Annotated in this window: 52 protein-coding genes and 2 riboswitches (2 of these 54 cut by a window edge); of the genes, 11 read left to right on the plus strand and 41 right to left on the minus strand. The window is 37.5% G+C overall.

What is annotated here, in order from left to right; all coding sequences use genetic code 11:
* Positions 1–742, plus strand: the final stretch of a protein-coding gene (locus ACFOUV_RS10950) for a sensor domain-containing protein (RefSeq protein ID WP_379496811.1). 953 nt of this gene lie to the left of the window's left edge; only the last 742 of its 1,695 coding nucleotides appear in the window; the start codon falls outside the window, past its left edge; it ends in the stop codon at positions 740–742.
* A 45-nt stretch (positions 743–787) separates the two neighbouring features.
* Here ACFOUV_RS10950 and tatA (ACFOUV_RS10955) read toward each other — a convergent pair whose 3' ends face one another.
* The 4 genes from tatA (ACFOUV_RS10955) to ACFOUV_RS10970 form a co-directional block, all read right to left on the minus strand.
* The gene (tatA, locus tag ACFOUV_RS10955) at positions 788–1,009 is read right to left on the minus strand and encodes a twin-arginine translocase TatA/TatE family subunit (RefSeq protein WP_379496812.1); all 222 of its coding nucleotides are present in this window, start codon (positions 1,007–1,009) and stop codon (positions 788–790) included.
* A 249-nt stretch (positions 1,010–1,258) separates the two neighbouring features.
* A complete protein-coding gene (gene tatA, locus ACFOUV_RS10960; protein WP_379496813.1) occupies positions 1,259–1,456 on the minus strand; it encodes a twin-arginine translocase TatA/TatE family subunit in 198 nt (65 codons plus the stop codon).
* A 37-nt stretch (positions 1,457–1,493) separates the two neighbouring features.
* The gene (locus ACFOUV_RS10965) at positions 1,494–3,236 is read right to left on the minus strand and encodes a GMC family oxidoreductase (protein WP_379496814.1); all 1,743 of its coding nucleotides are present in this window, start codon (positions 3,234–3,236) and stop codon (positions 1,494–1,496) included.
* A 32-nt stretch (positions 3,237–3,268) separates the two neighbouring features.
* The gene (locus ACFOUV_RS10970) at positions 3,269–4,012 is read right to left on the minus strand and encodes a gluconate 2-dehydrogenase subunit 3 family protein (RefSeq protein ID WP_379496815.1); all 744 of its coding nucleotides are present in this window, start codon (positions 4,010–4,012) and stop codon (positions 3,269–3,271) included.
* 231 nt (positions 4,013–4,243) lie between these two features.
* Between ACFOUV_RS10970 and ACFOUV_RS10975 the strand changes: the two genes are divergently transcribed.
* Positions 4,244–5,611 carry an FAD-binding oxidoreductase gene (locus ACFOUV_RS10975; protein ID WP_379497250.1) on the plus strand — a complete coding sequence of 456 codons (1,368 nt, stop codon included), beginning with the start codon at positions 4,244–4,246 and terminating at the stop codon, positions 5,609–5,611.
* Positions 5,612–5,674: 63 nt separating this feature from the next.
* Here the strand turns inward: ACFOUV_RS10975 and cysC are convergent, their stop codons facing one another.
* The 10 genes from cysC to ACFOUV_RS11025 form a co-directional block, all read right to left on the minus strand.
* Positions 5,675–6,286 (minus strand): adenylyl-sulfate kinase, encoded by a 612-nt coding sequence (gene cysC, locus ACFOUV_RS10980; protein ID WP_379496816.1) that lies wholly within the window; start codon positions 6,284–6,286, stop codon positions 5,675–5,677.
* A gap of 10 nt (positions 6,287–6,296) precedes the next feature.
* The gene (locus ACFOUV_RS10985; protein ID WP_379496817.1) at positions 6,297–8,075 is read right to left on the minus strand and encodes an SLC13 family permease; all 1,779 of its coding nucleotides are present in this window, start codon (positions 8,073–8,075) and stop codon (positions 6,297–6,299) included.
* Between the two features lie 99 nt (positions 8,076–8,174).
* Positions 8,175–9,347: a sulfate adenylyltransferase gene (gene sat / locus ACFOUV_RS10990; RefSeq protein ID WP_379496818.1), complete on the minus strand. Its 1,173-nt coding sequence runs from the start codon at positions 9,345–9,347 to the stop codon at positions 8,175–8,177.
* A gap of 26 nt (positions 9,348–9,373) precedes the next feature.
* On the minus strand, positions 9,374–10,003 hold the full coding sequence (locus tag ACFOUV_RS10995) for an NAD(P)-binding protein (protein ID WP_379496819.1): 630 nt from the start codon (positions 10,001–10,003) through the stop codon (positions 9,374–9,376).
* 51 nt (positions 10,004–10,054) lie between these two features.
* Positions 10,055–10,783: a sirohydrochlorin chelatase gene (locus ACFOUV_RS11000; RefSeq protein WP_379496820.1), complete on the minus strand. Its 729-nt coding sequence runs from the start codon at positions 10,781–10,783 to the stop codon at positions 10,055–10,057.
* A 16-nt stretch (positions 10,784–10,799) separates the two neighbouring features.
* Positions 10,800–11,576 carry a uroporphyrinogen-III C-methyltransferase gene (gene cobA / locus ACFOUV_RS11005; protein WP_379496821.1) on the minus strand — a complete coding sequence of 259 codons (777 nt, stop codon included), beginning with the start codon at positions 11,574–11,576 and terminating at the stop codon, positions 10,800–10,802.
* Positions 11,577–11,605: 29 nt separating this feature from the next.
* Positions 11,606–13,333 carry an assimilatory sulfite reductase (NADPH) hemoprotein subunit gene (gene cysI, locus ACFOUV_RS11010; RefSeq protein WP_379496822.1) on the minus strand — a complete coding sequence of 576 codons (1,728 nt, stop codon included), beginning with the start codon at positions 13,331–13,333 and terminating at the stop codon, positions 11,606–11,608.
* Positions 13,334–13,367: 34 nt separating this feature from the next.
* Positions 13,368–15,203 carry an assimilatory sulfite reductase (NADPH) flavoprotein subunit gene (locus tag ACFOUV_RS11015; protein WP_379496823.1) on the minus strand — a complete coding sequence of 612 codons (1,836 nt, stop codon included), beginning with the start codon at positions 15,201–15,203 and terminating at the stop codon, positions 13,368–13,370.
* A gap of 145 nt (positions 15,204–15,348) precedes the next feature.
* Positions 15,349–16,068: a phosphoadenylyl-sulfate reductase gene (locus ACFOUV_RS11020; RefSeq protein ID WP_379496824.1), complete on the minus strand. Its 720-nt coding sequence runs from the start codon at positions 16,066–16,068 to the stop codon at positions 15,349–15,351.
* A gap of 104 nt (positions 16,069–16,172) precedes the next feature.
* A riboswitch (SAM riboswitch) is annotated at positions 16,173–16,276 on the minus strand.
* Between the two features lie 181 nt (positions 16,277–16,457).
* The gene (locus ACFOUV_RS11025) at positions 16,458–18,068 is read right to left on the minus strand and encodes a M20/M25/M40 family metallo-hydrolase (RefSeq protein ID WP_379496825.1); all 1,611 of its coding nucleotides are present in this window, start codon (positions 18,066–18,068) and stop codon (positions 16,458–16,460) included.
* Between the two features lie 241 nt (positions 18,069–18,309).
* On the opposite strand from ACFOUV_RS11025, the gene ACFOUV_RS11030 reads away from it, so the two are divergent.
* The gene (locus ACFOUV_RS11030; protein WP_379496826.1) at positions 18,310–18,885 is read left to right on the plus strand and encodes a sigma-70 family RNA polymerase sigma factor; all 576 of its coding nucleotides are present in this window, start codon (positions 18,310–18,312) and stop codon (positions 18,883–18,885) included.
* A gap of 143 nt (positions 18,886–19,028) precedes the next feature.
* On the opposite strand, the gene ACFOUV_RS11035 is transcribed toward ACFOUV_RS11030, so the two are convergent.
* From ACFOUV_RS11035 to ACFOUV_RS11045, 3 genes are all read right to left on the minus strand, one after another.
* A complete protein-coding gene (locus ACFOUV_RS11035; RefSeq protein ID WP_379496827.1) occupies positions 19,029–19,829 on the minus strand; it encodes a cytochrome c oxidase assembly protein in 801 nt (266 codons plus the stop codon).
* Complete coding sequence (locus tag ACFOUV_RS11040) at positions 19,819–20,328, minus strand: DUF2243 domain-containing protein (protein WP_379496828.1); 510 nt, start codon at positions 20,326–20,328, stop codon at positions 19,819–19,821. Before ACFOUV_RS11040 ends, ACFOUV_RS11035 begins: the two co-directional genes overlap by 11 nt.
* Before the next feature lie 146 nt (positions 20,329–20,474).
* Complete coding sequence (locus ACFOUV_RS11045; protein ID WP_379496829.1) at positions 20,475–20,975, minus strand: hypothetical protein; 501 nt, start codon at positions 20,973–20,975, stop codon at positions 20,475–20,477.
* A gap of 1,058 nt (positions 20,976–22,033) precedes the next feature.
* On the opposite strand from ACFOUV_RS11045, the gene ACFOUV_RS11050 reads away from it, so the two are divergent.
* Complete coding sequence (locus tag ACFOUV_RS11050; protein WP_379496830.1) at positions 22,034–22,954, plus strand: ABC transporter ATP-binding protein; 921 nt, start codon at positions 22,034–22,036, stop codon at positions 22,952–22,954.
* A complete protein-coding gene (locus ACFOUV_RS11055; protein ID WP_379496831.1) occupies positions 22,947–23,900 on the plus strand; it encodes an ABC transporter permease in 954 nt (317 codons plus the stop codon). Before ACFOUV_RS11050 ends, ACFOUV_RS11055 begins: the two co-directional genes overlap by 8 nt.
* An 82-nt stretch (positions 23,901–23,982) precedes the next feature.
* On the opposite strand, the gene ACFOUV_RS11060 is transcribed toward ACFOUV_RS11055, so the two are convergent.
* Together ACFOUV_RS11060 and pruA are read right to left on the minus strand one after the other, a co-directional pair.
* The gene (locus tag ACFOUV_RS11060) at positions 23,983–24,999 is read right to left on the minus strand and encodes a proline dehydrogenase family protein (RefSeq protein ID WP_379496832.1); all 1,017 of its coding nucleotides are present in this window, start codon (positions 24,997–24,999) and stop codon (positions 23,983–23,985) included.
* A gap of 119 nt (positions 25,000–25,118) precedes the next feature.
* Positions 25,119–26,666: an L-glutamate gamma-semialdehyde dehydrogenase gene (gene pruA, locus ACFOUV_RS11065; protein ID WP_379496833.1), complete on the minus strand. Its 1,548-nt coding sequence runs from the start codon at positions 26,664–26,666 to the stop codon at positions 25,119–25,121.
* A 278-nt stretch (positions 26,667–26,944) separates the two neighbouring features.
* Between pruA and ACFOUV_RS11070 the strand changes: the two genes are divergently transcribed.
* Positions 26,945–28,312, plus strand: a complete 1,368-nt coding sequence (locus ACFOUV_RS11070) for a sigma-54 interaction domain-containing protein (protein WP_379496834.1) — start codon at positions 26,945–26,947, stop codon at positions 28,310–28,312.
* A 39-nt stretch (positions 28,313–28,351) separates the two neighbouring features.
* Here the strand turns inward: ACFOUV_RS11070 and ACFOUV_RS11075 are convergent, their stop codons facing one another.
* Positions 28,352–29,101, minus strand: coding sequence for a hypothetical protein (locus ACFOUV_RS11075; protein ID WP_379496835.1), 750 nt, complete (start codon positions 29,099–29,101; stop codon positions 28,352–28,354).
* Positions 29,102–29,355: 254 nt separating this feature from the next.
* On the opposite strand from ACFOUV_RS11075, the gene ACFOUV_RS11080 reads away from it, so the two are divergent.
* Together ACFOUV_RS11080 and ACFOUV_RS11085 are read left to right on the plus strand one after the other, a co-directional pair.
* Positions 29,356–29,901: a hypothetical protein gene (locus ACFOUV_RS11080; protein WP_379496836.1), complete on the plus strand. Its 546-nt coding sequence runs from the start codon at positions 29,356–29,358 to the stop codon at positions 29,899–29,901.
* Positions 29,902–29,955: 54 nt separating this feature from the next.
* The gene (locus ACFOUV_RS11085) at positions 29,956–31,485 is read left to right on the plus strand and encodes a flotillin family protein (RefSeq protein ID WP_379496837.1); all 1,530 of its coding nucleotides are present in this window, start codon (positions 29,956–29,958) and stop codon (positions 31,483–31,485) included.
* Positions 31,486–31,754: 269 nt separating this feature from the next.
* On the opposite strand, the gene ACFOUV_RS11090 is transcribed toward ACFOUV_RS11085, so the two are convergent.
* The 5 genes from ACFOUV_RS11090 to ACFOUV_RS11110 all read right to left on the minus strand — a co-directional run bounded on the left by ACFOUV_RS11090 (position 31,755) and on the right by ACFOUV_RS11110 (position 36,030).
* Positions 31,755–32,615, minus strand: a complete 861-nt coding sequence (locus ACFOUV_RS11090; RefSeq protein WP_379497251.1) for a metallophosphoesterase — start codon at positions 32,613–32,615, stop codon at positions 31,755–31,757.
* A gap of 226 nt (positions 32,616–32,841) precedes the next feature.
* On the minus strand, positions 32,842–33,780 hold the full coding sequence (gene cyoE / locus ACFOUV_RS11095; RefSeq protein ID WP_379496838.1) for a heme o synthase: 939 nt from the start codon (positions 33,778–33,780) through the stop codon (positions 32,842–32,844).
* 250 nt (positions 33,781–34,030) lie between these two features.
* Positions 34,031–35,158 carry a TIGR04053 family radical SAM/SPASM domain-containing protein gene (locus ACFOUV_RS11100; protein WP_379496839.1) on the minus strand — a complete coding sequence of 376 codons (1,128 nt, stop codon included), beginning with the start codon at positions 35,156–35,158 and terminating at the stop codon, positions 34,031–34,033.
* A gap of 130 nt (positions 35,159–35,288) precedes the next feature.
* Positions 35,289–35,528: a DUF2249 domain-containing protein gene (locus ACFOUV_RS11105; RefSeq protein ID WP_379496840.1), complete on the minus strand. Its 240-nt coding sequence runs from the start codon at positions 35,526–35,528 to the stop codon at positions 35,289–35,291.
* A gap of 79 nt (positions 35,529–35,607) precedes the next feature.
* On the minus strand, positions 35,608–36,030 hold the full coding sequence (locus tag ACFOUV_RS11110) for a cytochrome C oxidase subunit II (RefSeq protein ID WP_379496841.1): 423 nt from the start codon (positions 36,028–36,030) through the stop codon (positions 35,608–35,610).
* A gap of 164 nt (positions 36,031–36,194) precedes the next feature.
* Between ACFOUV_RS11110 and ACFOUV_RS11115 the strand changes: the two genes are divergently transcribed.
* Positions 36,195–36,887: a Crp/Fnr family transcriptional regulator gene (locus ACFOUV_RS11115; protein ID WP_379496842.1), complete on the plus strand. Its 693-nt coding sequence runs from the start codon at positions 36,195–36,197 to the stop codon at positions 36,885–36,887.
* A gap of 184 nt (positions 36,888–37,071) precedes the next feature.
* Here the strand turns inward: ACFOUV_RS11115 and ACFOUV_RS11120 are convergent, their stop codons facing one another.
* The 8 genes from ACFOUV_RS11120 to ACFOUV_RS11155 form a co-directional block, all read right to left on the minus strand.
* Positions 37,072–37,632: a hypothetical protein gene (locus tag ACFOUV_RS11120; RefSeq protein ID WP_449290036.1), complete on the minus strand. Its 561-nt coding sequence runs from the start codon at positions 37,630–37,632 to the stop codon at positions 37,072–37,074.
* Positions 37,633–38,265 carry an SCO family protein gene (locus tag ACFOUV_RS11125; RefSeq protein ID WP_379496843.1) on the minus strand — a complete coding sequence of 211 codons (633 nt, stop codon included), beginning with the start codon at positions 38,263–38,265 and terminating at the stop codon, positions 37,633–37,635. It lies immediately after the preceding gene.
* Between the two features lie 114 nt (positions 38,266–38,379).
* Entirely contained in the window at positions 38,380–40,056 is a 1,677-nt protein-coding gene (locus tag ACFOUV_RS11130; RefSeq protein ID WP_379496844.1) for a cbb3-type cytochrome c oxidase subunit I, read from the minus strand.
* A 17-nt stretch (positions 40,057–40,073) separates the two neighbouring features.
* Positions 40,074–40,541: a cytochrome c oxidase subunit II gene (locus ACFOUV_RS11135; RefSeq protein ID WP_379496845.1), complete on the minus strand. Its 468-nt coding sequence runs from the start codon at positions 40,539–40,541 to the stop codon at positions 40,074–40,076.
* 13 nt (positions 40,542–40,554) lie between these two features.
* Positions 40,555–40,710, minus strand: a complete 156-nt coding sequence (locus ACFOUV_RS11140) for a hypothetical protein (protein WP_379496846.1) — start codon at positions 40,708–40,710, stop codon at positions 40,555–40,557.
* Between the two features lie 235 nt (positions 40,711–40,945).
* Complete coding sequence (locus tag ACFOUV_RS11145; protein WP_379497253.1) at positions 40,946–41,506, minus strand: helix-turn-helix domain-containing protein; 561 nt, start codon at positions 41,504–41,506, stop codon at positions 40,946–40,948.
* Positions 41,507–41,716: 210 nt separating this feature from the next.
* Positions 41,717–42,622, minus strand: coding sequence for a hydroxymethylglutaryl-CoA lyase (locus tag ACFOUV_RS11150; RefSeq protein WP_379496847.1), 906 nt, complete (start codon positions 42,620–42,622; stop codon positions 41,717–41,719).
* Between the two features lie 324 nt (positions 42,623–42,946).
* A complete protein-coding gene (locus ACFOUV_RS11155) occupies positions 42,947–44,158 on the minus strand; it encodes a D-alanyl-D-alanine carboxypeptidase family protein (protein WP_379496848.1) in 1,212 nt (403 codons plus the stop codon).
* A gap of 257 nt (positions 44,159–44,415) precedes the next feature.
* Between ACFOUV_RS11155 and ACFOUV_RS11160 the strand changes: the two genes are divergently transcribed.
* Positions 44,416–44,988: a hypothetical protein gene (locus tag ACFOUV_RS11160; RefSeq protein ID WP_379496849.1), complete on the plus strand. Its 573-nt coding sequence runs from the start codon at positions 44,416–44,418 to the stop codon at positions 44,986–44,988.
* Between the two features lie 130 nt (positions 44,989–45,118).
* Positions 45,119–45,296, plus strand: a riboswitch (Lysine riboswitch).
* A 275-nt stretch (positions 45,297–45,571) separates the two neighbouring features.
* Positions 45,572–47,170: an amidohydrolase gene (locus ACFOUV_RS11165; protein ID WP_379496850.1), complete on the plus strand. Its 1,599-nt coding sequence runs from the start codon at positions 45,572–45,574 to the stop codon at positions 47,168–47,170.
* A 217-nt stretch (positions 47,171–47,387) separates the two neighbouring features.
* Here the strand turns inward: ACFOUV_RS11165 and ACFOUV_RS11170 are convergent, their stop codons facing one another.
* From ACFOUV_RS11170 to essC, 8 genes are all read right to left on the minus strand, one after another.
* Complete coding sequence (locus tag ACFOUV_RS11170) at positions 47,388–49,403, minus strand: iron ABC transporter permease (RefSeq protein ID WP_379496851.1); 2,016 nt, start codon at positions 49,401–49,403, stop codon at positions 47,388–47,390.
* A gap of 14 nt (positions 49,404–49,417) precedes the next feature.
* Entirely contained in the window at positions 49,418–50,404 is a 987-nt protein-coding gene (locus ACFOUV_RS11175; protein WP_379496852.1) for an ABC transporter substrate-binding protein, read from the minus strand.
* Between the two features lie 11 nt (positions 50,405–50,415).
* Positions 50,416–51,009 (minus strand): nitroreductase family protein, encoded by a 594-nt coding sequence (locus tag ACFOUV_RS11180; protein ID WP_379497254.1) that lies wholly within the window; start codon positions 51,007–51,009, stop codon positions 50,416–50,418.
* Positions 51,010–51,163: 154 nt separating this feature from the next.
* The gene (locus ACFOUV_RS11185; RefSeq protein WP_379496853.1) at positions 51,164–51,991 is read right to left on the minus strand and encodes an ABC transporter ATP-binding protein; all 828 of its coding nucleotides are present in this window, start codon (positions 51,989–51,991) and stop codon (positions 51,164–51,166) included.
* Between the two features lie 189 nt (positions 51,992–52,180).
* Positions 52,181–53,146: an MBL fold metallo-hydrolase gene (locus tag ACFOUV_RS11190; RefSeq protein ID WP_379496854.1), complete on the minus strand. Its 966-nt coding sequence runs from the start codon at positions 53,144–53,146 to the stop codon at positions 52,181–52,183.
* A 296-nt stretch (positions 53,147–53,442) separates the two neighbouring features.
* Positions 53,443–53,898: a type VII secretion protein EssA gene (essA, locus tag ACFOUV_RS11195; RefSeq protein ID WP_379496855.1), complete on the minus strand. Its 456-nt coding sequence runs from the start codon at positions 53,896–53,898 to the stop codon at positions 53,443–53,445.
* Positions 53,879–56,899, minus strand: a complete 3,021-nt coding sequence (gene esaA / locus ACFOUV_RS11200) for a type VII secretion protein EsaA (protein ID WP_379496856.1) — start codon at positions 56,897–56,899, stop codon at positions 53,879–53,881. Before esaA ends, essA begins: the two co-directional genes overlap by 20 nt.
* Positions 56,896–57,671 carry the 3' end of a type VII secretion protein EssC gene (essC, locus tag ACFOUV_RS11205; RefSeq protein ID WP_379496857.1) on the minus strand. It continues 3,643 nt past the right edge of the window, so only the last 776 of its 4,419 coding nucleotides appear in the window; its start codon lies off the right edge, out of view — the gene reads right to left on this strand; the stop codon is at positions 56,896–56,898. The genes esaA and essC overlap by 4 nt, the downstream gene beginning before the upstream one ends.

A 57,671-nucleotide genomic window follows, 5' to 3' on the forward strand; every position in this document is an offset into this window, starting at 1 on the left:
AGAAATTAAACAAGCGCTTCTTAGAAACGAATTTACGGTTGTTTATCAACCAATCGTTAATCTGAAAAACAATAAGATAGTTGGTGCTGAAGCACTGCTCCGCTGGAATAATCGCAAATTGGGATTCGTCGGACCAAGTGAATTCATCCCTGTTTTAGAGGCAAATAGCTTAATAATTCCCGTTGGAAAATGGATTATGGCTACCGTATGCAGCCAAATGAAATCCTGGCAGGAAAAAGGGAAATTAATGCAGCGAATCTGTGTAAATGTATCCCCTATTCAATTCAAAGACCGAAATTTCATTCTTGATTTGAAAGAAATTTTAAATGAAACGATGCTGGATGCATCTTATTTGGAAATTGAAATAACAGAAGGAACCATTCTCGATATAGAGAACTCTTCCAAAACAATTAATGAACTGAAAGATTTAGGCGTTAAAGTTTCCATTGACGATTTCGGAACGGGGTATTCCTCATTAAGCTACTTAAAACAGCTGCCGATTGATACACTTAAAATTGATAAGTCATTCATTGATGACCTTGACAGAGACGGGGAAATTATTGCGAATACAATTATCAATATGGGGAAAAACTTGAATTTCCGAGTAATCGCTGAAGGAATCGAAAGTGAGGATCAACTAAAATACCTTGTCAATCAAAAATGTCATGAAGGACAAGGCTATTATTTCAGCAAACCAATCACGAACAGCCAAATGATGGATCTATTCAATGAATTGGGATAAGTAAAAAAACACCTGGATCAGATTGAACTGACTCAGGTGTTTGTTTTATGCTTTTTCTGGTTCTTTATCTGAATCCTTTTTGGCTTTCTCTTTATCCGCGTCTGAAGTCTCATCATCATCCATTAAATTATTGGCAGAAGTCTTAAACTCACGAAGCGTTTGTCCAGCTGCTTTGCCAATCTCAGGCAGTTTCTTTGGTCCAAAAATGATTAAAGCTAAAATTACGATAAGTATTAAACCAGGAATTCCTATATTTGCAAAACCCATAAGGTGTCACCTCCAAGCTATTATTTATTATACGCTACTTTAAGAGAGATTTTAAGTATTTTGGGTTATTTTCTTAGCTTGGACTAATTGACCACTGTCGTTTTTCTAGTATTCTATCATACCCTTCGTTGCACTGTAAGTTATTACCTATTAATTTTTAATATAAAACAAATAAAATGAAGCCCATAAACCATCACTGAGGCTTCATTTTATTTACTTGTTATTGAATGTCTTAACTAGACTTCTAAGTTAAACTTTTTCCCCCTGTGAATCCTCCTTCTCCACCTTAGGAGAATCATCTTCCAATAACTCATTGGTCGATTTCTTGAACTCCTTAAGTGTTTGCCCAAAGGCTTTACCTATTTCAGGTAACTTTTTAGGACCGAAAATGATTAGAGCTAGAATTAAGATTAAGATTAATCCTGGTATGCCAATATTGGATAACATATGTTAACCTCCAATCTCTATTTGAAAGCGCATACATTTAAGTGTTTTGTTTCATACTTTTAGCTTTTACTAATTGGCCACCGCCATTTTTGAGGTATTTGATCATTCCTTCTGTGGCTCTGTAGGTTAGTGCACCCATTGTAGTGGTAGGATTCGTTGGTCCAAAATGAGGAAATGCCGAAGCCCCACAAACAAATAAATTATCTACATCCCACATTTGCAGATAAGTATTCACGGCAGATGTTTCTGGATTATCTCCCATTATTACCCCACCACCGTTATGCTGACCATTAAAAGTTCCTGGAAAGTGTTCGGGCATCTCATCGATTTCAATAATATCTGCCCCCATCTCAGTAAATACTTCTTCTCCTTTTTGCTTTAATAATTCATGCAAATTACGATCTTGATCTGTATAATCCCATGTAACACGAACAAGTGGATCGCCTGAAGTATCTACGTAGTTAGGATCCAAATCTACGTAATGTTCTTTCCATGGCATAACAGCTTTTTGTGTCATAAAAGAAAGCGTTCGATTATAGTAGTATAGAGACTTTTCCTTAAATTCTTCTCCCCAATTTGGAGTACCCTTAGGTACTGGGTTGGTTACTATAGGTGGAGATCCCCCCTGCCTATATTCCACCTGACCACCGTGTATAAAATCGAAATTATTGTGATCAAAATGATCTGCGGTAAAATCTGAGAATGTTACACCTTGGGCCCCAGATCCTACATAGAGATTAAATTTTTTCTCGTTAAAGAATCCTCTTCCACCATAATAATTATGGTGATCGGTAAAGTTCTTTCCGATTACTCCCTCACCAGTCTTAGGATCATATGGTTTTCCAATTTTGGATAGTAACAAAAGACGTATATTATTAAACGTGTAGCTTGTTAAAACGACTAAATCAGCAGGTTGTTCAAATTCCTCTCCTGTTTGCGTGTCCACATATATAACACCAGTTGCTTTTTCCCCCTCATACAATACTCGCTTTACATTCGAATTCGTACGAAGTTCAAAATTTCCAGTTTTTTTTGCAACTGGTAGAACGGTTACAATAGGATCAGATTTTGCACCATATTCACAACCGTAACTTCCGCAAAATGCACAATATTGACATGCATTTAAAGTTTGACCATCAGGATTTTCGTAAGTCTGTGTCACGTTACCAGTAGGAATAACGTAAGGATGATAACCGAGACTTTCTGCTGCTTCATGAAAAAGCTTCATAGCAGGAGTTTTTTTCATTGGCGGATTTGGATAAGGATTAGAACGTTCTTGACCTAGAGGATCTACTTCTCCTGATATTCCTACCATTTTTTCAAACTTATCATAGTATGGCTCTAACTCATTGTAGGTAATTCCCCAATCTTGCAAGGTCATATCTTGTGGTATTTTTTCCTCTCCATAACGTTCAATCGTTTTACTCCGTATTTCAAAATCGTATGGAAAATAACGGTGGGTTTGTGCTGACCAATGTGATCCGCCACCACCTAAACCAGTACCTACAATAAAAGATGAAGGTTCACGAACAGGAATAGCCTCATCAGAAAGTGTATTTCGAAATGTGACAGTATCATCCGACAAATCAACCATCATTTCTTGCCTGTTGGAATATTTCAACTCATCATGACCATGTAAATAATCTTCTAATGTCCTTTCTTCTCCTCGTTCAAGTCCAACGACTTTATAGCCTGCCTTTGTAAGTTCCGAGGCAACTATTCCTCCTGCCCATCCTACACCTACTGTTACCACATCAACTTTATCTAATTTAGTAACCATTCAATCCCTCCTCATGTTTATCTATTTATATATTAATGATGGCCACCTAAACTGATCGGCTCAATAACCTTAAATTCTTCTTCTTCAACCATATCTAAGTAAGACATTTGTGCACCCGGGAATTCCTTCATTTTCCATCCTTCCATATTTTTATTTCCACCGTACATAGGATCTGAATATGCCCCTTCTATTGTCCCCTGCCTTAAAAGAGAGAAAAATGTAGATGAAGATATTTTGTTCATCTCTACATCTCCACTTTCAAAAGCTTCCAGTATTTCAATTTGATTTTCCTTTTCTAAATCAATAAATAATTTCTCATGCTTCTGTCTGCTCACTTCATTGATTTTTCGTACACCTTGTAGAAAAATGTCTCCTCGATTTAATGGTACTTCTCCTGGTTGAAAAGGGGGACGCATATAATTATCCGCATTCCTACCCCAAGGCCCCGCCAACTGCTTGTCAATAAAATAAGGAACTCCCAACCCAATAGCCCCCGGCCCATGCTCATCTTCCGGGAAGATTCTTTCCGTAGCCATACTCAACACATCAAAGTCCTCTTTCCTTTTGAAAAATTGCCGAGTTTCACTGTAATCGATCGGTGTATGGGCCTGATGATCTACTGTTTCTGTTACTGTAGGCTTTTCTTCCGTTCTAAATGGGTTAAATAAACCACCTAGTACTGCACCTCCCACAACGCCACCTGTCACCATGCCTGTGTTCCTTAGGAATGAACGTCTGGATACAACTTTTTCTTTTTCCGAATTATGTTCCGACATACGAATCCCCCTTGTTTCAAATTTAACAACCTCTTAAATATATATTCAGTTAGATGTGTAGTATGATTGAATTATAGTTATATAATTTACCAGTACAAAGGTCGAACAATTAAAATTCCATAGACTTTAACTCTAAATTCCTATATACTACATCTGTAAAATAAATAGTTTAAATAGTATAAATTATTGAAATTGAGGGGCGATATATATATGGATCAAGCTGTGTCGAATATGATTTCCGAATTACGTAATATACTGAATGATAGTCAAATTAGTACCAATGAAACGATATTGGATTTACATAGTAAAGATGAATCCTATCACATACCAAGTAAGCCGGATGTAGTTGTTTATCCCGAAACTTCCGAGCAAGTCAGTGCAATTTTAAAGTTTGCGAATGAACATAAAGTTCCGGTTCAGCCTTTCGGAATGGGGACAAGCCTGGAAGGTCATATCATCCCATATGACCGGGGAATAACGATAGATTTTTCATTAATGAATAAGATTATTGAAATTAAAGAAAAGGACTTTCTCGTTAAGATTGAACCTGGTGTTACCCGAACACAATTGAATAAAGAGTTGAGTAAATATGGACTCTTCTTCCCAGTCGATCCTGGTGCGGATGCTACGCTTGGCGGGATGGCAGCCACCAATGCAAGTGGTACACTTTCCGTAAAATACGGAACAATGCGAGATAATGTCCGCGATATGGAAGTTGTTCTGGCAGATGGCACAACGATACATACTGGTACATTAGCAGCGAAATCATCTTCCGGTTATCATTTAAATGGCATTTTTGTCGGATCAGAAGGTACACTTGGATGTATTACTGAATTGACATTGAAAATATTTGGAATTCCGGAATTTATGTCAGCAGCGAGAGCTACATTTAAAACGATAGACGATGCAGTTGAAGCTGTTGTAGCAGTATTACAGGCAGGTATTCCAATTGGAAGAATAGAAATTGTAGATGAAACTTCTGTAAAACAAGTAAATCATTTCAGTGAATCAACTTATGAAGAAGTTCCGACTCTCTTTCTCGAATTTCATGGGAACGAAGCAGGTTTAAAACAGGATGTCGCATTTACAAAAGATATTTTCGAGGACTTTAACTGCCTGGATATCCAGTTTGAAACAGATACTGCCGCCCGTAACCAGCTCTGGGATGCAAGACATAACCTGGCATATGCTTATATTCATAGTTATCCAGGAAGAAAAATGATGGTAACCGATGTATGTCTGCCAATCTCCGAATTGGCAGGTGCAATCCACCATGCAAGAGTAGTAATTGATCAACTCGGACTCCCGGGAGGCATTACCGGTCATGTAGGTGATGGTAACTATCATATCATTCTTATGATTGATATGAATGACCCGGAAGAAATTCAAAAATCGAAGGAATTAAATGAACAAATCGTTGAATATGCTTTGGCTCGCGGTGGTACTTGTACCGGTGAACATGGAGTAGGTTTTGGAAAGCAGAAATATCAAGAGAAGGAACACGGTGAAGCACTGGAAGTTATGCGTAAGATTAAACAGGTGCTTGATCCAAACGCTATTCTTAACCCGAATAAACTTTTAAATGATAAAAATAGCTGAACATAACGATGCGAAATAAACAAAAACACCTCCAAGATTAAATAGTTGGAGGTGTTTTTGCATTTATCTTCTTGCATCAATATACTGTTTTTCTTTTAAATAATTGATGATTACTTGAACCGATTCTTCTAACGATTGAATTTCCGTGTCTACTGTAATTTCCGGATGATTAGGCTCTTCGTATGGTGCATCAATCCCGGTAAAACTCTTAATTTCACCGGCCCGGGCTTTTTTGTATAGACCTTTAGGATCACGATTCTCACATGCTTCCAAACTGCATTTTACATAGATTTCAAGGAATTCATTCTCATCAAGCAACGCGCGCACATTATCACGATCTGTACGGTAAGGTGAAATAAAAGCGGTTAATGTCAGTAATCCAGCATCAACCATTAAATTTGCAACTTCCCCGATACGCCGGATATTTTCTGTGCGATCTTCCGGGCTAAAGCCTAAATTTTTGTTCAAGCCATGACGCACATTATCGCCATCCAAACGATACGTATGTATTCCCTGAGCGTGAAGCTCTTTCTCCAATGCTACAGATAAAGTGGATTTTCCGGAACCTGATAAACCCGTAAACCATAAAACAGCACTTTTATGTTGATTCAAGTTTACTCTTTCTTCTTTTGTAACATGGGATTCATGCCATACAATATTTGTAGATTGACTCATTTTTATCCTCCTAAAACCACCAAAAGTAAACAATTATGACAGTGATAGCCATTACGATTACACTGAGTGGCGTTCCTATTTTAATATAATCAGTAAACTTGTATCCACCTGGACCATATACAATAAGATTGGTTTGGTAGCCAATTGGTGTGATGAAACTCGCTGAGGAAGCAATTGCAATGGTAACAGCAAAACCTATTGGATCCATTTGCAGACTCGCTGCCATTTCTAACCCGATTGGAATCATCAATATAGCAGCAGCACTATTTGTAATTAATTCTGTAAAAATATTTGTTAATATATAGATCAATAACAGAATTGCAAATAATCCCAACGGCTTGCCAACAGTTAATAACCCCTCTGCAATCCACCCTGCCAGACCTGTTTTCGACATAGCAAGCCCGATACCAAAGGAACAGGAAATTAAAAGCAATACATCAAAATGGATATATCGCTTCGCTTCTTCAGCTGTTATTATTCTCGTTAAAAGTAACAGCACGACAGCCATTGCCATACCTTTTAACATACTTAATACACCAAATGTGACCAACAAAATCATGCCAATAAATATAATAATGGAAAGCTTTCCTTTTGCTGGATTGCGCTTTAGTGACTCCGGTGTATCCAGGGGTGTGAGAACATAGAAATCATTGGATTGATTAAATTTTTCCACAAAATCTGTACCAGCCAGCAGCAGTAAAGAGTCACCTGGTTTTAAAACGATATCACCAATTTTACTTGCAATTCGTTCGTTTTTACGGTGGACTGCAATTACACCAGCATCATATCTCGATCGGAATTTTGATTGTTTAATCGACTTGGATTGTAAGGAAGATTGATGCGATATAACCGCTTCCACAATCTCTGTATTGCCATTTTTTAATTCATCAATATCCAAATGAGTACCCGTTCTTAATGTTAACCCTTTCGTCATTTGAACATCTGTTAGTGTGGATATTAGCCCGGTGAAAATCAATCGATCAGCTGCTTGGATAGTCGTTGTTGATCGTACAGGTGAGATACGTTCCTTGCCACGGATAATTTCAATCAGATATAAGCCTTTAAGTTCTCTTAACCCAGCTTGCTTGACACTCTGATTTATATATGGAAAAGTTGCTTCAACAACTAACTCTGCAATGTACTCCCTCGAATCCTCTTTTACCTGTTGCTGAAAACCCTTATGTTCCGGCAGTAATTTATAGCCTATCGTAAAAATATAGAGGAGACCGACGATCGTTATCGGTATCCCAACGATTGCCAGCTCGAATAACGAAAATCCCTCATAACCATAATCAACTAACATACCATGGACTACTAAATTTGTAGATGTCCCTATAACGGTAATCGTTCCACCAAGAATGGTGGCATAGGAGAGCGGAATTAAAAACTTTGAAGGAGCAATCCCTCGCTCCTCGCACCACCTTTTGAGCATTGGTGTAAAGGTAACAACGATTGGTGTATTATTTAAAAATCCAGAAAGCAATGAGACAGGTACAAAAAAGCGAATCATCGAACCTAGTAAACTGCTACTGCCAGCGAGCCAGGCTTTCATCATATTTTCTATAATACCGCTTTTCTGCACAGCCCCGGCCACAATAAAAAGAAGGGCTATGGTAAGCATTCCTTCATTGGAAAATCCACTCAGTGCTTCTTCGGGACTGAGTATGCCAGTGATCAGGAATATAATAAGCACTGTAAAAACGACGAAAGCAGGACTGGCAATTTCAAAAAGCAGGGCACTAAACATGGCTATAACCATGACAAGAACAAATATCGTTTCAACTGACATGGGAAACACCCTTTAGAGGTTGTTCAAAAAGCACGGTAAAATGGCCATCGAATGTCTTGGTCCTTTTATCTTCCTCTTGAACTACACCTTTAGTTAATTTTATTTCATTCCTTTAATAAGCACTGCTGCAACCTCCGGACGGGAAAATTCTTTAGGAAGTTCCTCTCCATTACGAAGCTTTTCACGTACTTTAGTACCACTGAGATGAACATGGGATTCTTTACCATGTGGGCATGTTTTTTCCGTACCCATGTTTTCGCATGTTGTACAATAAAATGCATGCTCAAATTTGAATATTTGAATACCGAGTTCTTCTTCAAATTCGGATATTAATTCCTGTGCCTCATAGGTGCCATAGTAATCACCTACACCCGCATGGTCTCTGCCAACAATAAAATGGGTGCAGCCATAATTTTTACGGACAATGGCATGCAGGATTGCCTCTTTCGGCCCAGCATAACGCATTGCTGCAGGATAAACGACAAGCCGAGTACGATTTACAGGATAATAGTTCTTTAAGATAACCTGATAGCTCTCCATTCGAATTTCAGCTGATATATCATCCGACTTCGTTTCGCCTACCAATGGATTCAACAATAATCCGTCTACGGACTCCAGTGCACACTTTTGAATATATTCATGGGCGCGGTGGACAGGATTGCGTGTCTGAAAACCAACAACGGTCTTCCATCCTAGGTCAGCAAATAATTTCCTTGTCTCAGATGGATCAAAATAAAAATCTTCAAAATTACCATGGCTTGGTCGATTCAGCAAATAAATTGGTCCAGCCAGATACACTTCTCCTCTTTCATAAAGCTTCTTTACACCAGGATGAGCGGGGTCAGTTGTACCATATACAAGACTGGCTTCCTTTTCTTTGTCATATGTATACTTTTCTTCCAATTCAAGTACACCATAGAAAACATTATCTTCTCCAATAAGCGCAATCGTTGAACCAATTTCAAAAGACTCTGCTTGCTCCTCAGTTACTGGAAGGGTAATGGGAATACTCCAAATTGTCCCATCTTCCAGTCGAGTTTCTTCAATAACACGTGTATAATCTGCCTGCCCCATAAATCCAGTTAACGGGCTAAATCCACCGATTGCAATCAGTTCCAAATCAGATAAGCTCCAGGCATCTAATTGAAGAGATTGTAATGAATTTAATTTATTTAGATAGGATTGTTTCTGTGCACCAATTAATTCTCTATTTACAAGCTTACCACCGTGCGGCAAGATCGTTTCTGGTTGCTTTTGTTTAGTCACTGCCATCGTTTAAAACCTCCATATAAATATAGTTATCCCATTATCTCGTTTTTGGGCAATTTTCCGAACCAATTCATTGCTTTCATCTGTTTGTTTTTATCCAGAAAGCTATCGGAAAGAAGTTCTTTTAATAGTAGCTTTTGATGCATTTTATCAAACGTAGATTTTTTAATAAGTTGCCGACTTTCAAACAAAAAGTCCAAATAATCTTCATACTTCTCACTATATACAGTTTGAAGATCTCTTTTTATTTTGGTAGAAAGCTGTGGACTTGCTCCGTTGGTTGAAATACCAATCGTTAACTTACCCCGTCTAAAGAACGCAGGAAATTCTACATTTCCCTTGTCTGCTTCTGCTACAGCATTGATAAGGGAATTCGGAGGGGAAGCTTCAATAACAGACTCATTGACCATCGAGTCATTTGTAGCGACGACGATTAGAAATGCTCCGTCAACATCATGGGATTCAAAATATTTTTTCTTCCACTTTAAATTCCCTTTTTCCCAGTGGAAACGAATTCCTTCTTCGATCACCGGACTGATTACGGTTATGGAAGCTCCACCCTGCAATAGAGAATGGATTCTTCGCTCCGCTACATGACCGCCTCCGACAATAACAACATTTTGTTCACGTAATTCAATCATAAGAGGTACTGCTGTCATATTGAACATTCCTTTACTTGAGAAAAAATACTCTATCTTAGATTTTTATTGTTATTTAATAGATTCATAGACACGTTCTTTCAAGGCAGTTTTCATCGCAGAATGATCACCAAGTTGCCGGCAAAGGATGAAACCTTTGTCCGTCTCATTCAACTCACTCACTTTATTTTCCAAAAATTGCATGAGTACCCCTGTGAACCAAAGATAAGGTACGATGAAAACTTGTGATCGCTTTTCTCTTAAGGAAGAATGTATTCCTTGTTCAAAAGAAGGCTCACATGCAGCCAGAAAACAAATATCTACCGGAATATTTATTAATGCTTGCAATTTATCTGCTACATTTTCTATATCTATCTTTGTTTGAGGGTTACGGCTGCCACGACCAACAAGGAGTATTTTTGCATCCGGATTGACTGGAATGTTAGTCTCTTTAATTCGTTCTTCCAAAATAGTAGTAAAGCGATCCTGCACTCCTAGTGGTTGACCATAGGTGAACGTAATTCCAGGATATTTCAGTTTAGAACGGTTCACTTCTTCAGGGATGTCCTTGAAGTAATGCCCTGCACTTAGTAGCAGGACAGGTACAATGGATATCCTAGAAGCTCCTTCCTTTACCAGACGGTCAATACCTTGTGTGACATCTGGCTCAGCTAGTTCCAGAAAACAAATCTCCTGGAGTGGAGCGTTGACCAGTTCCTTTACAGATGTAATACAGGCAATTGCCTCGGTTGTCGCTTCCGTTATGCGGCTTCCATGACTAACATATAGAATTCCTTGCAACTCTTCTCCCTCCTATTCAACCTAAAATAGCCTCAGCAGTAAGCGCCTTTTCTATAGAATCCGTTTCAAACCATTTAATTTGATCTCTAAGCCGGACGACCTCACCGATAATAATCATAGACGGATTCTTGAATGTATGGGATTTATTTAAAATATTCGCCAATGTTCCAGTAACCGTTTGCTGGTTCTCTGTTGTCCCCCAATGAATCAAGGCTATTGGCGTATCTGGATGACGACCATATCGGATAAGTCTTTCGCAAATATTAGGAAGATTTTTTACTCCCATATAAATGCATAGCGTATCAGAGCCTTGTGCAAGATTTTCCCAGTACTTTTCATAAGACTCACCACTTTTACTAACTCCCGAGACAAAAGATACCGAAGAGCTATAATCCCGGTGAGTTAATGGAATGCCTGCATAAGCGGGAGCTGCAGAACCAGAAGTGATTCCCGGGACAATTTCATAGAAGATGCCGTTTTTCTTGAGTAATTCAGCTTCCTCTCCACCTCTACCAAAAATAAATGGGTCTCCGCCTTTTAATCGTGTAACCACTTTCCCTTGGTTCGCATATTTACAGAGCAAATAATTTATCTCGTCTTGCGTAAGCGAATGATGATTGGGACTTTTTCCACAATAAATCAATTCTGCTTTATCTGAAGCATGACTCAGTAACGATTCATTAACTAAACGGTCATATAAAATAACATCTGCTTTCTGAATCGTTTTCAACCCTTTAACAGTAATCAAGTCTGGATCACCGGGACCAGCACCTACTAAATAGACCTTTCCCATTCTTTCACTTCCTCTCTGTAGTCCCAACTTTAACTTTTGGCACTATTTGTTGTATGAAAATCCAGTCCTGAAAGTACTTCTTCAACATACCCGGCACGAACTACAAAATCACCGAAATGTTCTCCATGCTGCCGCTCCTTCGCATACTGCAAAAAGATGGGACGGAGGGCATTCAAAATCTCTTCTTCTCCGATATTTTCAAGGTAGAGTTTGTTCAAACGACTTCCATTGAATGCACCACCAAGGTACATATTGTATTTACCTGGGGCTTTTCCAATAAAGGCAATTTCAGCCAAAGCTGGACGGGAACACCCATTAGGACAACCGGACATGCGGATGACAATCTCTTCTTCACTTAGCCCAGCCTCATCAAGGATGACATCCATCTTATCCAACAGAGCAGGAAGATACCGTTCAGATTCTGCCATGGCTAGCCCACAAGTCGGAAAAGCAACACATGCCATGGAGTTTCTTCTCAATCCAGAATAATGCTTTCCTTCTGTAAGCTTATATTTCTCAACCAATTCGTTGATCTGTTTCTTATTTTTACTCGTAACATTTGCGATAATCAAATTCTGATTCGGGGTCAGTCGAAAATCTCCCTTATGTACCTTAGCAATCTCACGTAAACCAGTGCGAAGGGGATAGTCTTCAAAGTCTTTAATTCGACCGTTTTGAATGAAGAGAGTCAAATGCCACTTGCCTTCTCCTTTCACCCAACCGTAACGATCACCGTTCGACTCAAAGTGATACGAACGGGGCTTATCAAGATCCCATTCTAATCTTTCATTCAGTTCATCTTTGAACCAATCAATCCCTCTAGCATCTATCGTATATTTGAAACGCGCATTCTTTCTGTTGGAACGGTTACCAAAGTCTCGCTGAATGGTAACAACCTTTTCTGCTACCTCAGCTATTTTTTCCGGTGTACAGAACCCAATCACACGGGAAACTTGTGGATATGTTTTTGTATCACCATGTGTCATTCCCATGCCACCGCCAACAGCTACATTAAACCCTTTTAGTTTTTCATCTTCCAGGATCGCTATAAACCCTAGATCCTGTGAAAAAATATCTACGTCATTGGATGGTGGAACCGCGATACCGATTTTAAATTTACGTGGTAAATAGGTATCTCCATAAATGGGTTCATTTTCTTCACGGCTATCGATAACTTTTTTATCATCCAGCCAGATTTCATGATATGCATTCGTCTCAGGTAATAAGTGATCACTTAGTTTCTTGGAACATTCATAGACCTCAGCATGAACCTCAGATTGCTCAGGGTTAACATTACACATTACATTCCTGTTAATATCACCACACGCCGCAATCGTCGTCATCAAAGCCTCGTTCATTTCCTGCATGGTTTTCTTGAGATTCCATTTCAATATTCCGTGCATTTGAAACGTCTGTCTAGTAGTGAGTCGCAATGATTCATTTCCATATTTATCTGCAAGGTCATCCATGGTCAGCCACTGTTCCGGTGTCGATACGCCACCTGGCAAACGCACACGAATCATGAATTGGTAAGCAGGTTCAAGCTTCTTACGTCGCCGCTCATCCCTTTCGTCTCGATCATCCTGTTGGTAACTTCCATGAAACTTTAATAGCTTATTATCGGATTCCGAGATAGCTCCTGTAATTCTGTCCTCGAGCCCCTCTGCAATTGTTCCACGTAAATAATTGCTGTCCTTCTTAATGTGTTCCGTTTCATCTAGCGGTCCAACTTGCTCTGGAATTTTATTTTTACTCATGCCTTTATTCTCCTTTCCGTATACCTTCTTATCGTTAATATACGTCACGTTGATAGCGTTTCTGTTTGCGCATTTCACCCAAGTATGCTTCTGCTTCTTCATGGCTGAAGCCACCCTCTTGTTCGAGAATTGCAGTTAGTGTAGCATGAACATCAGTTGCCATATGTTTTTCATCACCACATACATAGACATGTGCCCCTTCATTCAGCCATTGATAAACTTCCTTGCTCTTTTCAAGCATCCGGTGCTGAACATATACCTTCTCAGCTGTATCACGGGAGAAAGCCACATCCATTTTCGTAAGTACACCTTCATTGAGCCAGTTCTGCCATTCTGTCTGATATAGAAAGTCAGTTTCAAAGTGCTGGTCACCGAAAAATAACCATGTTTTCACCTTAATATCTTCCTCTTCTAATTCTTCTAAGTAAGATCGATATGGAGCCACACCAGTACCAGGTCCAATCATGATTACAGGTGTTTCTGTATCAAAAGGAAATTTAAAATTAGGGTTAGGGTGGACATACACTGGCATAAGTTCTCCTGGTTCAATACGTTCAGCAATCTGTTCCGTGCATACACCAGCCCGATCACGTCCATGTGCATGATATCTTACTGTTCCTATTGTTAGTTGCACCTCATCTGGGTTTGCTTTATAACTACTCGCTATCGAATAGAGTCGAGCTGGAATCTTTCTCAGAATCTGAATAAATTCACTAGGTGCAATGGATTTTGGTGGATAGTCCTTTACCAAATCGAGCAAATCTCTTCCATCGATATAAACCTTTCGCGCTTCTTCCTGTCCTGGTTGTACAAGTACATGTAACGCTTCATTATCGAATAGCACTGCCGCTTGCTCCAGTAATGGCTTCGTAAGTCTAGTAATCTCGAAATTAGAAAGCAATGCTTCTCTTAACGAACGGATTTCTCCCTGTTTATTCACTTGAACGGTCTCATCCGGATTCCATTTCATTTCCTTAATTAATTGGTCTACAAGTTCAGGATTATTTTGCGGTAATATTCCAAGGCTGTCCCCAGGTTCAAATACCAGATTCGATCCTTCAAGAGATAACTCAAGATGACGATTTTCTTTGTTTGATCCTCGCCCACTCAAATTTAAATTATCTAAGATTTCAGCCATATATGGGTTGGTCCTTGTATAAACCTGTCGTTCCTCCAAAATAGTTCCAGCTGCTTCCTGTACTGCAAGGGAGGATTCACTTTCTTGTGCTTCATTTAATACTCCTAAGACTCCCTCTATCCATTCTTCTGCAGGTTCATCAAAATCCAAGTCACAATCGACTCTTGGATACAGTCTTTCTCCTCCAAGTTCCTCTAGACGCTTATCGAAATCCTTGCCAGTCTGACAAAAAAATTCATAGGACTGGTCTCCGAGAGATAATACGGAAAAGCGAACGTCTGTAAGTTTAGGTGCCTTTCTGCTATGAAGAAATTCATAAAAAGAAATCGCATTATCTGGTGGTTCCCCTTCTCCATGGGTGGCAGATATAATCAGTAAATCTTCAACCTTTTTTAGATCCTTTGTTTTAAAATCATCTAATGCAGCTATTTTTACCTTTAAATTTTTCCCTTCTAACTTACCGATTGCTTCTTCGGCAAGTCTTTGGCCAGTACCTGTTTCAGATCCATAAAGCACCGTCACTTCCCTGGAAGCAATCTGAACAGCAGGTGGAGCTGCTACGGCAATACCGTTGGTAGCAGTCTCCCCATTTGGAATAGATTCCGTTACCTGTATAGCTGCAAGATATCCACCAAGCCAATTTCTTTGTGCTTCCGTTAACGTTGGTAAAAGGACATTAAGATTTTCTGTTTGCTCTTGACTAAAAGGACTATTCATTACATTTAACTGCAAAGCTCTTCACCCCACATAATTTCATTTTTCCCATCCTAACTGTATGTCTATTAATTTAGGCATAAAGTATTGTATCCAAAGTTGTTTACTTGGTTTAAACTTTAAAAATTTTTCTTCTAAAAAGTGAATCTAATTAGAAGGATTTTCAGCTTGTATGAAGGCCACACTCCGTTTTATTGAATCCTGACCATCTTCCTGCACGTGAATCCGTAGAATCCGTTACTTTCGATGTACATGGGATACAACCAATACTCGGGTAACCCTGATCGTGCAATTCATTATATGGCAGGTTATTTTCCTTGATATAATCCCATACGTCATCCCAGGTCCAATGAATTAACGGGCAAACTTTGATCGACTTAAATTTTTCATCTTTATTAACAAAATCAGTTTTACTCCTTGATAGCGATTGTTCTCTTCGTAATCCAGAAATCCAAGCAGGTGCCCCACTTAGCGCTTCTTCAAGAGGCTTTATTTTTCGAATGTAACAACATTGATCAGGTTGGCGTTTCCACAGTGCCGAACCATGCTGATTAGCCTGTTCTTCCAGTGTCAAATCAGGTTTTTTTAGTTGAATGCGCAGTTCAGGATACTTTTCCTTTGCTTTATCAATTAAGTCATATGTTTCCTGAAAATGAAGATCTGTATCCAAAAATACAATCTCAGCATTCTTTTGTACTTTGGAAATTAAATCAACTAATACTACTCCTTCCGCACCAAAACTGCAGGCATAAACAATAGCGTCACCGTATGTTTCGTATGCCCATTGGAGAATTTTTGAAGCACCTTTTGTTTGGTCTGTCGGAATCCAGTCTTTATACGGGTCACCAGTAAAATCACTGTACGTAACCGAATAGTTATTCATACTTCATTCCTCCATTTATCGGTTAAATAAAAATAAACCCTCATTCTATATTATAAGAAGAGGATTTGCTAACTTTGCCTTTTAATAGGCTAGCTTTTTTTCTCTTCTTATCTTTCAGGTAATTCACCTGAAGGAGTTGGCACAGTATTAAATCCAACCTGTTGCCGAGGTTTCATAGGGCCCTTCCCTCCACCTCTCTGGATAAGAAATATTAACACAAGTAATTTGATATGAATTATCTGTATTGTATCTTTTAAAAGCATGAAAGTCAACAGTTGTTTTGTAAAATATTAATTAATTATAAATATTTAACTAATATAGGTTATCATCTTTACAAATCTTTTTAATACGAATGCAAACTAAAAGAAATCCCCACTAGGGAATCTCTTTTAGTTTGCATTACTTATCATATGAATCAATTCTTCCATGATGATTGGATATTCTTCAAAGGCGTTTTTGATATTCAGACGCTCCGTTCGTTTATGTGCATCGTGTCCATACGGTCCGACGTTTATAACAGGTGCATTTAGCTTCTGCATTTCTTTGAATGGTAAAATATAGCTGTCACCCCAGACCGGTGTGTTTTCTTCAAAAGCATTCCAGCCTTCTGCAGTACCGGAATAACTTACATAGCTGAGGTCACATATTCCATTTAAGTAATGAATCCGTTTTATAGGCAAGTTGAATTTTTCTTGTGCAATTTTCTTTACAAACGAAGTACACGATTCGATTAGTTCATTACCAGTGGAGTTGACAGCCGGATAGTATGGCGGTGCCAGCAATACAATAATTGCAGGAGCAAGTTCCTGACATTGAATCATTAGTTTATCGGTAATGCGCAGCGATTTTTCTCGATCATCCCAAGCTTCATTGTAATGAATATCTGCTTTAACATCACTTACATATTCCTTACCCAGTTTATTGGTCGCATAGGTTACTAAATCTTTATAACGAATCACTTTTACTTTTCCAATTGGTTCAACATGATGCCTCTTGCAAATTTGTTCATACGCTTCATTACACTTTTCTGCAGCCGTTTCCGCTACCTTCTCAAACAAATCAAAGGCCTCTGACGCACTCCGCTTCATAAGAAATATATTATACAAGGCAGACGAACGGTATGGAGTCTGTGTAGAATAATGCAACCGCAAATCCGTTTGCTGCAAGGTTACAGGAAGTGGTGTCGTCTCCCCGAGAACGGTTTCCTCAAATAAATCATTCCACTCCATCTCTCTTGTCATGAAAGAAGAAATATAAGGGGAAGTCATCCCACTGAGTGGCTCACCTGCATGTGTTTCTTTTCCATAAAATAAAGAAGCAGCAAGTAATTTTCCAATGGAACCTGTGTACATATAATGGGATATATCGGTAGGATCCTGACGAAAAGTAGGTTCACTGTTTAAAAATATTTTGTATGTGAATTGATGTTTTTCCTGAAGTTTCTCCAGAATAGGAACAGCAAAACGCATTCCCGCTGAGTTTACTTCTTCGTCAGGTACGGTTAATAACAGTAGATTAATTGGCCATTTTTCCACACTTGCCTTTTCAATGAGACTCATATGCATCACAAGCCCCATCTTCATATCCATTGTGCCACGTCCAAAAAGAAATTCTCCCGATTCTAAATCTTTTCGTACTTCTTCTTGAAACTCATCCTGTCTCTCCAATAATACTTTCGTAAGTTCCTCTGGTTGAGTAGCCAAAGGTTCCAAAACGCCATATTCCTCTGTATTCACCGTATCAAAATGACTTATTAGACAAATTGTCTCTTTAGCCTCAGGATGTTTATAAAATGCTGTTAAAAATTTTCGTCTCAAATCAGCATCATGGGTGGAAAGATAATCCGGGAACTGCTGGAAATACTCCAAATTCTGAAGCTTGGCACGTAACTTCGCAGGAAATTGTCTCTCCCCTTCTGATAATGTCATACTTTTCCAGCTTACAATTTCATCCAACAAGATCCGAAGCTTGTCTGGGCGATCCCATCTTAATTCTGCCATATAAATATCCCCCTTTTACAGTTACCTCTCTAAGAAGTCGATATTTATTAATTATAACAATAAATATTCTGAATATAAATATATTTTTATGAAGAGCGGAATCTTCTAGTATCCGGAAAATAAACTTTTGTAAAAATTTTATATTTTTTTCACCCCCAAACGCCAACTTTTTTCGATTATTAATATAGAATAATCATTTATTCTCGAAATTTTAAAATATAGGAAAATGGAGATGATTTATATGAAGGATAATCAAAAATTTACGTTTGAAGAGGTTTTTACTCAAAATGAAAAAAGAATACACTATTATATCAATCGCCTTCAAATTCGTGATAATAATGAAGACTTCTATGAAGAAGGTCTTTTTGCGTTGTGGAAAGCCTATGAAACTTACGAGCCGGACAAAGGACCCATGGCAACTTATTTTAATTATTCAATCAAAAACCGATTAATCGATCGCATACGTAAAGAAAATAATGCGGTAGAAAAAATGGATCATTTTATACGTAATCAGCAATATCTTTATGATGATGGTAACTATGCACGTGGATTGGGATCCAATACTTCTATTAAAAGTTATAGGGAATTCTTTTCAGTCAATGATCAGTTGTGGGAGCGGTTAAAAAAGCATCTATCTGTGAATCAATGGAAATGGGTTAAATACTATATCATAGAAGATCTTTCTGTTAAGAAAATTGCTGTTCAAGAAAATACATCGACCGAAGCAGTTAAAAGTTGGGGAAAAGAAGTTAGAAAAAAATTAAGAGATAGGGCATTTCGGGAGAAGATTGGCTGGCATATTGTATCGGTAAACTGATTGAGGCAATTAAAGAAGAAGATATTCTAAATGTTCGAATGGAATTAGCAACTATTAAATCATATTTGAATGGGATATATTCGTTATAGCCCACTACAAAAAGGCTCTGAAAATGATTTTAGCAGGGCCTTTCAAGTAATTAGTCAATTGATATTCAACTTTTTATTTTCTACGAAGTAGGGCTGAGCTGCTTTATACCAATGCAGACAAAGAATAAAAATTAAGATGAGATCCACTGCATCACCGCCATAGTACATCAGCATTCCACCAAATTCCGCCTGTGAAACAGGTACTCCATTAGGTGGGTTTGCATAAATATACTTAGCCAGTATTCCGTGGGAAGCGAGTGAAAGCACCAATACAACTGAACGGTAAATAAAGCTGTAGCGATGAGTTATTGGGTCGATATAAATCATTGCAACCGTAAAAATATAACCTGCCAAAAATACATGGATATGTATCAAAATATATACAGCAAGGCTTTGATGCATTCGTATATACAGGTCGGTCGTATAAAGCACCCACAAACCACCCATATTTAAGATTGCTGCTATAATCGGATGACTCAAAAATCGAATTAGTAAGCTTTTCAATAAACCGGTAACCTTCTTTGCTGCAATAACTGGTATCGTTCGCAGTAAAAGTGTCATCGGTGCTGCAAGAGCCAGAAAGAGCGGTCCTACCATCCCAAGTAATAGATGAACCAGCATGTGGATCCTAAAGTCTGTATGTGCTAATTGTGCTATAGGCCCTATAATTGCAAGAGCAGTGCAAAAAATTCCCAGAACCCAGAAAATATATCTATGTAATGGCCACCACCTGAGTCTGGTCCTCCTACTAGTTATTATTCCTGCAACAATATATATGCCTAAAAGAAGTAGGAAACAAAATGCAATTACGTATTCTAAAGGAAGACTAAACCCTTGATACATATCATGATTCATTTGTTTTTCTTCCTTTCGCAACCCTTCCTGTTCTTACAATAAAAAAAGTACCAAATACGATCATAATAGCTGCAATGACATTCCATACGATGTCATATATAATAACGTGATCGACATAACGAATCTGATGAAGACGCATAATCTTATGCTGTATGATACCATCATACAACTGAAAAGCACCTGATCCAAGTAGCATTCCGCCCCACCATCGCTTTAACCATAATGCATTGCGTCGTCTTAGATCTGCCACCATAAATAATCCTCCAACTGTTGCAAACCAGCTGAATGCATGAAATAGTCCATCGGAAATCAGCCCGATTTCGGTGGTTGATTTATCATAGAAATGATGCCATTGCAATAATTGATGAAATATAAATTCATCAATAAAAGCAACAAGCCCAATTCCAAAGAGAAAACCCGACCATAAATTGTGGGCTAGGAAATTAATACGATATGAATTATCTGTCATATATAATGATTTGTCCCTTGTAGTAGTCATCTTACCTCACCTAATTATTCGTAGTTTCATTTAATACTATTTTACCCATTGTTTTTATAGTTAAACCCGCCGTATAAGAGCCCACTAAATAAAAAAATGCTCATAAACCTGTACAGGCTTATGAGCATTTTTAAACAAATAGATATTTAGTTAATAGGAGTCTTTGTAATGGTATGATCTGTTGTTGATCCTGTCTTATTACCGGATGATGTGTTTGACTTTACATCGTCTTTTGCGGACAGTAATTCATCTTTTGCATCTACTGCTTTATCTTTCACATCCATTAAGTCCCCTTGGGCATCTTTCACAGAGGACATGACTTCTTTCGATTCATCCGCTACATTTTTTGATGTCTCTTTGATATCTTTTACTTGCGTATCCAATATGGCCTGGATTTTGTTAATTGCTTCTTTGGAAATATCGGTTGCATTTTGAACTCGGGTAATAAGTGCTTCTCTTGTACCGTTTGGATCTTCTTTAATTGTTGTAGCATACTTGCCAACGGAATCTTTCATTGTTTTGGAAGTATCCTTTACTTTCGTACGCGCATTGCTATTAAGAAGAACGAGTGAAGAAGCTCCTGCAACCACTCCTGCAACGATTAATCCTGTTTTGGCTTTCTTTTGTTTTTCTACTGTTGTATTCAATGAAAAAACTCCTCTCAATAATATAATTGTTTTGTTTGTTAATGTTTAATTTCCCGTTATGAAGTAAAATAAACATAAAATTAAAAAGAGCTGACGTATTCCTATCAGCTCACATAACAACTATTTAATTCCCCACACAGCAGCTCTTGACTGCGTACATTACATCATATGTTCTGGAACCACTATTTGAGCAGGCTACTTATGTAATACCTGTAAAAAGAAAATATGCTACTCACACCTAGAATGTCTCTACTAATATCCTTGTTAACCTTGGTAAAACAAGGATATTTACGTAATATTTATTGCTTTTTAATCATAGCGGAGTTGAGATAAAATGCGAACTAACCTCTACCTTTATTAGATCCTATCCACAAAGCGACGTAACTTCTGGGTGGTATTCTAAGATGTGTGCTATTGCTGTCGTCCGGAATCGCTACGGGCGGATGCGCATCCTTAGGGCACGGCCTCAGCCCCGAAGAGAAAACCGCTCTTCTGGTCTTCGGACACGTGCTGGGACTGCGATTACTCGCCCCACCGAAAACATTTGTTCCCGCAGGAGTCACCGCCCTTCGCTCATCCGGACTGGTGAAGCTGTAGGAGGTTATTTTATCTATTAGCAAGTGTAGTCATTGTCAGCAACCTTCCAGCTCTGGGAAATATACGAAGACTCCAGCGGGAGGAAAGGCATAGGTGAGACTCTGAAATGCGTTAGCATGAAGAGGCTCACCAGCCGCCCGCGGAAAGCGAAGTATATTTCCCAGAGCGGTCGCCGAAGTTTCTACATACTGATAGAAAACCAGCAGTTACTTCGGAGTTTATAGAAATTCCGACATAAGAAAAGTAACTACATTAATGAAAAGAGCCTTGAATGGAATGCTTAGTGTAAATAGTTATCCAGCGGCAACTTGAGCAGTGTGTCTCCAGCCCTCCTTATTCAACCAAGACTTATTTGTCCACTTTACTCTGCAAAAGTTTGAGTAATTAATTTAAAAATATGAAACATTTTGTAGTTCAAGTCCGTATGAACGGACAGAGTCTTAAGAATGGAGGTAATTTACATGTCAGAAATAGCAATGGAATTGATGGATGTAAAAAAAAAGATTGGCAAAAAGGAAATTATCAAAGGGCTGTCTTTCACCATCAACAAAGGAGAAGTATTTGGTTTAATCGGTCCAAATGGTGCAGGTAAAACAACCACAATAAGGATGATGGTTGGATTGATGCAACTCTCTGATGGCGATGTTCAAATACTTGGTAAAAGTATTAAAACGAACTATAAAGAAGCAGTTCGGGAAGTCGGTGCAATTGTTGAGAATCCCGAAATGTACCCGTTCATGACAGGAGCACAGAATTTAGCTCATTATGTACGCATGATACCAGGAATAACAAAGGAACGTATCAACGAAGTAGTTGCCATTGTAGGTCTTGAAAAAGCAATGAAGGAAAAGGTTGGCAGATATTCTTTAGGAATGCGCCAGCGTCTTGGCATTGCCCAGGCCTTATTACATAATCCATCTGTATTAATTTTGGATGAACCAACAAACGGACTTGACCCAGCAGGTATCAGAGAAATCCGAATGTACATTCGCAGGCTGGCAATAGAAGAAAATGTGGCGATTATCATATCCAGCCATTTATTATCTGAAATAGAACTGATGTGTGACCGAATTGGAGTTATTAAAAACGGCGAGCTAGTTGCGATTCAGCAAGTTAATGATAAGTCTGAGAAAGATAACTTAAAGCAGGTACAAATCGAAGTAACGCCAGTTGATCAAGCTATTGCACTATTAAAGACACACCATGAAATTGATGCAGTCCAGGATGATAAACAGTTGACCTTCCAAAGTGAAAAAGAGAAAATTCCTGAACTGATCCAAACGTTAGTAAAAAATGATGTTGCAGTATACCAAGTAGGGGTAACCAAGTCTACACTGGAAGATAAATTTTTTGATTTGATTGGAGAGAATACGATTGAGTAATTTTTTTAACCTTGTTTATAATGAACTGACTAAAATTTATATTCAAAAATCAACATGGTTCATGTACATTATCCTTGCTATAATCATTTTAGGACTTGGTATCATAGCTAACATCTATGGAGAATTCGAAGAAGCATATGAACAGGAAAATTGGCGGGAAGCATTACAAGAAGAAAATGAAGTATTAACAAAAGAAATGGAAGAAGAAGAATTTCTGCAAGGTATTAACTCCAGTTTCATTGAAACTAATAATTATTACTTGGAAAATGATATTCAACCTGCAGGCTATGGTGCATGGCAGTATGTAATGGAAAATGAGATGCTATTATCCATCGTTAGTCTACTTACGATTATTGTCGCTGCTGGTATTGTAGCAAACGAATTTAGATGGGGAACCATCAAACTTTTACTTATTCGTCCCATTTCCCGGACAAAAATATTAGCTTCAAAGTATGTAGCAGTTCTATGTTTCTCTTTATTTACCCTTTTATTCGTATTGCTCTTTTCATGGATTGTTGGTGCCATTTTCTTTGGTGTCGAAGGTTTAAATCCGTATATCGTACTGGAAAAGAGTACTGGTTTGGAATACGTATCGGTAATTGGTGAAATTGTTTCTGGATATGGATTTCAGCTCGTTACCCTTGTCATGATGGCTACATTCGCATTTATGATCTCCTCTGTATTCCGAAACAGTGCACTCGCAATCGGAACAGCTATTTTCCTAATGTTGGTCGGAAATCAAATCGTTTTCTTTTTCATGGAGCGGTCATGGGCAAAATATATCCTTTTTGCAAACACAAATTTGAACCAATATACAAGTGGAAATACACCATTAATTGAAGAAATGACATTGGGCTTTTCCGTTACCGTTTTAATTGTTTACTATGCTGTATTTTTACTGCTTTCCTGGTTATTTTTTACAAAGAGAGACGTAGCGGGCCAATAAAATCTCTCATTATAAATTTAAAAGCGACTTCTGCTTCCACAGGTGTCGCTTTATTTTTTTGTCAAGTGAACAATCACACTGGTCAGCTTATTACTTTGTCCTTTTTATTACGCTTTTTCTTCCATACTAATACAGAAGTAACTGCAAGTGTTCCCAGAATAATCGGTTCCTTTTTAATTTTGTTATTTTTACCATAGATAATATCTTTAACAACGAGATTCATATTTTGCGGACGTTCTGCTAGCCGGCGCATGAAGTAACCGAACCAGTCGTCACCAAAAGGGATATAGGTACAGAAGTTATAGCCTTCTTCTGCCAGTTCATCGTGCATTTCTGTCCGAAAACCATAGAGCATTTGGAATTCAAACTTATCTTTGCTGATATTATTCTTCTTTACAAAGCCTTTTAGTTCCTCAATGATATTGTGATCATGAGTAGCAATGGAAGTGAAAGCATCTCCAAGCAATCGATTTTTAGCTAGTTTGATAAAATTCCGATCAATCTCTTCTTTGGAATAGAAAGCCACCTCATCACTTTCTTTATATGCACCTTTTACGAGACGCAGTCTGACATCTCTAAGTTGTTTAAGATCCTTTTCAGCTCGATAAAGGTAGGACTGGATTACGGTTCCCACATTTTTGTATTCATTACGTAGATTTTTTAAAATTTCTAGCGTCTTCGAATAATGAATATATTTTTCCATGTCAATATTGATAAATATATTATAAGCATCCGCAGTATCCAAAATCTCTTTCATATTACCAATACAAAACTCCTGATCAATATCCAAACCAAGCTGCGTCAACTTCACGGATACATGACAATCCAAATTATATTCGTTAATTTTTTCTAAAATTCGAATGATCTCTGTTTTTGCCAAGCTTGCTTCCGATTTATCGGATACGAATTCCCCAAGATTATCGAGTGTCCCACTAATTCCCCTGCTGTTAAGCTCTTTGAGCGTATCAATCACACTTTCCATAGTTGTACCGGCAACGAACTTTTCAGCACCAAGACGGAATCCCCATTTTTTTGCATTTGCATTTAGTAATCTATTATTTGATAAACCGATAAAGAAATCTTTTGTTAGACTAGTCATGTCAGTTTCTCCTTTAAAATGCGACTTATCTTACGCGTTATTAATCACATTTCTTAAATGAATAGCAATGAACTTTATGCGGCAAGCAATCTATACTCGCCGCATAAAATCAAATAAAATTAGAATGTTTCAGATACAACTTTAGCTTCCAGAAAATGTTGCAAATAATCCGGTCCTCCAGCTTTTGAATCTGTACCAGACATTTTGAAACCTCCAAAAGGCTGGTAACCAACAATAGCCGCTGTACACCCACGGTTGAAATATAGATTCCCTACATGGAATTCATGACGGGCACGATTTAAATGTTCACGATTATTGGAAATAACGGCACCTGTAAGACCATATTCTGTATTGTTGGCAATTTCCAATAGCTCATCAAAGTCCTCCGCTTTCGTAAACCCAACAACTGGTCCAAATATTTCTTCCTGCATAATTCTAGCTTTCGGATCGAGATCTTTGAAAATTGTAGGAGAAATAAAGAAACCTTTTGAATCATCGGCTTCCCCACCATATACAAGCTCTCCTTCTTTTTTACCAATCTCTATATAATCTTTAATTTTTTCAAATTGTTTTTGATTTACTACTGCACCCATATAGAAATTTTCTTCTGATGGGTTACCAACAGTTAACTCTTTTGTCAGTTCAATTGATTTTTCAAGTACTTCATCATATACATCTTTATGAATAACGGCTCTAGAGCAGGCAGAACATTTCTGACCGGAGAAGCCAAACGCAGAATTTACAATTGCATCTGCTGCCAAATCAAGATCTGCATCCCGATCCACAATAATGGTATCTTTTCCACCCATTTCAGCAACAACGCGCTTCAGGAACTGCTGACCTTCTTGGACTTTTGCAGCTCTTTCAATAATCCGTGTACCTGTTGCACGTGAACCAGTAAAATTGATGAAATGTGTTTCCTTATGATCAACAAGATAATCTCCAATTTCTGCTGGGTCACCAGGGACAAAGTTAAGGACACCTTTTGGTAAACCTGCTTCCTCCAGTACCTCAACCAATTTATATGCAATCACCGGTGTATTTTCAGATGGCTTCAATAGTACTGGATTACCAGCTACGATTGGTGCAGCTACCGTACCAGCTACGATTGCAAATGCAAAGTTCCATGGTGGAATGGTTACACCAGGCCCCATAGGTTGATAAAAATAGTCATTATGTTCAGCTTCATGGTCAACCAATTTTTTCCCCTGTCCAAGTTCAATCATTTGGCGTGCATAATATTCAAGAAAATCAATACCTTCTGCTGTGTCACCATCAGCCTGGTTCCAAGGTTTTCCAGCGTCATAAACAAGCCATGCGGAAAATTCATGTTTACGACGACGAATCATACCTGCTGCACGATACAAAACATCCGCACGTTCTTTCGGAGTCCATTTTTTCCATGTTTTAAAAGCCTCAATTGCTGATTCAAATGCTTGATCAACGTGTTCCTTCGTTGCTTTAGAAACTTTCCCAACAACTTGCTCTTTATTGGAAGGGCTTACAGAAATAAGTTTATCATCAGTAAAAATTTTCTCCCCATTGATCACCAATGGATATTCCTTGCCTAGATCTCCCTTAACGAGTTCCAATGCTGCTTCAAATTCTTTACGGTTCCTATCATCATTAAAATCTGTAAATGGTTCATGCTTAAATGGCAATACCAATATAAAAACCTCCTTGATTTTCGTAGTTTGTGATAAAGCGTTTACTATTTTTATAAACCCTTCACTATAATATAAGCAAAAATCATGCCAACTTTCTGGATAATTATAGAGAAGTAGTCTATAAGGATTATCTACCCTGTAAAATAAATTTTAACCAAAATCATCGTAGAAAAAATGGAGTGAACAATCTGATAATATATGTAAGCTTTATTTACAATATTGTAAAAAAACTATACAATTAGATAAGCAAGAGTTTTACACTTTGTGAGGTGAATCGAATGCTTAATAGCCTTTATTATTTAGAAGCTCTACTAGATGCAGAAGATGATGCAATTACGATAGTAGATAGTAATATGGAAGTTGTCTTTTGGAATGATGCAGCAGTTCAGACGTATAATATCGACCGATCAGCTATTATTCATAAACCAATCAATGAATTTTTTCATAACGATGATTTAATGGTTTTCAAGGTTCTCGATACAAGACAGTCTGTTAAAAACGCTTATCACCGCCCTCGTAAAGACAAGCATGTTGTAGTTAACGCAGTTCCAATTATGGATCATGAAGGTCAGTTAATTGGTGCCTTATCTGTAGAACGTGATATTACACAAATTGTAAAACTAAACGATAATCTGGAAACTACATCCGCTGAGTTAGATGAGTTAAGACAAAAAGTCTACACAAATACAGATGAGACCCCTTTTTCCAAATTAGTTGGAAATAGTCTTCCGTTAAACCAAACGGTCCGAATTGCACGTAAAGCTGCAAAATCAGATGCCACAACCTTAATACTTGGCGAAAGCGGCACAGGAAAGGAAGTATGTGCTCGGGCCATTCATGAAACGAGCGACCGTAGTACCGGGCCATTTATACCAGTTAACTGTGGAGCTATACCGAGTGCCTTATTTGAAAGTGAGCTTTTTGGCTATGAAGGTGGGTCATTCACCGGTGCAGAGAGGAAAGGAAAAGCTGGGAAAATTGAAATGGCCGATGGCGGCACCCTTTTTTTGGACGAAGTTGGCGAACTACCACTGGAGATGCAGGTGAAGTTACTGCGTGTACTTCAGGAAAATAGTGTTTACCGAATTGGTGACTCCAAAGGAAAGACCATCAATGTGCGTTTTATCGCAGCTACTAACCAAAACCTTGAACAACTTATGGAAGAAAAGAGATTCAGATCGGATTTATTTTATCGGTTAAATGTAATACAACTGACAATGCCACCTCTCCGAGACAGAATTGACGATATAAATGAACTATCAGAAATGTTTCTAAAGCAGTTTGCTTCCAAGTACCAAGTTCCTATTCCAGAAATTGAATCGGATGCATTTAACATGCTTCTCCAATATAATTGGCCAGGAAATATTCGGGAACTGCGCAATCTAATGGAGCGCATCATCATCCTCACCGAAGAGGCGAAGATTACGAAAGATGATCTATTAAGTTATCTACCTAGTACTTCTTCCATCTGGAAAAATTCAGAAACCGAAGAAAGCAATACCATTCCTCAGGAAAAGAAAAATTTAGAAATACAGCTAATTGAGAAAACTTTGCAAGAAACAAACGGGAATAAGTCGGACGCCGCTAAAAGATTGGGAATATCCAGGGTGACGCTTTACAATAAAATGAAGAAATACGGAATTTGAGAATAAAGAGAGCTGAATGAAGCTCTTTTTATTTAATTATTATTTTGGATAAGGTGGTACATCCCCTCCATTCCCAGCCGCTGACAAGCTCCCTCGTTCCACTTCGTACGAAAGATACCAGGTTCCTGTCTCTTCTCCTTTTTCCCAGCTTTCCGTAAAAACGATTAGATACTTTTCTTTTGCAATTTCTTCTGCACTCGTTTCTCTTATCACTTGATAACCGTTGACAACGCCCTGCCATTTTCCAATCTCTTTTGGAAAGGAATCGGTTGCAGTCCCTTCCCCCTCTGTAGCAAATTCAACCGCATCTCGGGCAGTAAATGGTGATTCTTGTGGCGAAATTGTTTCTAAGAACATCCAAGGGATCACATATAATAGAACAAGCGAAACAGTAACCGTAACAATTGACTTCTCTTTAAATTGATTCTTATATAATATCCTGTCTACTGCTCCATACAATAATGCTGCAAAAGCACCCACGAGCCCCATCATCCAACTTAACGTAAATAATCCAAACAGCATACCAAAAAAGCCATGTATACCGATGTAGAGACTTGTTGACTGTTTAAACCATTTTAAGTGAACATATTCCAAGACACCTGAAATGAATCCACCATATATAAGAATGATCACACCGGAATACATTATGTATACGACAGACCACCCCAGCAACTCATTTCCCATATGATAACTTTGCTCAAACCGTGTCACACCAATAAAGCTTAAAATGAAGGAAATAACTAATGTTGAAACAACTGTAGAAATCAATTTTCTGTAAATAAATTCCATAAACACACCCTATTTCAAACATAATATTTTAAAAGTAGTTGATATCAGGGAAAATTTCGAATATATTTAATATGTATGATTTTTTACCTATTTGCAACACTTAATTACTTTCAGATGTTTCATACCAATCATGAACACTTCGACAAAATAATTCACTAATAATTTGAATTACCATCATTTTATGAAACTTTTTACATAGGTCCCTCGTATATAAGTTATAAGGCCCTTCAAAAACATGTAAAGGATGGATGCATATGACAATTTTCGGATATCCAGTGGAGAGCCTTTATTTAATTATGCTTGTTATCTCTGGACTATTAACTGTTCTGTATATTTTTTTTGGTGATATCGCTGAAGGAATTGGCGGAGTTTTTAGCTTTCTGAATCCTGCTCTTATTCTAGCATTTATTACAATTTTCTCCGCATCCGGTTATGTGCTGGAATTCATTACTTCCTTTTCCAGTGTTACGATTATCTTTATTTCAATCTTGATCTCCTTTATTTTGGATGCTCTTTTGAATGTATTTGTCCTCATTCCGATGTCTTCTGCCGAGCAATCGCTTAGCTATACAGAGGAGTCATTAAAAGGTCGAGTAGGAAAAATTATTATTCCTGTCCCCAAAAACGGTTTTGGAGAAATCGTAATTGAAAGTAAAAGCGGTAGGATTTCAAAAACTGCTGCAAGCTATGAAAATCAAATAATCGAAGAGGGTCAACAAGTTTTGGTGATAGAGGTAGAGAATGGTGTATTATACGTCGTCGCTTATGAAAATGATTTGGATTATAAATACTCTGGTTAAACACTTATCAAATAATGAGTATTTTAATAAAAAAGTGAATAAGGGGGAAACAAAATGACAGCAATATGGATTGTTATTGGGATTGCAGTATTTTTATTAATTGCACTTATTGGTGTTTTTGTTACAAAATATCGTACTGCAGGTCCTGACGAAGCATTAATTGTTACTGGGAGCTATCTCGGTGGGAAAAATGTCCATGTGGATGAATCTGGAAATAAAATTAAAATAATTCGGGGTGGAGGTACATTCGTCCTACCGGTTTTCCAGCAGGCAGAACCATTAAGTTTACTATCTAGCAAGTTAGAGGTAACCACACCTGAAGTCTATACGGAGCAAGGTGTTCCAGTGATGGCCGATGGAACTGCAATCATTAAAATTGGTGGTTCTATTAGTGAAATTGCAACTGCTGCGGAACAATTTTTAGGAAAATCAAAAGCAGATCGTGAAAATGAAGCAAAAGAAGTACTCGAAGGTCATCTTCGTTCCATTCTTGGTTCAATGACTGTTGAAGAAATTTATAAGAATCGCGACAAATTTTCTCAGGAAGTACAACGTGTTGCTTCCCAGGATTTAGCTAAAATGGGACTTATCATCGTATCCTTCACCATTAAGGACGTAAAGGATAAGAACGGTTATCTGGATTCCTTAGGTAAACCAAGAATTGCCCAAGTAAAACGAGATGCTGACATCGCTACCGCTGAAGCTGATAAAGAAACACGAATTAAACGCGCTCAAGCGGCAAAAGAGGCACAAAAGTCAGAACTGGAACGCGCAACTGAAATTGCAGAAGCTGAAAAAGAAAATCAACTAAAAACAGCAGAATATCGTCGTGAACAGGATATCGCAAAGGCCCGTGCCGATCAGGCATACGACTATGAAACCGCTCGTGCCAAGCAACAAGTTACAGAACAGGAAATGCAAATTAAAATCATTGAACGTCAAAAACAAATTGAATTGGAAGAAAAAGAGATTCTTCGCCGTGAGAAACAATATGACTCAGAAGTTAAAAAGAAAGCAGATGCCGATCGTTATGCGGTGGAACAGGCCGCTGTTGCTGATAAAGCGAAACAATTTGCTGCTGCTGACGCGAACCAATACAGAATTGAAGCAGAAGCAAGAGCAGAAGCGGAACAAGTACGCGCTGCTGGTCTTGCCAAGGCAGATTCTACAAGAGCTCAAGGTGAATCCGAAGCAGAAATTATTCGCCTGACGGGTCTTGCCGAAGCAGAAGCAAAAGAAAAAATTGCTGAGGCATTTGACCAATTTGGGCAAGCAGCAATTCTGGACATGGTCATGAAGATGCTTCCTGAATATGCGAAAGAAGTGGCAAGTCCACTGGCAAATATCGACAAAATTACTGTTGTTGATACCGGAAGCAGTGGTACAGATGGTGGAGCCAACAAAGTGACCGGCTACGCAACCAATCTTATGTCCACCTTGCAGGAATCATTAAAAGCTTCCTCAGGGATTGATGTAAAAGAATTACTTAAAAACATAACAGGTAAAGATCAACTACCTAACGATTTTGACTCTAACCGTATAAAGTATGAAACGGAAAAAAATACAGAAGTGGAAAGCAAATAAGCATTTAAAAATGAAGGAACAACCCACTTAATGTGGATTGTTCCTTTTTAGTGCCTGTCACTCCCCGATTTTTGTCGAATTCTGTTTAGAGTAGTGGCAACCATACGAGTTGCGGCTAGTTCCGGCAACCAGGAGCTTACCAGACTTCCTGACACCTCCGTTCGATAAGTCAACATACAATCGCTTTCAGCTCTTGGTGTTTCCTTTATCTCCTTCGGCGCAGTCCAGTCTGTTAGCTCCTAACCGGTCGCCTCCACTTTTGGATATTGTCACTCCCCGATTTTTGTCGAATTTTCAGTTGATAATGTAACTGAAATAACTTCTGGCTGATTCAATAATCTTTGAGGAAAGAGACTGTTTCCCAGCCCTCTATTTACAATCAATGTAGAATTATCTTCATCATGTCTTCCCGATGTATACTCTGGAAGCAGTCCTTGACCTGGAGCAATCATTCCACCGATAAATGGAATCCTAAATTGACCACCATGTGCATGACCCGAGAATATTAAGTCAATATCAAACTCCTTATATAGCGAAAACAACTCTGGCCGATGTGACAAAAGGATTTTAAAACTATCTTTATTCACCAATCCTTCTAACGAATCCTCAATAGCCGCTTCTGCAATACTATATTCTGCATACGATTCATCAGCACCAGTGGATGGATCATCAATACCAATAAGATAGATCTCATCCCCACCCTTTTGAATTGCAATATGTGAGTTTCTCATTACATTTACGCCCATATCAATTAATTTATCCTCCAATGAGCTGATAAACTTTCCTGATCCCCATTCATGATTCCCAGTCACATAATATACAGGTGCGATTTCTACCATTTCCTTCATTAAATCAAGACTTGGCTTTTCATTGTATTTTCGCCGATCTATCAAATCCCCCGTTACTAGGATTATATCTGGATGTAATGCTTTTACCTTTTGAGTCAACCTACCTTGATTTTTACCAAAAGACTTATTATGTAAATCTGATAACTGAACGATTTTATAGCCATTGAAGCTTTGTGGAATTTTATTGGAACTGACAGTAAAATCCGTCACCGTTATAGCGTTATTTTGATTATACAAAAACCTTAATAACAAAATAATAAACAAGAATACAAATAAATACATTTTCTTTCTACTTCGTTTCACGTTACACATCCTAAGAATCGATTTCTCATTTGTAATTAAACCGTTCTATTCCCTTAAACATATACGTATCCCCTTCCCTGGAAAGTTTATAGTTGCTTTTAAACAACCTCACGATATTTTTTAAATTTAAGCTGGTTTATAAACTCTTATGCAACAATATTTCCCAGACAATAATTTAAGTCATTCTGGTAATTGTTTCTTTTCATTAATTTCCAAATAATGGTAATGTCAATATTACCATCAGGATAAATAGTATATTTAAATAATTAACCGAATAAAGAAAGTTCATATGTGCCCATTTCCAATTATCTTCTATAAAAAATCCTCTCACACATAATACGATCCAACCGATAGTTAATAATGAGCTAATTACGATAAAAACAATACCAAGCGGATAAAGAAGAAACGGCAATGGTAGAAGGCATGTAATATAAATCAGCATCTGCCGTTTCGTGATTGCCATACCGTGTACGACAGGCAACATCGCCACTCCCGCTGCTTTATATTCATCGTATTTTTTTATGGCAATTGCGAAGGTATGTGGAATCTGCCAAATAAATAACAACAAGAATAAAACAATTGGAACCGGATGGATTGCTGTATCTATTGCTGCCCAGCCAATCATGGGGGTTACGGCACCAGAGACACTTCCAATCACAGTATTCAATGTATATCTCCTTTTTGACCACATGGAGTATAGAACGACATACGTAAACCAACCAATTACACCATATAATGAAGCTTCCAATGTTGTAAAAAGTAATAAAATGAACCCAATTACAGAAGTTGCGATTCCCGCATTTAAAACAGCTTTAAGCGAAAAGTTTCCAGTTACAGTAGGCCTTCCCTTTGTACGATCCATCACTTTATCAATATCTGCATCATACCAATTATTGAGAATCAGTGCTCCAGCCATAATAAAAGTTCCTCCTGCCATGGTAAGGAGGAAAAGTCCCCAATGTTCAGCAAAAGAACGATTATTGAAATAAAGCGCAAGCCAGAAACCAACAAACACCGGAAGAACATTTGCAATTAAAACACGGAGTTTGATAAGGGCTATCACATCCGAGATTAGCGTTGAACTCTGTTTGGGAGTATTATTTTTTAGTAGCTTCTGTGAAGGAGCTATTTCTTTAAATTTCAATCCTTACCACCCTTTATCACTATTCATTCGAGATGATTTACTATTCATCAAAAAGTCCTCTAATTTCCTCTATACTCTAACACAATACGTATTTAATTTCTTTAATAATAACTCAACTTTGACAGACAAAAATAGCTAATTTTTTTCATTCCAGTTATTTTGGGTTTTTATTTATACATTCAGATCACCGATTATGTATATGAAGAAAAGCCAAGCAACAGATGCCTGGCTTTTCGTATTATATTACGATTTATATGGTTTGCTTTTTCCCACGCATTGCTCTAGGAATATACACACAATACGGTTCACTTTCCATGTAATCTCCTGTAACATTATAGGCTCTTGATCTTGAACCTCCACATACATTTCGGAATTCACATATTCCACATTTTCCTTTATATTTATCAGGATCTCGTAAATTCTTAAATATTTCAGATTCACGGTAAATAGTTGCTAATGGTGTTTGACGGACGTTTCCCGCATTGATTGGTAATAACCCACTCGGAAACACATCACCAGTATGAGAAATAAACACAAACCCATTGCCATCGTTTACTCCTTTTGGTGCTCGTCCGAGTCCATCAATCTGACCGGTTTTCCCATTATCCAAGGCATCTTGGTAAAAGATATGTTCTTTATCACTCATTCCCTTATGTTCGCGCATTTTATTCTGAATGACAACTCGGCGGTAATGTTGTCCAGCAGTAGTTTTAATATCAAAGGGTACCCTTTTGGATAATTGATATAACCATCTGAAAACACGTTCATGCTCGACGGCTGATATCATATCCGTTTCTTTTCCTCTTCCTGTTGGTACGAGAAAAAATACACTCCACAATACACAATTAAGCTTTTCCACCATTTCAGCCATTTCATCTAAGTATTCATAATTATATCTTGAAATTACGGTATTGATTTGTAATGGCATCTCTAATTCATGTAAGTAATGAATGGCATTCATCGTTAAATCAAAGGAACCTCCTGTACCACGGAAGTGATCATGTATCTCTTTGCAATGGCCATCAATACTAAATGCCCATCTGGAAAGCCCAATATCCTTTGCCTTCTTCATCGCATCTTTCGTCACATTCGGAGTAGCAGAAGGGGTCATGGAAACACGGACACCTTTTTTAACAGCATACTCCGCAATTTCAAATACATCTGGACGCTCCAGTGGATCTCCACCTGTAAAAACAAGCATTGGATTATCCATTTCATATATATCATCGATTAACTTTTTTCCTTCTTCAAAAGTTAACTCCAATGGGTGACGATGGTGCTGTGCCTCAGCCCTGCAATGCAGGCATTGTAATTGACATGCACGGGTTAATTCCCAAATAACGATAAATGGATTTTCATTATAATCTCGATGCAACATATAATTCCTCCATCTCTACATCTACTTCACATTTTAACTTTCTTTCCGTGAAACTAGATGTTGGGTATTTTTAACTAATGAAAGGATAAAAAAAATCCTTAAACATTGAATTTAAGGATTTTCCTTCGTATCACATTTTACCTATTGCAACACGCCAAAGTTCAGGGCCTTCCTCAAGATATTCCCAGGAAAATGTACTCTCTCTTTCTATCATAAACTGATATTGCAATGGTTTTGGATCATGGTCATTGGATAGCTGCATATATTCTCCAGGATTTAACCCATCAAAAACTTCGAAAATTCGCGGATGACGGATTCTTGGTTCTATATCTGGTGCATGTAATTTTGTGGCGAACTCAATATCGTTCATTATGTTAACCCCCTGTATTTTTGATATTTGTTCTAGATTTCTATTTATAAAATATAATATAGTCGTGATCGTCTATTGATTATAGAACTACGATTGTTGCAGTCATTTCTTCATGGCCATCGCCACAGAAAACATTGCAGTATATAACATATTCCCCGGGTTCTTCCGGCACAAAGACTGCCTCTCCCTCACCTTGAATATTTACATCCAATTCATCAATGGAAATACCATGGTTTCCTTCTTCATTCACAAGTGTTATTGTAACTTCCTCACCAGACTGTACAACATATTCTTCCTTGTCAAAATCAAAATTAGTTAATGTCATAACGACATCATTATTGATTTCTGCTTCAGTGCTTTCCCCAGAAGCTTCCGTCTGTTCTGTAGTTTCTGTATCTGTATTATCTGTCGCATCATTTTCCGTGCTATTGTCCTCTCCACCACAAGCTGCGAGCAGTAGCATAAAACCTACTAAAATACTAAACAATAAATTTTTTTTCATAATAAGTACCCTCCTGGTTTCTTTTTTTGCTAACACATATATCATAATGCTATTATAAAGCTGTGTATGTGAGCGTGAGCATAGATAGCTGTGATTTTCGTCACACTACCTACTTATTAGAAATGATAGTATTGCATTATAGAACATATACATAATTAAAAGGAGTGTTCTCCATGTCAATAAAGGAGCTTCTACAGCGCTTTACTTTGTTTAAAAATTTAACAGACTATGAAATGGAACCTATTATAGACTTAGCAAAAAATCGAATGTTTCGTCAGGGTACACATATTTTTATGCAAGGAGATCCATTAACAAATGTATACTTTATCCATCAAGGTAAAGTAAAAATATATCGATCAGATATGCATGGGAAAGAACAGATCGTCAATATCCTTAATGTAGGAGAAATGTTTCCACATCAAGGTTTTTTCCGCAAAGATAATTATCCTGCACATGCTGAAGTCTTGGAAGATGCTATTTTAATATATATTCCTATCCATTTGTTTGAAAACTTCCTTATAACAAATCCAGAAATCTGTATTAAATTATTTAAAGTTCTGGGAGATAGAATTGTAGACTTGCAAAACCGACTGGAAGAAAAGATTCTGCATAATACGTACGAACAAATCATATTGCTTTTACTCCGTCTGGCAAAGTCCAATGGAAAGGAAATTACCAGCAATCAAATCTCTATAACATCACAGTTTACCAATAAAGATTTAGCAAATATGATAGGTTCTAGTCGTGAAACGGTCAGCAGAACACTGACACAGTTGAAAAAGAACAACTTAATTAAAAATGATAAAGGCGGAAATATCATTGTGAATATGAAGGAATTACAAGAAGAATTGTTTTAACATATACAATTTTTAATTGACCTTTATAATTCGATTGAGGTAAATACGTATGGAGGAAATTAGAAAGAAACGTATTAAGAAGGAGATTCCATTGGATACGGTAACATACGATAACGCATGAATCATTATAACTCTGAAGCCAAAAAACTTAGGATTATTTTTTAAAAAAGTATTAAGGAATCTCCTATTCGTATTCTGTTTCATCAATAAATAGCGTTTGGATAAAGTAGATAAGGATACATGCTGCAAGGAATACAAATCCCCAACCTAGTGTTTTTTGCTCAATGATCAGGTAGTTATTGCATAATTGATTTGGTGAAAATATATATAACCAAGCCATAAAGCCAAAAATAATGCTTAAGCTAACATAGATACTATTTTTACCTCGGGATCCGAGTTTCTTCCAACTATCCCTTAACGGTACTCCCGCAAGAAATGGCAGGCTTATAAACTTAAAGATTTCTACTGCTGGTATCGTCAGTGCTTCATCCATTGTTCTAGGCATCATCCAGTATAGTACGATAATCATGAATAATAGAATTCCAGGAACTCCATTACTGTTCCATTTTGTAAAGAGGTTTGGAAACTTCTTTTGGAACAATGGTGTCATGAGCATACCTGCTATAACAAACAAAGGCATCTGCATATGCATGTGAATGGCCATAATAGACTCTGCCAGTGCAGTAACTGGGGGGAGCATTAGAAAGATATATAATACTAGACCATAAACTGCCTGTTTCATCATCTATTCCTCCAATTCTGTTTCCAATATTGATATAATTTTTTCTGTCGCACCTTCAATTTCTGTATAATCCATTACCTCAACTAAAATACCATTGGGATCTACTAAATAAAATGCGGAGTTATGCTGGAAATTTCCGTTTTTGTCAGGAATAACGATTACACCAAATTCGTCCAGTAAATCATCGAGTTCGCTCTGGTCTTCGATTCTGGCCATCCTCCATATCTCCCCATCACTATTAAAGTACGAACGGTACTTTTCCAATGTAGCTGGATCATCTCTTTCTGGATCGAAGCTGATACTAAGAAATACAATATCTTCACCAATATATTGTTCTGGAATATTGTTATAAACCTGTGCCATATTTAATTCAAGTTCCGGACATACATCCGTACATGCTGTGTAAATAAAGGTTAACATGACATATTTCCCTTCGAACTCTTTAAATGGATATACCCTCTCTTTACTATCTTCCAAGGTTACTTCAGGGAAGACTGGATTTTCTTCCATTAATTTATTAACCCTGGCTGTTTCTACGGTGTAGGCTTGAAATCCGTCCGTACCAATGAAAAATAAAGCAACACCAAATATAATAACGATACTAATTGCTAAGCTATTTGGATTATTTTTAATCATTGTGATCACGTCCTAGATATGATTTGCTAATCTTTTAAACAGAAAGAGATAGTCAGATCACTATGGGTGAGACTATCTCTGACTATGGGTGTTTACATCCGTACACTTTCCTTCTTACCAAGTTCTAAATGGTGGCGAACCAGGAGGTGCATTCAAAATTAAATCTACTAAAGGTATTACATAGCCCATTGAGATAACTGCTATTGCTACGATTACCCAAAGTCCCCAACGTTCCGTCCATTTTGGTGTTACGGAAGCGTTATCCTCTGGTTCAGCTATCGTAAATTCCGTATTCCCTTTCGGTGCGAAGAACATGAGATTGAAAACAATATATACCATGAGGATAACTCCTAAGAATAATAACGAACCTCCTATTGCCAGGAAGAACAGGTATGGATCCCAACCGAGTGCTGTTGCATTATCTCCATAGGTTGTATAGGAAGTTCTTCGTGGAGAGCCCAAAACTCCAACCCAATGCATTGATCCAGACATAAACAGCATACCTACTGTCCAGACAATCGTCTGGATAATACCTAATCGATTCATTTTTGGTGTTAACTCACGTTTTGTTAAATATGGAATTAACCAGTACATTACTCCAAAGAAGGTTACTGCAACTGTAGTTCCGACAGTTAAATGGAAGTGACCTACAACCCATAATGAATTGTGGACAACCTGGTTTAATTGGTTGTTTGTTTGTGCAATTCCACCTGCTCCTGCTGGAATAAATGCGATCATCGCAATCATTGGCGCAAGGAATCTTACATCTTTCCATGGTAATTTTTTAACCCATCCTAACAAACCTTTTGCACCTTTTTTCCTTCCAGTACGTTCAAATACGGCAAACATGAAAAATGCTGTCATAAGGGATGGTAGTGAGATAGATAAACTCATAAATACGTGCATGAATTTTAACCCTTCCGTAAATCCGGGATCTACGATTTGGTGATGGAATCCACCAGGAACATTCAATACTACAGATAAAATAACTACGAGACGAGCTAATGTATCACTGAACAATCTTCCACCGATTATCTTTGGTACAGTGACATACCATGCTGAAACAGCGATCAAGTACCACACGTTAACGATTGTGTGTCCAAAGCTCCAGAACAAAGTCCTGCTTAGCATAACATTTATTGTCTCTGTCCAGCCGAAAGCCCAAGGGATTAACATAAGCACCTCAGCAGTTACACCAAGGCTTCCTAAAAGTGTAAGAACGAAGGCACCAACAGCAAAGTACGTTAATAAGGGCAAATGCTGTCCGCGGTTTCTTTTTTTCCAGTTAGCTGCATTCATAAATACGCCTATTCCGGCAACCCAAATTCCCGCTACAAGAAATACCAATCCGATATAAAACCAGGGAGATGCTTGCATTGGTGGATAAAAGGTATACATAACGGACGCTTCACCCATTACAATTGTTGTCACGACGAATACAGTACCTGATACGAGTAGACCAAATGAAACCCAACCCATTTTTCTTACCTTAGGCAAGAGTCCTCCAAGGTTATGTGATAGCGCCGCATAGAAATAACCAATCATAAACAGTGTTGTAAATACAAGTACCAACAGCACTCCATGGGCAGTTAAAATTTGATAATAATTAAGCCATGCAGGTAATTCTAAAAGCCCAGCTCTGTTAAGTCCTTGAAGCAATCCAAGCGTTCCGCCAATAAATAATACGATGAATGCCAACGAAAAATAAGTTAAAGAAAGACGTGAATCTTCTGTGTTTACGCCTAAGGATTTATTTGTTTTCTCTATAAATGTGTTCTTTATTGCTTCCATATTATTGCCTCCTTCCTTTATTTAACGGTTACTGTAGTTGCCATCATTTGATGTCCTGCACCACAATACTCATTACATAAAACTAAATATTCACCCGGTTCATCAAAAGTTTCCGTGATTTTTTGAATATGGCCTGGTACTACCATTGCATTTACATTTGTTCCTGCAATTTGAAAACCATGAATAACATCTTTAGAAGTCATGGTGAACGTTACCTCAGATCCAGTAGGTACTTCGATTTTATCAGGTGTAAAACTGAATATTTGTAGTGTCATCACAACTTCATATTCATTTTCTCCTGTCTTGAAAACACCTGGATTATCAAATGGTGCTGTTTCATCTACTTTCTGTGGATCAATTGTTTCCGTATTACTTGGTGGCCCCATTTCCATAGCAAATGTTTGATATCCAGTAACTACCATGGAGAGAACAAGGATTCCGACACCAAGAATTAGCCAAATCTCTTCGAAACGATGCATTTTCATATAATTACCTCCCTTAGACTCTTACCATATACGTAATGAATAGTAATAAAATAAAACCTACAATTCCGCCTCCAACAAAAACAATGGAAGAAAATAGTGCCCCTTTTAGTGAATTTACATCATCTTTATCTACATTTTCTTCTTGGATTAATTTTTTTGTTGTCTCCATTTGATCATCACTCCTTTATGTTATTTCTTACTCTTATTCTATTCCTGAATTCGCTTTCTCCTAGTGATGTAAATCACATCAAGCCTGTGACCTTCAACACAAAACCAAACACATATGACAAAAAAGTGAACAGTACCGAACAATGCCTGTCACTCCCCGGTTTTTGTCATTATTTGTCGAACACAAAAAGACAACATACATAAATTATGCATGCTGTCTTTCCTACCTATTTAATTTAAACCCGGTCGATAAAACATGTTAATACCTGTGCTTCTTCATCATTTATTGGGATAAAAAGATGAGGTTTGGAACCTTGAAAATAGGCGCTATCTCCTTTTTCCATAAAGTGCTTTTCTCCATCATAGAGCAAGTGAATCGTGCCTTCGAGTATGTAGATAAATTCATCTTGTGAATGTGTATAGGTTTTCTCTTGCCGTTGGTTAATCGTTTTTGGTGTTACATGGACAATGGTAGGTTCAATGCCACTATACTTCGAACGGTTAGCCAACAGCTCATAGGAATACCCCATACTTTCATCCCCGATTTTGGATTGCCGGTTTGAACCTTGCTGTAGCACCAGATCTTGTTCTGGATTGTCATCAAGAACCCAGGACAGCTGTACCCCCAAAGCTTCACTAATTTTTGATAACGTCGCAATGGCAGATGCCGTTTGTCCATTTTCAATTTTTGATAATAAACTTTTGGAAATACCACATTCATCAGCAACTTGCTGCTGCGTTTTTTTGTTTCGTAAACGGATTTGCTTTATCTTTTTTCCGATATAATGAAGATCGATTGGAACTCAGTCCTTCCATCTAAAAATCATATGTATATTTTTTAATCATAGATTAGGCGCTGAATGTAGTCAAGAGAAGGTTTTTAAACAATACTTGGAAAAATAGAAAGAGAACAATCCTATATGTAGAATTGCTCTCTAATCTGGATTTATCCCAAACCTATCATTAACGAAAAGACCTATAAGCCAATCAAACATTTTTAAATGATTTTACTGTGCGTTTGCAAAATAAGCGAGCGACCTACTAGGTAGAATTTTCCCCAGTTTGTTTTGTATATATATCCCTGCATCCTGAATCTTTTTCTCATTGATACCTGTTTCAATTCCCAGTCCATGCAGAAGGTAAAGCACATCATTTGTTGCCACATTCCCTGCTGCTCCAGGTGCATATGGACAGCCTCCTAACCCGCCGACAGTACTGTCAAAACGATTTATACCATAATGCATGGATGTCATGATATTAGCAATTGCCATCCCTCTTGTATCATGAAAATGAAGGATTAACTTTTCTTTTGGATAGTGTTTCATTAATACTTCCAGCAATTGTTCTACTTGTGTCGGTACAGCACTCCCAATTGTATCTCCGAGTGAAAGGTCATCCACCCCTGATTCAAGTAATTTTTCACAAACTCGAAGAACTTGTTCCGGCGAAATTCTTCCTTCATATGGGCAATCAAACACCGTTGAAATATAACCCGTTACTCTTTTCCCGGTATCTTTTGCTTCTTTAACTACTTCATCGAGAACAGGGAACGTTTCATTTATTGTTTTATTTATGTTTTTTTGGTTATGCATTTCACTGGCCGACATAAAAACCGATGCACCATCAATACCTGCTTCCAACGCATATTCCAGCCCTTTCATATTTGGAACAAGCGCTGAATAAAGTACTTTAGGATTACGTCTTATTTTTTTTCCTACTTCTCTAGCATCCGATAAAGCCGGGATCATTTTCGGATTAACAAAAGATGTATATTCGATCTCACTTAAACCAGACTCTGAAAGCATATTAATCCAAGCAACTTTATCAGCTGAGGAGATCCACTTTTTTTCATTTTGTAATCCGTCACGTGCTCCAACTTCTTTAATTTGAACATATTCAGGTAATCGCGCCACTTTAAACCCTCCGTTCAATATAGAAAATATTCTAACCAGTGTTGCAGTTTCTAATTACGTTAATAAATGCGCTTACACAAGATTTCTTATCGTTGAGCTTCAGCAATTTACGTTTCATAAGTGCTAGGTTTTACTGTATATTCTATTGTATTCAATTGTGTTTATTATAATTCAACTTTGTTGAATTAAGTATATAATAAATATTCAAACAATGTCAATGATGTTAACCGTAATCTCCCCACTAAAAAACCTTCCTGATAGTATATGTATCAAGAAGGTTAACCTGTGTATGGCAATATTGAATTGTGGTATTCTACGTAATAGTTAGAAATAATATCTTTTATTATTTCTAACCACATATTTTTTTCTGGATTTTTTTCGAATTGTGGTGAAGAAAACCACAATCATACCGACACCAAAGATAATTATAATATATGGCAGAACAGAGAATAACTTACCAAGTAGGCTTGTCTCTGTTTGATCGGAGGCTAATTGAGTTTCAACCTCAACACTTTCCTTATTTATTTCTTCTAATTGAAAAGATGCTATTGTATCATTCTGGCTTACAATCTTTAATGTTCCACTCTCATCAACTGTTTCACGAATCTTGTCATCCGTCGAATGCGTATATGACATTTTCTTAGGCGCTTCGTATTCCTGTTCATCAACAGTGAAAACGGAGCCCTTTTCGATACTCGATGTGCTGAAATTTTCAAAACCGTAATCTAATAGTTCGACCGTATCTTTATAAGCCTCCTCATCATAACTGCTCTTTAAGGTTACAGCAACTAAATTTAAATCATCTTTTTCTGCTGTTGTAACAAGTGTGTAGCCCGAAAGAGATACAAATCCGTTTTTCCCGCCAGTTATACCATCATATGGAATTTCATCTTTCACTAATTTATGATGTGTTCTGAGAGTAGTATCCCAGGTTTTTCCATCCCATTCCATTTCCTTAGTACCAAATATTATCATAAATTCATCGTTTTTCATTGCATGTTGAGTTATTTTTGCCATATCTTCAGCTGTAGTAACATGTTCTTCGTCAAATAACCCATGTGGATTCTCAAAATTAGTTTGTTCCGTACCAATTACATTTGTTAAGTATAAATTTAAATCATCAGAAAACTGTTCCACACTTCCACTCAAATGTTCGGCAATCGCAATTCCTGCGTCATTGCCGGAATTAATTACTAATCCCTGAATCAACTTCTTTAATGTAACTTGCTCTCCTTCTTCCAAGAAGACAGTAGTCCCTTCCACATTTCGGGCACTGGCATTGCTACTAACCGTTACAATATCTTCCAGGTTTCCGTTCTCAATTGCAAATATGGCTGTAGCTATTTTAGTTACACTTGCTGGATACATAAGTTCATTTGCATTTTTTTCAAAAAGTATTTGGCCCGAATTTGCCTCTAGTAGAATAGCAGCCTCACTATGTATTGTCGGAGATTCTGGCGATTCACCATGGACTTTCAAAGCGTTTATCATATTAACTGCTAGTATAACTGTGATTAATAGAAAGATTTTTTTCATTGTAACTACTCCATCTAAGATTTTTAAAGTACGTTCTATTTTAGGGTAAAGGTACGGAATAAATATGTAAATACGATTGAAAACTTGTAATAAACACCTAACATTCCAGGTAATATCTGGTAGATTAAAGGTTGCATATACTTAGTAAATTTATCCTTTTATACCAATTTGTTAATTAAATTTTCATACAATTTTAAATATTACTCTGGTATAATTATGTTATAACGCTATAATTAACGAAAAGGGGGAAAGAATACATGAAAATATATAACCCTGCAGATATAGCTAACTTATTAGGGGTAAAGGAATCAACACTAAGGAAGTATAGTATTCTATTAGAAAATGCAGGTTATAAATTTAATAGGAATAATCAAAATCAACGATGGTACAATGAGTATGACGTTATTGCTTTGCAGAAACTTGTAACGCTTAAAAATAGCGGCGATATGAGTCTTAAAGAGTGTGCAGAAGCTGTATATTTATGGGTTAAAGGTGATGATGTAACACAGGAATTAACTGTTATAGATAACGACACAAAACGCTATAACAACGATTTAACTGAATTAATAGACATGGTCCATCATCAAAATAAATTATTGGAAAACTACAATAAACAGCAGCACACGCAAAATGAATTGATCAAAGAATTGGTACAGCGACTGAATCAGCAACAGGATTATATAGAAATAAGACTGAAGGAACGTGACAAGATGTTAATGCAAACGATAAATGATCGACTCGAAACACAGAAACAAATTGCAGCAGCAAAAGAAGCAGAAGCGGAAGAACAACAAAAACAGGGTTTCTTCATCAGGCTTTTCAAAAGATAAAGGTGCCTGTCACTCCCCGAATTTTGTCGAATACACTCCGTAACGCAGCATATTTTAAAAACCAACGCTTGTAAGTTAATCAGAAATTTGGTAATATTACTCTAACTTGAATAAACAAACCTTATCTGGTCGGTGAGGTAGAGGCGCAATTAATGGGAGTAATCAATCGGAGGATGACATCTATGATGATTGATGAAAGGATTATTTGCCGAAGCGTGGTAAGGGTCAATCTTATGATGGCTGGTATGTTTCTGAATAGGAAATTTACTGTCATGCAATGTAACTGTTCATGGAGAACTACTGATCGAAATGGAGAATAACGTATACTGTAAAAACAATGGTAGGTTATTTTCTATCGTTGTTTTTTTGTGTGCGTAATAAGGTGGTTAGACCTTGTGTACACATCTTCCCTTCATTTATCACTTTTTTTCCTAAAATATTTACGTAGGAAAACGCTATGTAAATTTACTTCACTACTACATGCATGAGACAGTAAGGATCCAAATCCATAACCAGATCATTCCCTTTAACTATCCCATTGTTTATTTTCCCCTAAATTATTTACAGAGGAGATAGTTACATCATGAAAAAAATCTTTACCAATGGACAATTTTATACATTTAATCCAGAAAGGCCAACAGTACAATCTGCTGTCGTGGAAAATGGCCGCTTTATAGATATGGGGACAACCGAGGATATGCTCATCCAGTGGGGAACCTCCGATTTTGAAGTTATTAATCTGGAAGGGAATACGGTGACACCTGGATTGGTAGACAGCCACCTTCATATGTCCATGATTGCCACGAAATTTATCGATTTGGATTTAACAGGAATTACGACGAAACACGAAGCACTGAATCACATCCAAAATTATGCAAAAACACTTCAACCAGGTGAATGGCTACTGGGGGGAGGATGGGATGAGAACCTCTTTACCGATGGAGGAATTCCTTTAATTCATGAACTTGATCATGTAGCTCCACACAACCCATTATATTTAACGCGAATCTGTGAACATGCCGCTATAGTTAATCGCAAAGCATTAGAAATAACTAATTACCATCCTACCATGGCAGTACCCGTAGGTGGAAAAATCGTATTGGATGAATCGACAAATATGCCAACAGGATTACTATTGGAATCTGCTTCCCATCTAATAACGCAGTATATTCCTGAAAAATCTTATGAAACGTTGAAAAATGCTATGAGAAAAGCAATCAACTTCGCTATGGAAAAAGGTCTAACAAGTGTTCATTCAAACGATCCCCTTTACTTAGGCGGTTTACGTCAAACCTATCAGATTTATGATGAATTACTGAACCACGAGCATCTTGGATTACGTTCCAATCTTTTAATCAATCATGAATTTCTCGATGACTTAAGAGATATGGGAATGTATGCCGGATACGGAAATGAAACACTACAAATTGGTGCAGTAAAACTATTTGCAGACGGTGCATTTGGAAGAAGGACTGCTTTATTATCAGAGCCTTACAATGATGACCCGGGAAACTATGGTAAAGCTATGTTTGATCAGCATGCAATATATGACATCATCAAACGTGCACGTGAATTATCCATGCCGATAGCTGTTCATACAATAGGTGACCAAGCACTGGTAAATGTATTGGATTTACTGGATCAGTTCCCTACCGTTAAACACCGCGACCGGCTGATACATGTACAGGTGCTGCGTGAAGATTTAATTGAGCGTCTTGCACAACCAAGCAGAATTGCAGATATTCAACCACGATTTTTAGCGAGTGATTACCCATGGGTTGAGGAGAGGCTTGGGGAAAAACGAATGAAGCTTTCCTATGCTTGGAAAACGCTGCAGGAGGCCGGAGTAATATGTGCTGGAGGATCGGATTCACCTGTCGAACCAGTCAATCCATTAATGGGAATTCATGCTGCTGTAACAAGAAGGTCACCAGGGCAAACGCATGATGGTTGGTACCCTGATCAAAAATTAACGATGCATGAAGCATTTAGGTTATTCACTGAAATGGGAGCATATCCAACAAATGAAGAAGCAATCAAAGGAACCATTGACACAGGTAAATTGGCTGATATGACCGTTTATTCCAAGAATCCATTTGAAATGGAAGATGCTGACGAATTATTAACCACATCTATTGAAATGACAATCATTGGTGGTGACATCAAATACCAAAACAACTGAGCACTACTTCTTTTTTATTCTAGTCCTAAGTGAGCAGTTCTTCGTTTTGCTGAAAGGACGATAAATCAAGATATTTAGATAATGGTGAAATAGACCGAGAGATTGTTTTATTTTATGAGGAGAAGGAAACATAATTGTCGGAGAAAAAATAATATAGTTAAAAAGCAGATATACCTGGGGCATGGTATATCTGCTTTTTTATGAGAAAACAAAATTTTTATGCTCGCTTCCGCATTAACCACAGGAAGTATGGTGCACCAATTATTGCTACTAAAATACCTGATGGAATTTCATTTGGTGCTAACAATGTCCTGCTTAGCAAATCAGCAATTACTAATAGTAGTCCACCTATTAAGGCTGTAACGGGAAAAAGACGCTGATTCGACGGGCCGACAAGTAATCTGGAGAAATGTGGCGCGATTAATCCAATAAAACCAATTGCTCCAACTGCAGCTACACTGAACGCTGCCAAGACGGTTGCCAAAAGCGCTAATTGGAATCGAGTAGACATCACTTTAAGCCCCAACCCTTTTGCTGTATCATCACCTAATGCCAACGTATCCATATCTTTCATTTTAAAAAACAGGATGGGGAGTAGTATGAATGCCGGCCATATTAAATAATTAAATAGCTCCGCCCACCCTCTTGCATAGGTTGTACCTGAGAGCCAGGTTAATGCAGATGAAACTCCAAGATCAGCTTGTACGACTAATATTTGAATGATTGCTGAGCCAAAAGCAGATACACCAATTCCAAGAAGCGCTAAAATAGTTGGCTGAAACTGTGCCCGAACTGCCAATGCCATTACAATAACAAAAAATACAAATGAACCTATCATTGCACCAATTGGAATCCACACTGCAGATACACCGAATACATACATCATTAAAAGAGCACCAACCCCTGCACCGGAAGTGATTCCAATAACGGATGGATCTGCCAACGGATTTCGCAGGACACCTTGAAAAATTAAGCCACATACTGCCAGCAGCACCCCACTTAATAAGGCTACAAGGGAACGAGGCAAACGAAGATCCAAAATAAGATTTTTCATAAATTCATTTCCATTACCGAAAAACACCTGATATGCCGCAAGCGGTTCGAAACCATAATTTCCTGAGGCTAGACTGATTAGTAATGTAATTAAAGTTGCAGCAATTAAGACCGGAACAACTACTTTTAACGGCATTCCAATTGTTACCTTACCTGCTAAAACAGAAGTATTTTCTTCTCCATACTTCCTTTTTTTCATGCGTAATACTAAATAGATTAACCAAGGAGCACCAATTAAAGCAGTAATCGAACCAACAGGAAGCTCTGAGAATGATGGATCAATCATCCTCGCTAAAATATCGGCAAAAACTAATACATTTGCACCCCATATAAAAGAGGCAATAATTAAAGGAAAATGCTTGCGGTAACCAATTAACTTGATAATATGGGGTGCAATTAATCCAACAAAGCCGATCGGCCCCACTATGCTAACCGTCACAGATGTCAATAAAACAGCAACAAGAATCGCAATTAACTTAACACTCGATACATTTTGCCCAAGGGCAATCGCTATATCATCGCCCAATGTTAACGTGTCCAACTTATGAGTCATGATCAAGATAACGATTAATCCAGCAATTATAATTGGTAAGGAAAATTGTACGCCACTCCAATCATTTTGAACGAGTGTACCAGAACCCCATAAAAATAATCCAGCTACTTCATTTTCATAAAAAATTTGAAGAACACTTGTCAGCGAGGAAAATAAAAGCGTTACAATCATTCCTGCTAAGACCATTCTTACTGGTGTTGCTTTATTACCACCTGACAATAAAAATACGGTTAAAAATGTTAGAATACCACCAAAGAATGCAACCATAATTCCATTCCCAACTAGAGCTGCCGGGAATAATACCGTACTGAGTACCACTGCAAAATAGGTTCCTGAATGGATTCCTAATGTACTGGCAGACGCAAGCGGGTTTTTAGTAACGGTTTGTAAGATAACTCCAGAAACAGCTAATGCTCCACCTGCAATAATGCCCATAATAGCCCTTGGCATACGAAGATATCGAACAGTATGATGTTCCAACAAATCCTGAGGTGCAAAAATTGCATCGATAACAGTACCAAGTGGAATCGCTACACTCCCCTGATTAATATGTATAAAAATTAAAATGCATAAAAGGGCGGTCCCACCCCCAAAGGTCAGAACCGCTTTTATTGATTTTCGAAGCATTATGTCCACCCGAATCACTCATTTACCATAGCATTAACTAATTGTTCTGTTAGTACTTCCGCTGATAATACCCCACCAAAAGTCCACGTATCACCTGGTAATGCATGTGTATTCCCTTCCTGAACAAAGCTCAAATTTTCCCAGACAGGATTACCTTTTAACTGATTAGCAAACACATTATCGTCTTCCTGAACAATATATAAGAATTCAAGATTCTCGTCCTGGAAGTTTTGCAGCGCTTCGATCGTTACTTCAGTATATCCATACGTTTCAACTGTGTCAGCCTCATATGCATTTACAAAACCTAAGTTACTCATCACTTGGGAAACAATGGAGTTATCTGTAAACAATCTAAGTACAGGCGTGTTTTGAGCGGTAAAAGCCTGGGTTGCAATATAGGTTGACCCCTCAAGCCCCGCATCCGACACACGTGCTACTTGCTCTTCTGTAAAATCTGATAAGTCTGATAATACTTGTTCTGCTTCCGCTTCTTTATCAACTATTTTTGCAACCGTTCGGAACTCATTAATCATATTTTGATAATGATCCTCAATTGCTTCATCCCCATAAGGTGCGAATGTAACAACTGGAGCAATATCCTTTAAGCTATTTAAATGTTGTTCATGTCTAAAGTCCACACCGATGATTAAATCTGGATTCAAGCGGGCGATTGCCTCAAGATTAGGTTCCTGTCTGGTACCTACGTCTTCTACACTTTCATCAAACGCTGCATCAATATTAACCCATTGATTAAACCCATCTAAATCTGCAACACCTGCAGGTTGAATTCCTAATGCAAGTAAATCTTCTGCATAGGACCATTCCAATACGACGATATTTTCAGGTATCCCTTCAATTGTTTGTTCACCCATTGCATCTTCAATTGTAATCGTTCGTTCATCCGTATTTGTTTCTGATTCATTAGCTGGTTCATCTGAGCCCCCACAAGCGGTTAGTATTAATACAATAAATAATGCTAAAAGTAATCCTAGTTTCTTCATAAGTCCATCCCCTATCTAATTTCTTCAGTATTGATCCAATCAATTTTCCCCTCTACCGGTGTACGTTCCTTTGCTTTTGGTACCTTATTAGGATAGCCAACCTGGACAACTGCTATTAATTTATGTTTCTCAGGTAAAAGTCCAATATCACGAATAAACACTTCATCCAATAGTGTTTTCTTTGCAGTCCACATCGTTCCTATTCCTTTTTCCCAAGCTAACAGCTGGAAGTTTTGAATAAATGCACAGACAGCCGCAAAATTCTCTTCGTCCACATAACCGCCATCATCCTCTTTATCTATATAAAAAAGCACATGATGTGGGATAGAAGTAAAGAAACGGTCATAGGATTGACGCGCTCTCATTAATTTCTCTTCATTAGAAGTTTTTAATAAACCAAGTCTTATGTAACTATCTACAATCTTTTCCCCAAACACGGATCTTGCATCATCCTCATATATTTTTATCTTCCACGGTTCCTTCATATGATGATTGGGGGCGTACGCTGCGTTATTAAACAATTTCAGCAGCAAAGCTTTATTGACCTTTTCTGATTTAAAATCAAGAATCGTTCGTCGACCCCGTATCGCCGTTATTAATTCGATAGTATCTCCCCATCTCTAACTGAAAATGATTATCATTATCATGAATTTTATATGATTATTTTTATACTGTCAATACTACTAAGCAAATAAAGTAAGAAAAACAGACGGTGCAAATCCGTCTGTTTTCTATTATGTTCTTATATAGTATATTAAATCAATTAAGTTTGAATAATTCGGATTGTTGTTCCGCAAACACACTACGTCCTTTTCCATGAGGTATACACATAGGTGTTCCATAGTTAGGATCAAAGTAGATGTCACACTTCATTTGGAACACTTCCTCAACGAGGTTACATGTGATAATTTCTTCTGGTTTACCTTGTTGAAAAACCTTTTTATCTTTGATGGAAATAATATGGTGAGCGTAACGACATGCCAGGTTTATATCATGCAGAACCATCACAACTGTACGCCCTTCCTTCTCGTTCAACTCAAATAATAAATCAAGAACCTCGATTTGGTGAGTCATATCTAAATAGGTTGTTGGTTCATCGAGCAAAATGAGGTCTGTTTGTTGTGCTAATGTCATGGCAATCCATGCACGTTGTCGTTGACCACCTGATAGTGAATCAACGGATCTATCTTTTAAGTTGGTCACATGTGTTAGCTCAAGTGCATGATTAACAGCATTCTCATCATCTGTAGACCATTGTTTTAGAAAGCCGCGATACGGATTTCTACCTTGTTTCACAAGTTCATAAACTGTTAGACCTTCAGGAGTCACAGGACTTTGTGGTAAGATGGACAACCTTTTAGCGACTTCTTTTGTTTGAATTTTCGCAATATCATGACCATCTAGAACGACATGACCAGTCTTTGGTTTCAACAAACGTGCCATCGATCGTAATAATGTAGATTTCCCACAACCATTCGCTCCAATTAAAACAGTAATTTCGCCCTTTGGAACCGTTATATTAAGATTATCTATAATAATATCTTCCCCATAACTTAGCGTTAAATCATTTGCAGTTAATTCTTGCATGGAATTCACTCCCTACAACATACATAAAACGATAATTTAATGTATGAACTCTTTTCCAAAAACCTATCTATAGTCTATTTGCTTTTAAGACATTAGTCAATGATAATCATTTTCAATTATACCGACACTTAATCAACAAAAGGAAGAAAGATGTAGAGGAATCAACTCCATGCAGATGACTCGTAGCCTTTAGTCAACAACTGAATAGTGCCATACGCCATTTAGCATTTCCTTTTTTATTTGACCAACATCCTCCAAATAATCGAGATGCCCGATAACTTCAGACATTACGAGCAAAAATTGGGTAGAATACAGTTTTTTATAATAGCTCTTGGCAAGCTCACCACCTGTTGTAATGCCGCCTTGAATAAGACTTTTCAAACGCTCTGCCTTTCTCTCGATTCCCGCTAATCTAGTCTTGATTAAAGCATTAGGTTCATCAATTAAAATCCCGTGCCCCGGGAAAACCAAGTCTACCGACAAAGCATATATTTTTTCCAATGAATGCTTATGCTGTATTAATGTTGGCAGGCGCTGCCCTGTAATATTAGGTTCGATTAACGCATTGCTTGAAATATGTTGAATCAGTAAGTCACCCGATAGAAGAATCTGGTCTGCTTCATCATATAAGGCAATTTGATCCTCAGCATGTCCAGGCACATGAATAACCTTAAAGCCTAAATGATTGCTACCAATTGGAGAAATGTCTGTATGTATTGCACTATTACTTCCTTTTAACATTGCCTGCTGCAAATATTCCACTTGCTTGTGACCTGCTTCTCCACAACCCATTTGCTTATAAATTTCAGCAAAAAATGCAACCCTCATCCCAAAGAAATCATGGTCTCTCTTCAAACGAGGAATTGCAGCCTCATGTGCATAGACGGGTATGGGATGCATTGCAGTGATACGATTTACTAACCCGACATGGTCACCATGGTTGTGAGTTAAGACGATTTCTGTTATATCTTGAATTGTAAAATCATTTTCACTTAATGTATTTTGGAACGCTGTCCAACAATCAGCATTGTCCAGCCCAGCATCAATCAAGATTAAAGAATTCTCCATTTTGATTAAATAGAAATTAATTGTTTTTAAATTCGATAACACATTAACAATAACAGGAATAATTTCATAGCTTTCATGTTCCTTCAATTGACCTCACCCCTTTTTTCCGAATCTTTCGCTTCTAAAAGATTCAGTATTGAATTTATTTCATTTATTTGCGACATATTTGAAGAATCACCATATTTAAGTAATAACTTCAATATTATATTGCTTTATTAATTCTTCTAAATTATTCATAAAAAGCACTCCTAAAGGTGCTAACCGTATCCCATTTTTTCATACCAAGCCCTGTTTTCCAACTCTTCCATTTCTTTTTGAATCTAGGTTTCTCATTTTGCTGCTCTTTGTTCGTTTGCCTCATTTCCCAAGCGAGAAACCCCATATTAACTGGAGGTGTTCTTAAGTCTTGGAATTATCAGGAAAAACATGGCTGCAATTACAATAACTACTACCGCTACCATTACAGTAATAATACTTGATGAGCTTTGACTTGTTTGTTCGCTCTCGCTTCGTTGTTTCGTTTGATTATCCGCTTCAGAAAATAAATTTAAATGATCAGCTTTCGTTGTAATTGTATTTTTTTCGGTAACAGTTGATTCAAATAATTGATCTTTCAATACATTGCTTTCTGTATCCTTAGGCTTCTCGAATGTTAAATATTGTTGTTCTGCAGGTAATTCTTCCCGCTGAATTAGATTATCTTGAAAGTTATTATAAATATTAATTTCCTCTTTTTCGTAAATATTCGGTTCAACTGGATTTCTCTCCTCTTCCGCATAGAGAGGAACAGGTAAAGTTATTCCAAACAATACGAACAAACTAAGAAGCTTTTTCTTCATTTTGTTCCACCCCAGGTCTATTTCTAAGTACCTGTAATGTGTAAATAAATGCAGAAACTAACAATGTAATTAATAAGAGAACTGCCATTGTCCAATATGGGGAACCTTCTGTACCGTACTGCAGTGACATATATACATTTGTAATTGGATTATTAAAGCTGAATTCCGGTACAACTATATTTATTAATGGAGAGATGAAAAATACAATCATGGCGATACTTGCGATCCAACCTATAAATGGACCGACGAATAATCCACCTCGGACAATATTGGAACATGCCACCAATAAGAGAATTGTAAATATGGTCCACTGTACAGCTTGAGCATTATCCAGTGAATAAATATTTAACCCATAAATACTAATGATTAGACCTACAGCAAGATTCAGCAGTAAAAATAAACCACCTTGTACAAGATAAGAGGCACTGGAATAATAATGGCTCAGGAAACCAATTAATAAACCACTGATTAATATAATGACAAACATCATTACAGGCGGCATTCGATCTTCAGTTTCAGTTAATACTTGTCCATTAACCTTTCCTTCTACATTTACCGGATTTGCAAGGTGATTATAGGCAATTGGATTCTCTTGTCCATCTACAACCGTATTTCCAAGAATGTCATAGACATCATCCCGAATTAACTGTGTCGAAGCAACGTTAACAGACCAGTTATTATTAAGTTCATCGGATTGTTGTTGTACCATACCTACTTGCTCTTGTAACTCTTCTGTAGAGCTTGTAATATTCCCCTGATTTTCTTCGAGGGAAGCAGTTAATTCTGATAACTGCTCTAAATTGGATGACGTTCCTTGCTGAATATCGAATATCATCTGTCCATCTAGATACTCTACTGCAGGTGACTCCTCCCATTCAAATGTTTCAGCATTGGCTGTTTGCAGTTGCTTTGTAATTTCATCTGTCTGCAGTTCCATATTTTCCAATAAACTTATTGTGTTTGTTTGTTCTTCCTGTATTTGGTTGTTATAATTTTCAAATAATTGATTTGTTTCATTAACGAGGTCTTCAAAACTTACCTGACCGTTGCTACTGCTCGCTGTACTTAATTGATCAGAAGAATTTCCTAATACAGCACTTAACTGATCAGTATAATACGTGTTGACCTTAAAGATTTCCTCCATGCTTTGTTGGATAAATTCATCATCTAATACGCTTTTAATTAACTGCTCATCTGTCATCTTATCTTGCTCAAGAAATGCTTGATAGACAGATAGATCTTCACTGTATTGCACTAACGAAAGTAAGGTTTTATTTGCTCGATCGCCTATACCTTGAAACTGTTCTTCCAGGCTGCTTTTTGCACTATCTTCTCCCTTATCTTTCAGTAGTTGTAAAATAATAACCTGTTTGGCTTCGATATTATTTACAATTACATCAGTGGCTTTCATTATCTCCTCATTAATTAATTCAAAACTCGTATTCCAATCCGTTGCATAATCCTTCCATGCAGAGATAATTTGATTTGGATCTTCATATTGTTCTTGGAGCCCTTGCAATTCATCACTTAAAGCTTGGTAGGTGCCATCTATCATAGACCAATCAATAGACGGATCTAACTCAGGTTCAGGCTCTGGATTGGAATCATCAACTGGCTCTGACACCTCTTCACCTAATGATTCCTCACTCTCTGTTTTTTCTTCACTTACCATTGGCTCTTCAACTGGTTCACTTTCTACAGGATCAGGATTTGAATTTCTTCCTGAAGGGATCAATTCCTTCACCATTGTAATAGCATTTCCAAGTCCCTCTAGATGCTCCTGCAGGGAAGCAAGATTGACACCTTCTATTTCACCTATTTCCGGTGCTATTGGTTCTATAAGAGAGGCTGTAATCGGTGCATTTTTAAATGCCACAATCCCTTCCTCCAATCGAGAATTAGCATTCACCATTTTCTCATCTGACAACCTATCATTATATAATTCAACAATTGCTGTATTAACTTCTAAAAACGCTTGCTCTTGCTTCTCTTTTCTTAAATCACTATACAATCTCCACTCCTGTAAGATACCGTTGCCTCTACTAATATTTGCCTGCATATTATTAAAACTACCAACTATTTTTTTCTGATTATTGTTGAAAACAACCGATTGTTGCCTAAATTTTTCTTCTATACTTGCGATACTTTCTTCCAACGCTTGATTATAACTTTCCACGCCAGTCTGAATCGTTTCCTGATTCTCAACTTGGGCTAATTCCAACAAGCGCTGCTGTTCTTGCTGACTATCCTTATAGGCTTCTAATGCATCAGTAAATTGAGACATTTGTGTTTCTGCCTCTTCCGCTGCATTGGTGCTATCACTTGAAAAGTCATTCACCTGGTTCGTTTGATCTAAAATATTTTCCAAATTACGTTTATGTTGATCAATCTCATGTGACAATGTTTGTGATGACGGTGTATAGAAAGCGTACATCGCATCCTGGAATGCAATTTCCTTTTCTACAATCGCATCGAATTGTTCTTGAATATTATTTACTTCCTGCGATACATAGCTCCAATAGATCGTTGACATTTCCTGGTTGATTCTGTTCTTTGCATTCGCCATCTCTCTATGGATACGTTGGCGTTCCTTAGCCTCCAAGTTTGGCTGGATTACATAATTAATTGATGCTTTCGTTGGTGTATCTTCTTTAAATGTCATAATATTTTGTGAGAAACCTGATGGAATATAGATAATAGCATCATAACTTTGATTGCTGAATCCCTGTTCAGCGGCGCTTCGATTTACGACTGTCCAATTGTATTCTATCTGCTCATTTAACAAAGCAGGAATTTCCTGACCGAGTGTTATTGATTCTGTACCCGTATCCAATCCTATATCTTCATTAACAATTGCTACACTTCTTATCTGTTCATCATTGGCATCAGAAACAACTGCTGTTGGTTGGCTGTCTACATAACGAAAAAGAAGAAGTGGGAGCAACAGAATAACAAGGACTTTGACAATAAGTCCTATTGATGATTTATGCTCTTCTTTCATCTACTTTCCACCCTTTCCACATCATAGTGAGGAATTTGTATTTTTTTTACTTTCCCATTTACCACGTAATATCCATAACCTGCCTTCAATTCAGGTTCATTTCGGGTGTATGGTAAAGTAACTAAGCTTTGATCTGATTTCTTCATTAGAAGAATTACTTGTTTTATTTGTTTCACTTCGTTTGTAAAAGCATCAAATCCTTTGGAAAATTCACTCGCATTCCCTGTGATAACCATACTGAATCCCAGATGGCTATAGCTTTTTACTAGATCAGTCAGCTTGGTTTGTAACACCGCATCAATACTTTGCTGGAAGTTTGCCATACCATCAATCATCAGCATATAGGGAGAGAATACTAAAGTTGCTGTTTTTCTTTCCCGCATTGCACCTCGGTACGTTTCCTCTCTTATGGCGAATTCCTTTTCTGCCAATTGAAGCCACGTATTAATATGTTCTTTTGTTTCCATATAAACCACTTCATCATCATCGGCATATTCAGACAATGATCGATCTACGGAATCGAATAATCCAATGCTAGCTTTTGATTGATTCTTCATACGATGGATCATAACCTTTAACATATTAGATTTTCCTTTTTGCGCATCCCCAACAATGAGCCAATGTCTATTCTTCTGCCAATCGATATAAATAGGCTGCACACTATCTTCGTCCAATCCAATTGCCAATTTGGTTTTCGAAGGGCTCACATCATAATTTTTATAGAAGGTCATAAATTCCAGCTTACTTGGCAACATCGGTATAGCATGTGGTC

Source organism: Oceanobacillus longus (assembly GCF_042650085.1).
Taxonomy (GTDB): Bacteria; Bacillota; Bacilli; order Bacillales; family Amphibacillaceae; genus Oceanobacillus; species Oceanobacillus longus.

Bases quoted from the DNA above. Each gene is read 5' to 3' on its own strand.
- tatA (WP_379496812.1), bottom strand. From the start codon at position 1,009: ATGGGTTTTGCAAATATAGGAATTCCTGGTTTAATACTTATCGTAATT.
- tatA (WP_379496813.1), bottom strand. From the start codon at position 1,456: ATGTTATCCAATATTGGCATACCAGGATTAATCTTAATCTTAATTCTA.
- ACFOUV_RS10965 (WP_379496814.1), bottom strand. From the start codon at position 3,236: ATGGTTACTAAATTAGATAAAGTTGATGTGGTAACAGTAGGTGTAGGA.
- ACFOUV_RS10970 (WP_379496815.1), bottom strand. From the start codon at position 4,012: ATGTCGGAACATAATTCGGAAAAAGAAAAAGTTGTATCCAGACGTTCA.
- ACFOUV_RS10975 (WP_379497250.1), top strand. From the start codon at position 4,244: ATGATTTCCGAATTACGTAATATACTGAATGATAGTCAAATTAGTACC.
- cysC (WP_379496816.1), bottom strand. From the start codon at position 6,286: ATGAGTCAATCTACAAATATTGTATGGCATGAATCCCATGTTACAAAA.
- ACFOUV_RS10985 (WP_379496817.1), bottom strand. From the start codon at position 8,075: ATGTCAGTTGAAACGATATTTGTTCTTGTCATGGTTATAGCCATGTTT.
- sat (WP_379496818.1), bottom strand. From the start codon at position 9,347: ATGGCAGTGACTAAACAAAAGCAACCAGAAACGATCTTGCCGCACGGT.
- ACFOUV_RS10995 (WP_379496819.1), bottom strand. From the start codon at position 10,003: ATGACAGCAGTACCTCTTATGATTGAATTACGTGAACAAAATGTTGTT.
- cobA (WP_379496821.1), bottom strand. From the start codon at position 11,576: ATGGGAAAGGTCTATTTAGTAGGTGCTGGTCCCGGTGATCCAGACTTG.
- cysI (WP_379496822.1), bottom strand. From the start codon at position 13,333: ATGAGTAAAAATAAAATTCCAGAGCAAGTTGGACCGCTAGATGAAACG.
- ACFOUV_RS11020 (WP_379496824.1), bottom strand. From the start codon at position 16,068: ATGAATAACTATTCGGTTACGTACAGTGATTTTACTGGTGACCCGTAT.
- ACFOUV_RS11025 (WP_379496825.1), bottom strand. From the start codon at position 18,068: ATGGCAGAATTAAGATGGGATCGCCCAGACAAGCTTCGGATCTTGTTG.
- ACFOUV_RS11030 (WP_379496826.1), top strand. From the start codon at position 18,310: ATGAAGGATAATCAAAAATTTACGTTTGAAGAGGTTTTTACTCAAAAT.
- ACFOUV_RS11035 (WP_379496827.1), bottom strand. From the start codon at position 19,829: ATGAATCATGATATGTATCAAGGGTTTAGTCTTCCTTTAGAATACGTA.
- ACFOUV_RS11040 (WP_379496828.1), bottom strand. From the start codon at position 20,328: ATGACTACTACAAGGGACAAATCATTATATATGACAGATAATTCATAT.
- ACFOUV_RS11050 (WP_379496830.1), top strand. From the start codon at position 22,034: ATGTCAGAAATAGCAATGGAATTGATGGATGTAAAAAAAAAGATTGGC.
- ACFOUV_RS11060 (WP_379496832.1), bottom strand. From the start codon at position 24,999: ATGACTAGTCTAACAAAAGATTTCTTTATCGGTTTATCAAATAATAGA.
- ACFOUV_RS11070 (WP_379496834.1), top strand. From the start codon at position 26,945: ATGCTTAATAGCCTTTATTATTTAGAAGCTCTACTAGATGCAGAAGAT.
- ACFOUV_RS11075 (WP_379496835.1), bottom strand. From the start codon at position 29,101: ATGGAATTTATTTACAGAAAATTGATTTCTACAGTTGTTTCAACATTA.
- ACFOUV_RS11080 (WP_379496836.1), top strand. From the start codon at position 29,356: ATGACAATTTTCGGATATCCAGTGGAGAGCCTTTATTTAATTATGCTT.
- ACFOUV_RS11085 (WP_379496837.1), top strand. From the start codon at position 29,956: ATGACAGCAATATGGATTGTTATTGGGATTGCAGTATTTTTATTAATT.
- ACFOUV_RS11090 (WP_379497251.1), bottom strand. From the start codon at position 32,615: ATGTATTTATTTGTATTCTTGTTTATTATTTTGTTATTAAGGTTTTTG.
- ACFOUV_RS11100 (WP_379496839.1), bottom strand. From the start codon at position 35,158: ATGTTGCATCGAGATTATAATGAAAATCCATTTATCGTTATTTGGGAA.
- ACFOUV_RS11105 (WP_379496840.1), bottom strand. From the start codon at position 35,528: ATGAACGATATTGAGTTCGCCACAAAATTACATGCACCAGATATAGAA.
- ACFOUV_RS11110 (WP_379496841.1), bottom strand. From the start codon at position 36,030: ATGAAAAAAAATTTATTGTTTAGTATTTTAGTAGGTTTTATGCTACTG.
- ACFOUV_RS11120 (WP_449290036.1), bottom strand. From the start codon at position 37,632: ATGATGAAACAGGCAGTTTATGGTCTAGTATTATATATCTTTCTAATG.
- ACFOUV_RS11125 (WP_379496843.1), bottom strand. From the start codon at position 38,265: ATGATTAAAAATAATCCAAATAGCTTAGCAATTAGTATCGTTATTATA.
- ACFOUV_RS11130 (WP_379496844.1), bottom strand. From the start codon at position 40,056: ATGGAAGCAATAAAGAACACATTTATAGAGAAAACAAATAAATCCTTA.
- ACFOUV_RS11135 (WP_379496845.1), bottom strand. From the start codon at position 40,541: ATGAAAATGCATCGTTTCGAAGAGATTTGGCTAATTCTTGGTGTCGGA.
- ACFOUV_RS11140 (WP_379496846.1), bottom strand. From the start codon at position 40,710: ATGGAGACAACAAAAAAATTAATCCAAGAAGAAAATGTAGATAAAGAT.
- ACFOUV_RS11155 (WP_379496848.1), bottom strand. From the start codon at position 44,158: ATGAAAAAAATCTTTCTATTAATCACAGTTATACTAGCAGTTAATATG.
- ACFOUV_RS11160 (WP_379496849.1), top strand. From the start codon at position 44,416: ATGAAAATATATAACCCTGCAGATATAGCTAACTTATTAGGGGTAAAG.
- ACFOUV_RS11165 (WP_379496850.1), top strand. From the start codon at position 45,572: ATGAAAAAAATCTTTACCAATGGACAATTTTATACATTTAATCCAGAA.
- ACFOUV_RS11170 (WP_379496851.1), bottom strand. From the start codon at position 49,403: ATGCTTCGAAAATCAATAAAAGCGGTTCTGACCTTTGGGGGTGGGACC.
- ACFOUV_RS11175 (WP_379496852.1), bottom strand. From the start codon at position 50,404: ATGAAGAAACTAGGATTACTTTTAGCATTATTTATTGTATTAATACTA.
- ACFOUV_RS11185 (WP_379496853.1), bottom strand. From the start codon at position 51,991: ATGCAAGAATTAACTGCAAATGATTTAACGCTAAGTTATGGGGAAGAT.
- essA (WP_379496855.1), bottom strand. From the start codon at position 53,898: ATGAAGAAAAAGCTTCTTAGTTTGTTCGTATTGTTTGGAATAACTTTA.
- esaA (WP_379496856.1), bottom strand. From the start codon at position 56,899: ATGAAAGAAGAGCATAAATCATCAATAGGACTTATTGTCAAAGTCCTT.